Source organism: Streptomyces zingiberis, assembly GCF_012034935.1.
GTDB classification, from domain to species: Bacteria; Actinomycetota; Actinomycetes; order Streptomycetales; family Streptomycetaceae; genus Streptomyces; species Streptomyces zingiberis.
The window spans coordinates 458015-515685 of sequence record NZ_JAATEN010000001.1; the positions used below are offsets into that span (position 1 = coordinate 458015).

Sequence of the window (57671 nt, forward strand, 5' to 3'; positions counted from 1 at the left end):
CCTGGTCGTCAATGATCACTCCGGCGACGCTCACGGAGTGCGGGCGATCAGCAGTCACGTTCCTCGGCCCTTTCCGGCTGACTAGGCTCTCAACCGTAGCAACAGAACTCGGCCACTCGTCTAGATACCTAAAGGAGTACCTGTGAGTCCTCTTTCCACCGGCGTCCTCGGCGCCCTCGACCCGACCAGCGACCGCGCGGTCTTCCGCCAAATCGCTGATCAACTGCGTGAGGCCATCGACAAGGGGCGTTTCCGGGAGGGCGAGAAGCTGCCGTCGGAGGCCGAGTTGGTCGAGCACTACGGCGTCTCCCGTATGACCGTTCGCAACTCTTTCTCAATCCTCCAGGGTGAGGGCCTGGTCCACTCCGAGCACGGGCGGGGCGTCTTCGTCCGGCCGCGTCCGCCCGTCCGCCGCCTGGCCTCCGACCGGTTCGCCCGGCGTCATCGGGAGCAGGGGAAGTCCGCGTTCCTCGTGGAGGCGGACACCGTGGGCAGCCATCCGGAGGTGGACAGCCTCCAGGTCAAGGAGGAGCGGGCGACCCCGGACGTCTCCGCCCGGCTTGGCTCGGTGCGGCGGGTGCTCGTGCGGCGCCGCCGGTATCTGCTCGACGGCCGGCCGGTGGAGTTCGCCACCTCGTATCTGCCGCTCGACATCGCGCGGGACACCCCGATCGCCCAGCCCAACCCGGGTCCCGGTGGGATCTACCGGCGGCTTGAGGAGCTGGGGCACCGCCTCGACCACTTCGAGGAGGAGATCAAGGCCCGGATGCCCTCGCCCGACGAGGTGGCCACGCTGCGGCTGGCGGCCGGAGTGCCGGTGATCCACCTCATCCGCACCGCCTACGACACCGAGGGGCGCGCGGTGGAGGTCTGCGACACCGTCATGGCAGCGGACGCGTACGTCCTCTCCTACCGTCTTCCGGCCACCTGACGGACGGTGCGCGAGGCCAACTCCCCGGACTCGTACACCCGGTGACGATTACTCGTATAGACGAGTGGGCAAGTTCCATGCCAAGATGTTCCTGCCCCGGCTGGTCCGGGGTGAGTCACCGTGCATCTTGTCTAGACGAGTAGATAGGGGAAGTTCCGTGCGTACCATCCGAGTGGAGACCTCCGGCGCGACGATCCTGCTGACCGAGGCCCCGGAGACCAAGGTCCGGGACCGGAACACGGGCGAGGTCGCCAAGGACGCCAGGACCGGTGAGACGCTGATGACCGTCGGCGTCGTGCACATCGAGGACGGCGAATCCTCGCTGGTCAAGGTGACGGTTCCGGAGAGCGGCATCGCGGAGGGGCTGGTCCTCGGGGCGCCGGTCTCGCTGCCGGGGCTGGTGGGCCGTCCGTGGGACAACGTCTTCAACGGCCAGCAGCGGTTCGGGATCGCCTTCCGCGCCACGGCCGTCGTCCCGGGCACGCTCCCGGCGGCGGGGGAGTCGGCCTGATGGCGGACCTCTCGACGCTCCTGGAAGTGGGTGGCCCCCTCGCCGCACTCGGTGGCGGGGCCGCCTACGCCCGGGCCCGGCACCCGGCCGTGTACTGGTCGGCGGTCGGCCTGCCGGTGTCCACGGCGCGGCTGCTGACCTCCTACGCCTCGGTCATGGAGGCGTGCGGGCTGACGGTCCCGCCGTCCCGGCTCCGGGTCCTGGCGGTCCGGGCCACCACTCGCCGGGAGGTCAGGCCCGTCCCGCCCCGCCGGGGTCTGCTCCGGCCGACCTCGACCGGGCTGCGGCTCCGGCTGCGGCTCGCCCCGGGTCAGGAACCGGCGGACGTGGCGGCCTCGGCGGAACGGCTCCGCCACGCCTGGGGCGTGCACTCCGTGTACGTCACCACCGTCCGGCCCGGGGTGGTCGAACTGCGGCTCGTCGGCTTCGACGTGTTGCGGCAGGTCCGGATGCCCGGCCGGGCCGGGGGCCGTCTCCTGTCGGCGCCGGTCGCGCTGCGGGAGGACGCCACGGCCTTCGTCCGCGACTACCGCGCCGTGCCGCATGAACTCGTCCTCGGCGCCACCCTGTCGGGGAAGTCCATGTACCTGCGGCACTTGGTCACCGGGCTCGCCCGGCAACCGGTCGCGCTGGTGGGGATCGACTGCAAGCGGGGCGTGGAGCTGGCCCCCTTCGCGCCCCGGCTCTCGGCCCTGGCCACCGACCCCGGGCAGGCGGCCGAGCTGCTGCCCGCCCTCATACGGCTGATGGAGGAGCGATACGACCTGATCAAGAAGCGGCAGGGCCTCGCCCCGGACACCCCGGCGGAGGACATCACCTCGGACGTGTGGGGGCTGCCGGAGGACGAACGGCCGGTGCCGGTCGTGCTGTTCGTGGACGAGGTGGCCGAGCTGTTCCTCGTCGCCACGCGGAAGGACGAGGAGCGGCGGGACGAGATGGTCACGCAGTTGATCCGCCTCGCCCAGCTCGGCCGCGCCGCCGGGATCCACCTGGAGGTGTGCGGGCAGCGCTTCGGCGCCGAGCTGGGCAAGGGCGCGACCATGCTCCGCGCTCAGCTCTCCGGCCGCGTCTGCCACCGGGTGAACGACGAGGCGTCGGCCAAGATGGCGCTCGGGGACATCGCCCCGGAAGCGGTCTCGGCGGCCTGCGCCATCGCGCCGGAGCGGCCCGGGCTGGCCGTGGCCGGGGACACCTCCGGCGGCTGGTCCCGCATCCGCACCCCGTATCTCTCGCTCGGTGATGCCGCCCGGATCTGCCGGGAGTCGGCCGACCTGGCGCCCCACCTGCCCGGGCTCGAACGCTTCCGGCCCGCCGTCCCCGTCCCGTCGGCTCCCTGGGCGTCGGCCCCGGCCGTCAAGCCCCGGCCGGCGACCGGCTGACCGGCCCTTCCCCTCCTCGGTCGGCGCGACCGCCTCGCGCCAAGTCCCTACCCCTGCCATGCCGGAAACCGGATGAGAGGACGTGAACGCAGATGTCCGAACGACCCACCGCGCGGGAGATCGCCGCCTTCCTGACCGACCTGCGGGCCAGCCGCCGCACCGACAACACCGAGTCGGCCGAGCTGCTGGCCCGGAAGGCGGATCTCCTGGAGCGGATCGCAGCCAGCATGCCCGGCGACATCGAGGCGGCCGAGGTCGCCCGCATCGCCCGGGCCGCCGCCGACAAGGCCGCGGGGAGCTGACGTGATGCACCGCTCCCTCGCCCGTGTTGACGCCGTACTCGTCCAAGCCGTCATCGCCGCCGCGTTGTCCTTCGCGCACCTGCACGACCTCGCGGCGGCGGCCGGACAGGACGGGTGGAAGGCGTGGGCCTACCCGGTCTCCGTGGATCTGCTGCTCGTGGCCGCCTGGCGGCGGCTGCGGTCCGGGCGGGACCGGGCGGCCGGGTGGTGCTGGTTCGTCATCGCGCTCGCCGCCTCCCTCGGAGCGAACGTCGCCACGGCCGGGCTCCTCGACCTGGACGACGTCCCGGACTGGCTCCGCATCCTCGTCGCCGGATGGCCGGCCGTGGCCTTCCTCGGCGGAACGCTGCTGGCGCACTCGGGGCCTGCGGAGGAAGCGGCACCCGAACCGGCGGACGTGGTGGAGGCGGAGCGGGAGGACGTTGCCGAGCAGGTGACCGCCCCGCCGCCCCCGGCACCGGACGCGGCTCCGGCAGCCCCGCCCGAGCAGGAGCAGGAGCCCGACCCCGCGCCCGTGGCGGACCCCGTTCCGGAGCCGGAGCGCGCTCCGGACCCCGTACCGCCCGCCGTCCCCGTCCCCGCCGCCCTCGTCGAGCACGCCCGCAAGCTCGCCGCCGACCACCGCACCCGCACCGGAACCCCCATCGACGCCCCGACCCTCCGCGCCCGCCTCGGCGTCCCCGCGCCGATGGCCGAAGCCCTCACAGCCCGTCTCTGACCACCCACGAGAGGAGAACCACCATGCCCGCCAACCGCCGTTTCCGCTCCGTCACCCGCGTCGGCCCCGTCCAGGTCGGCACCGCCTACGACGGCCGGGGCCGCGAGAAGCACACCGCCGCGTGCACCGCGCCGCGCTGCGGCTTCTCCGCCGACTACGACAGCCGCGCCGCCGCAGAGCTGGCGGCCCGTACCCACCGCTGCCCCGTCCGCTGACCGCCGAAAGGGACCCGAACCCCCGTGACTGTCTCCCTGCCCCTCGTCCTGGTGCTCGGCCTCATCGCCTGGGGCGCGATCCGCTTCCTCGGCGTCCGGCTCTGGCTCGTCGTGTTGATCGCGCTGTTCGGCTTCTGGCTCTCGGACACCTTCCTGGCGCCCGCCATCGAGTCCGGCACGCGCTCCGGCGTGGACGTCATCAACGGCACACATGACTAGACGAGTAGATGTGAAAGGACTTCCGATGTTCCTGCCCCAGTACCCGGACAACCCCACTCCGCCGCCCGCCCACCGGCATGTACCGGCCGACCCGGCGCCCCTCGCGCGCCCGGCCGCCCCGGCGGTCTCCGTCACCACCGGCGCCGTCGTCGCGCTGATCACGGGCGGTGTGGTGCTGACGGCCCTGCTCGCCGCCGTCGCTGTCACGGCCGTGTCGGTGGCCGTCGCGGCCGTCGTCCTGCGCTCCCTGCTCCGCGACCACCACCGCCGCTGACGCGGCCGACTCCCGGGGCGGCCCTGATACCGCCAAGCATCCGCCGCCCCGGGAGCACTGCCCCTCCTGACCGACGCCAGAAGGAGAGACCCATCATCCCCCGCACCACCCCGCCGCCGCTGGCCGAACTCGGCACCCTGGCGGCATACGGCACGCTGCCCGGTCTGCTGCGGCAGCTCTCGGGCCTCGGCGGCTGCACCCGGCCCATACGCCTCGACGGCCACCGCACCGAACACGAACTCGACACCCGCACCGGCGAGATCGGCGCCGTCCTGCGCCGCCTGGACTCCGCCGACCTGCCCGCCGGCCAGCTCCTCGTCCGCTGCAACAACCGCCGCGTGACGCGCTGCCCGTCCTGCGCGGAGGTCTACCGGCGCGACACCTTCCAACTGATCACCTCCGGCCTGCGCGGCGGCAAGGGCGTACCCGAGCGCGTGGCCGCGCACCCGCGCGTCTTCGCCACCTTCACCGCGCCCGGCTTCGGCCCCGTCCACAACCGCCCCACCGGCCCGGCCGGTTCCGTCCGCCGCTGCCGCTGCGGCGCGCTCCACGGCCAGGACGACGCGGTACTCGGCACCCCGCTGGACCCGGCGGCCTACGACTACGAGGCGGCCGTGCTGTGGAACGCGCACGCCGGGGCGCTGTGGCGGCGCTTCTCCATCTACCTGCGCCGGGAGGTCGCCAAGCGCGCGGGCCTGACACAGCGCACGCTGAAGGATCACGCGCGGGTGTCCTTCGCCAAGGTGGCCGAGTACCAGAAGCGCGGCGCCGTCCACTTCCATGCCGTGATCCGCCTCGACGGCCCCGGCGGCGGTGACACCCCGCCCCCGTCCTGGGCCACGGCCGAGCTGCTGACCGACGCCATCCGGGCCGCCGCCACTGCCGTCCGCGTGGACGGCCCCACCCTCGACGGCCGCCCGCACGTCTTCACCTTCGGCCGCCAGCTCGACGTCCGCACGATCCGCGGCGCCGACTTCGACGGCGGCCGGGAGCTGACCGAACGCGCGGTCGCCGCGTACATCGCCAAGTACGCCACCAAGGGCGCCGAGACTGCGACCGGGGCTCTGGACCGGCCGTTGAAGTTCGTCGCCGAGCTGGCCGGCCTCGACATCGGCGACCACGCCCGCCGCCTGATCCGCACCGCCTGGCGCCTGGGCGCCCGCAGGAAACTCGCCCATCTGCGGCTCCAGGCATGGGCCCACATGCTCGGCTTCCGGGGCCACTTCTCCACCAAGTCCCGCGCCTACTCCACCACCCTCGGCGCCCTCCGTGACGCCCGTGCCGCCTGGCGCCGCGCCCAAGCCGCAGCAGCAGCGGCCGACATGGCAGCAGGCGCCGCCGGGGCCGAGATCGAGCCGGAGACGACGTACGTCCTCGCGCACTGGGTCTTCGCCGGAACCGGCCTCTCCCGCGCCGAGGAATGGCTCTCCGCCTCCCTCGCCCCCGCGCCCGCCCCCGGTTCGGAAGGAGCACCGACCCATGACTGACCGCCTGCTGTCCGTGGCCGAGGTTGCCGAGTGGCTGGGCACCACCGAGCGCTTCCCCCGCCGCCTGGTGGCCGAACGGCGCGTGACCTTCGTCAAGGTCGGCCGTCACGTCCGGATACCCGAGTCGGCGTTGGCCGACTTCATCGACGCCAACACGGTCCGGCCGATGCAGCGCCGCCGTCCTCGCTACGGGAGGGCTGCCTGATGGGCAACAGCAAGGGGAGCCGCCGCCGCTTCGGGTCCGTCCGCCAGTACCGTTCCGGCCGGTGGACCGCCGGTTACCGGGCCCTCGACGGCCAGGAGTTCCGCTCTCCCGAGACGTTCGCGACCAAGCGGGACGCCGAGATCTGGCTCTCGCAGATTGAGGCCGACCTGAGCCGCGGGGACTGGCAGGACCCGGACGCGGGCGCGGTGAACTTCAAGGAATACGCGCTGCAATGGGTCGTTGAGCGCGGGCTGTCGGCCACCACGGAGGAGCTGTACCGGCGGCTTCTCCGGCTCCACATCCTGCCGGCCTTCGAGGGCCGGGACCTGGACGAGATCACCCCGCCCCGGGTCCGGAGCTGGCGGACGGAACGGCTGGCCACGACCGGTGCCGCAACGACCGTGGCCAAGGCATACCGGCTGCTCAAGGCCATCATGGAAACAGCGGTTGACGACGAACTCATCCGCCGGAACCCGTGCCGTATCAAGGGCGCGGGCAAGGAGTCGGCGGCCGAGCGGCGGATCGCCACCGTCGGCCAGGTGGACGCGCTCGCCAACGCCGTCGGACCGCGCTGGCGGCTGATGGTCTACCTCGGCGCCTACGGCCCGATGCGCCCGGAGGAACAGGCCGAGCTGCGGCGGAAGGATGCCGACCTGGACGCCCTGACCGTGACCGTTCGCATGGCGGCGCCCGAGCTGACCACCGGACGGCGGGCGGTGGGCGACACCAAGTCGGCGGCGGGCAGGCGCATCGTCGTGCTCCCGGCCTTCCTCCGCACCGAGCTGCGGCGCCATCTGGACTGGTACGCGGAGAAGGGCCCGGACGGGCTGCTGTTCGTGGGAGAGAAGGGCAAGCCGTTCCGGCGCTCGACGTTCGGCCGGAAGTGGCGCCGGGCGCGGGCCGCTGTCGGGCTGCCGGAGGGCTTCCGCTTCTATGACCTCCGGCACACCGGGCACACCCTCGCCACCCGCTCGGGGGCGACGCTCAAGGACACGATGGTCCGGGCCGGCCAGTCCTCGGAGCGGGCCGCGCTGATCTACCAGCACTCGGACCTCGGGCGACAGCAGGAGGTCGCCACGGGGCTGGACGAGCTGGTGCGCACCGAGCGCCGGAAGTCCGCCGGGAAGGCCGACGCGGGGCCTTCTGGTGCGGATCTGGTGCAAGACGCCTGGCGTGGTCTGGACCACAGATAAGGCCCAGGTCGCTGACCTGGGCCTTTGTCGTGGAGCGGGTGACGAGAATCGAACTCGCGCTCTGAGCTTGGGAAGCTCATGTTCTACCATTAAACTACACCCGCGCGTGCGGCCCCCGGAGGGGCTTCCGCGCCGCTAACTCTACCCCATCGAGGCCCCAGGCGTGTTCGCCGTGGGGCCTTTCCCGTGGTGCGGGCGGGTGTGGTGGGTGGGCGCGGTGGCGGAGGGTGGTCGCCTGACGGAAAGGTGTTCGAGGCGCGCCGTGAAAGAACTGAGGCGTGCGGGAGTTGAGGCGTACGGTGGGGCGGTGCGGGCGTCGCGGGAGGGGCCTGCGGTGGCGTCGGAACCATCCCCTAATGTGGCGTATGTCCGCCCGCGTCTTCTGGGGATTGGGGAAAAGGACTCGATGGAGCACACCGTCGTCCGCTGTGCCGAAGGGCACGTGTTCAGCACTGCTTCGTTCCCGATGCAGAACCTCGTCAGCGGCCGTCTGGGCCCTGGCCGCCTGCTGCGATGCCCGCGTTGCGCGCGGCTGCGCCATGCCGTCCCGGTCGGTGGCGGCAGGCGCTGACCCTTCGGCCGGCTGCCGTTCGCGGCAGCCGGCCGTCGCGGGGAAAACCCCGCGAGGGAGGGCCGGCCGGCCCGGTTCGGCCCAGGCCTGACCCCCGCCGGGCCGCCGTCCGCCGTCCCGCGGCGCCGCTCGCGGCGTCCGTCGCCCCGCAGGGCGTGCGGGCCGGGCCGGGGCGGTGGCCGGCGGGGCGTGAGCGGTCGCGTAACCTTCGGTCCGTGCTGCTCTCCGACAAGGACATCCGGACGGAAATCGACGCGGGACGGGTGCGGATCGACCCCTACGACCCCGCCATGATCCAGCCGTCGAGCGTCGACGTACGGCTGGACCGCTATTTCCGGGTGTTCGAGAACCACCGCTACCCCCACATCGACCCGGCCGTCGAGCAGCCCGATCTGACGCGGCTCGTCGAGCCCGAGGGTGACGAGGCGTTCATCCTGCATCCCGGCGAGTTCGTGCTCGCCTCGACCTACGAGGTCATCACGCTCCCCGAGGACCTCGCCTCCCGGCTGGAGGGGAAGTCCAGCCTCGGCCGGCTGGGGCTGCTCACCCACTCGACCGCGGGCTTCATCGACCCGGGCTTCTCCGGCCACGTCACGCTGGAGCTGTCCAACATGGCCACGCTGCCGATCAAGCTCTGGCCGGGCATGAAGATCGGGCAGCTCTGCATGTTCCGGCTGGCCTCGCCCGCCGAGCACCCCTACGGCTCCGAACGCTACGGCTCCCGTTACCAGGGGCAGCGGGGACCGACGCCCTCCCGGTCGTTCCTCAACTTCCACCGCACGAGCGTCTGAGCGGGAGAACGGGCCGCCCCCGGTGCTCCCGGGCGCCCGGCCACCGGCACCCCGCGCTCCCGGACCTCCGCGCCTCCAGGGGACGTCGGCGCGTGACGTGTCACTCGGACGAGTGAAGCGAGGCGCGGGCGTCGAGGGGAGCCCCCGCCTACGGTGACGGAACCGCGCCGGGCCCGCGCCGTCCACGGCCGCCGGGCCCGGCGACGGTTGGAGTCCGCCGGACCCGGAGCGCGGCGAGACCCCGCGCTCAGGCCCGGCGGAGGCGCCCGCAGCGCCTCGGCTCCCTCAGAAGGTTCCCAGCTTCAGCAGCGCCAGCAGGGCCGCGAGCTGGATCGCCGAGGCGCCGAGCGCCTTCGGCCAGGGCAGATCGTGCGACTTGCTCACCATCGAGGCCAGCAGCGCGCCCGCCGCCAGCCAGGTCAGCCAGCCGACGACCTGCACCACGGTGTTGTCACCGCTCATGAACATGGCCAGGACCAGCCGCGGTGCGTCGGTGATGGCCGTGATCAGCATGGAGAGGCCGACGGTCGGCTGCCAGGAGCCGTTGCCGCCGAGCTGCCGCGCGAGGGTGTGGGTGACGGCACCGAGGATCAGCCCGCTGATCACTATCGCCAGCCCGCCGCTGATCACCCACGGAATGCTGTTGGAGAGCGTCGCGCTCAGCACTTCCTCGCGGGCTTCCGCGAAACCGAAGACGGCGAGCATCCCGTAGACGAAGGTGACGAGCAGCGCCGGGCCCCACACGGGGTAGTCCCGCATCTGCCAGAACGTGGCGTTGGGGCGGAGGACGATGCCGCTCAGCAGCTGCTTCCAGTGCAGCCGCGGCCCCGCCGGCGGCGCCGGGTGACCGCCGTACGGGTCATGGCCGCCGTCCTGGCCGTAGCCGCCCGGCAGGTCGCCGACGGTGAACGCCTGGGTGTGGCCCGGGTTGTTGGCGTAGGGGTCGTGGCCGTGCGGGCGCCCGGGGCCGCCCTGGCCCTGTCCCTGGTGCGGGGCGTGACCGCCGAAGTACTCGGGGCCCTCGTCCTGGCCACCGTGACCGCTGTGCTGCCACTGCTGGTGCTGCCCTGCGTACGGAGGCGCGGGCGGCGCGCCGTACGGCTGACCGTACGGCGACTGCCCGGGTCGGTGCTGCGGGGCCTGCTGCTGTCCGTCGCGGGAGTCACGGCCGCGTCCCATCCTGAATCCAGCCACGATTCGAACGTACCTGGTATCGGGGGGCCGGATGCGCGCCCGGGCCGTGCCGGACGCTCATTGCTGCCGACCTGTGACATCCCCTAAGGGCCCCGGTGGGGAGAACCCCAGGCCGTGGGCGTGGCGCCGATCCGGGAGCGGAAGGGGGAGCCGTCGGCGAGGGCGGGCCCGGGCGAACAACTGTGATCCGGTGAAGGGGAGTTGCGCATGTTGTCGTGTCAGGGTGCTTTCGGGGGCCCGGAACGCGGGCCGGCGCGGTGTACGGGAGCACGGGGACGCCGGCCCGGGCCGGGTCTCCCGGGCACAAACCCCGCGCACCGGCCCGGCCACGGCTCCGGCGCGCCGGAGGCGGGAGCCGCGGAGCCGGACGTCACGGCGACGGGACGGCCGCGAGGGGCCGCCGGGGGAGGACGGCGCCTCCGAGGTGGCTGAGGGCCGGGTGTCAGTGGCGGCGGGCAGAATGCTGCGCACCGGACGACGGGAAGGTGCTTCCACGGGGGGATGCACCTTCCCGTCCAGGTGGGCCGGTGGAGACGATCAAAGCCGGTGAGCCGGTGAAGACGAACAGGGCCGGTGGCGCGGCGGGGAGCCGTGGGGGCCCGGTGGCGGCGCCGGCCGCCCGGGGCGGAGTCCCCGGCCGGCCCTCGTGGGACGACGGGACGGCCGCCCGCCGGATCGTGGCCGGCGCGCCGCCGGTCCCGGCCGCCCTGCTCTACTCGTCGATCGCCGCCCCGTAGCGCGCCGCGGCCGCCGGTGCCGACACGGAGCCCGCGCCGAAGGTCCATGAACCGGTGGTGGTCACGCCGGTGCTGCCGCTGTTGGGGAGCACCCACACCACGCCGTCGTTGGCGTTCTCCCCCGGCGCCGCCGCCAGCAGCAGGTGCCGCCCGTCGCCGTCGGGGTCGGCGAGCCGTACCTGGCCGCCGAAGAGGTCGGACTTCTCGGCCACGCCGGGGACGCCGGCGGTGTCCTGGTTGACGTCGCGGATGCCCGTGGTGGTCAGCCCGCCCGCCGAGCCGCGGAAGACCCAGACGGCGCCCGCGTCCACGACGGTGCCGATGTCCTCGCCTGGGGCGCCCACGGCCAGGTCGGCGTAGCCGTCGCCGTTCGTGTCGGCGAGGGAGAGGTCGGCGCCCCAGCGGTCGTCACGCTCCGCCGCGCCCGGCACGCCCGGGGAGTCCTGGGTCCACCACTGCGGCGGGGTCTCCGGGTCGGCGGCGCCGCCGGTGCCGGCCGGGCCGGCCGGGCTGCCCAGGTAGACGCCGACGGTCCCGCCGGTGACCGTGGTGCCGGCGTCGTCGGGGCTCTGCGGTTCGCCGGTGACGAGGTCGTCCCGCCCGTCTCCGTTGATGTCCCCCGAGGCGACGACGGGTCCACCGCGCAGCTCACGCCGGTAGGAGAGCCCGTCCGACCCGCCCGCGAAGTACATCGACCAGCCGTGGCCCGGCTCGGCGCCCGTGGAGACGCCCCCGACGACCAGGTCGGCCCAGCCGTCCCCGTCGTAGTCCCCGGTGGTGAGGGCGCGGGGGCGGATGTTCTGGGTGGACGCCGCGGAGAAGCGCGCCGCGCCCGTACCCGTGTCCGAAGCGCCGGACAGGGCGGGCGCACCGGCGGAATCTCCACGCGCCGGCAGGCGGAGCGCGTCGCTCCGGGGGATCGGCTCCCGGGGCGCGGCATCCGCCCTGCCGTCCGTCCCCGGGCCGTCCGTCCCCCCGCCGTCCTCCCTCCGCAGGGAGAACTCGCGCGCCGCCTCGAAGCCGAACAGCTGCACGCCGTCCCGGTCGGCGACGGCCAGCAGGTCGCCCGCGCCCTGGCCGGTGAAGCGGGCGGCGGCCAGCCCCAGGCCGAAGGTCTGGCCGGCGGTGGGTGCCGTGGACTCCAGCCAGACGGAGCCGCTGCCGCTGAGCCCGGTGCGCGAGCCCCACAGCACCACGGCGCCGCCGGCGTTGGAGATCGTGCCGATGTCCTCCTGCGGGATGCCGACGATCGCGTCGTCGTAGCCGTCGCCGTCGAGGTCGCCGGTGGCCACGGCCTGCCCGAAGGCGTCGCCGGGTTCGGTGGCGCCAGGGACGCCGGGGGAGTCCTGGTGGAGCACGGCGGCGCCGGAGGTGGTGAGTCCGCTCGCGGTGCCGTACTGCACCGTCACGTATCCGGCGCCCTTGCTGCCGTTCACCGTGCCCCCGGGGGCGCCGATGAGGAGGTCGTCCCGGCCGTCTCCGTTGAAATCGCAGTTGCGGTCCGCCGCGCGGACGCTGTCGCGCACGCCCGCCTGCGCCGCGGGCGCCGTCGCGAGCCCCGCAGTGGTGAGCAGGAGGATCGATGCCACCGCGAAGGCGGCCGGACGGTGGTTCTTCTGCACTGAGCGGCTCCTCGGCTCCTGGGTCGGACGGGGCCGCCGGTGCGGAGGAAGCGGGGGAGGGCCCCTGGCTCCCCGGTGCCCGTATGACGGCAGCCGGGGCGCAAGGGTTGTACGGGGGCGGCAGGCGCCGGGGTGCGCGCCGCCCGTGCAACGGTGGCGCCCGGCACGGGAGTTGCACCCGCCCGGCGTGCTTCCCGCCGCACCACGACGGCCGGTACCGGCGGCGGAACGCCGCGGTACCGGCCGTCACAGGGAAGGGGCCAGGGCCGTGAGGCCGCCGGTTCAGTCGACCGGCGCGGGCTCCGGCGCGTCCGTCGTCTCCGCGGACTCCGCCGCCGTGGCCGGGGTCTTCACCGAGTCCAGGAGCAGCTGCGCCACGTCGACGACCTTCAGCTCCTCCTTCGCCTTCCCCTCGTTCTTCTTGCCGTTCACCGAGTCGGTGAGCATGACCAGGCAGAACGGGCAGGCGGTGGAGACGATGTCCGGGTTGAGGGAGAGCGCCTCGTCCACGCGCTCCTCGTTGACGCGCTTGCCGATCCGCTCCTCCATCCACATCCGGGCGCCGCCCGCGCCGCAGCAGAAGCCGCGCTCCTTGTGCCGGTGCATCTCCTCGTTCCGCAGCCCCGGCACCTTGGCGATGATCTCCCGCGGCGGGGTGTAGACCTTGTTGTGGCGGCCCAGATAGCAGGGGTCGTGGTAGGTGATCAGCCCCTCGACGGGGGTGACGGGCACCAGCCTGCCCTCGTCCACCAGGTGCTGAAGCAGCTGGGTGTGGTGGATGACCTCGTACTCGCCGCCGAGCTGCGGGTATTCGTTCGCGATCGTGTTGAAGCAGTGCGGGCAGGTCGCGACGATCTTCTTCTTGGACTTCTCGACCCGGGTCGCCGGATCCTCGTCGTCCTCGCCGAAGGCCATGTTCAGCGTCGCGACGTTCTCCTGGCCGAGCTGCTGGAACAGGAACTCGTTGCCGAGCCGGCGCGCCGAGTCACCGGTGCACTTCTCGTCGCCGCCCATGATCGCGAACTTGACGCCCGCGATGTGCAGCAGCTCCGCGAAGGCCTTGGTGGTCTTCTTGGCGCGGTCCTCCAGGGCGCCGGCGCAGCCGACCCAGTAGAGGTAGTCCACCTCGGTGAGGTCCTCGACGTCCTTGCCGACGACCGGGATCTCGAAGTCGACCTCCTTGGTCCAGGCCAGCCGCTGCTTCTTGGCCAGGCCCCAGGGGTTGCCCTTCTTCTCCAGGTTCTTCAGCATCGTCCCGGCCTCGCTGGGGAAGGACGACTCGATCATCACCTGGTAGCGGCGCATGTCGACGATGTGGTCGATGTGCTCGATGTCGACCGGGCACTGCTCGACACAGGCGCCGCAGGTGGTGCAGGACCACAGGACGTCGGGGTCGATGACGCCGTTCTCCTCGGCGGTGCCGATCAGCGGCCGCTCGGCCTCGGCGAGCGCGGCGGCCGGGACATCCCTCAGCTGCTCCGCGGTGGCCTTCTCGTTGCCCTCCTCGTCCTTGCCGCCGCCGGCGAGCAGGTACGGGGCCTTGGCGTGGGCGTGGTCGCGGAGCGACATGATCAGCAGCTTCGGGGAGAGCGGCTTGCCCGTGTTCCAGGCGGGGCACTGCGACTGGCAGCGGCCGCACTCCGTGCAGGTGGCGAAGTCGAGGATGCCCTTCCAGGAGAAGTGCTCGACCTGGGAGACGCCGAACTGGTCGTCCTCGCCCGGGTCCTCGAAGTCGATCGGCTTGCCGCCGGAGACCATCGGCGGCAGGGCGCCGAGGGCCACGTCACCGCTCGACTCCCGCTTGAACCAGATGTTCGGGAAGGCGAGGAAGCGGTGCCAGGCGACACCCATGTTGGTGTTCAGGGCGACCGTGATCATCCAGATCATCGAGACGCCGATCTTGATCATCGCGAAGAGGTACACCAGGGTCTGCAGCGTCCCGACGGAGAGCCCGTCGAACGCGAGGACCAGCGGGTACGAGGCGAAGTACGCCGCCTGGTAGCCGTCGGCGTGGTGCAGGGCGCCCTCCAGGCCGCGCAGCACCAGGATCGCGGCACCGATGGTGAGGATGACGTACTCGACGAAGTACGCCTGCCAGGCCTTCGAGCCGGCGAAGCGTGACTTCCGGCCGGCCCGGACGGGCAGGTTGAGCAGGCGGATCGCGATGAGCGTGACGATGCCGAGGACGGTCGCGAGCCCGATGAACTCGACGTACAGCTCGAACGGCAGCCAGCCGCCGAGCACGGGAAGTACCGAGTCCGCGACGAAGAGCTGGCCGTAGGCCTGCGCGAGGGTGGGCGGCAGCGTGAGGAAGCCGATGGCGACAAACCAGTGCGCGACGCCGACGATGCCCCACCGGTTCATCCGGGTGTGGCCGAGGAACTCCTTGACCAGGGTGAGGGTGCGCTGCTTCGGGTCGCCGGTGCGGGAGCCCGCGGGGACCTGCTGGCCGATCTTGACAAAGCGGTAGAGCTGCACGACGGCACGGGCGATGAGCGCAACGCCGACCGCCGTGAGGACCAGCGACACGATGATCGCGGCGAGTTGCATAGGGGCTCCTCGGACCGGGAGAGCGGTGTTCTGCTGAAGAGCTGGGATTCTACTAAGCAGTAACTTATGGGGTCTTCCTGAGGTTACCCATGTTCTCAGGTCCCATGAAGGCGCTCGGCCGGTGATCTGCGTCGCTCACCCGCCGGGGTAGGTGTGAAGGCGCCGCCGGCGAGGCAGGCGGGGCGGGTGGCGCGGGTGGGGTGAGCTGGGGGCGTGCGGGCCGTCCGCCGCCGGCGCCTCCACTCCGTCGCCACTTTCGCCGGCCCCGCCCGGCCCGGCCCTCGCGGTCGGGGCCGCCGCCCGGGCCGGGTCTCCCGGGATGCGCCGTCGGCGCGGAGCCTGCTCGTGGCGCCATTCCGCCAGGGTTGACCTGCGCATTTCACGCGGTTGCCGATGTGTGCCGCACAAGACTTGAGCCGGACCCGCTCAGCTCTTTGACACGCCTCGGGGGATCAGGCACTCTTGAGTCAGTTCCACTCAAGTCAGCTGGAGGATTCCACCATGGCACGTGCGGTCGGCATCGACCTGGGCACGACGAACTCCGTCGTCAGTGTTCTCGAAGGCGGTGAGCCCACCGTCATCACCAACGCCGAGGGCGCCAGGACCACGCCGTCCGTCGTGGCCTTCGCCAAGAACGGCGAGGTGCTGGTCGGCGAGGTCGCCAAGCGCCAGGCGGTCACCAACGTCGACAGGACGATCCGGTCGGTCAAGCGCCACATGGGCACCGACTGGAAGACCAACCTGGACGGCAAGGACTTCAACCCGCAGCAGATGAGCGCCTTCATCCTGCAGAAGCTGAAGCGGGACGCCGAGGCCTACCTGGGCGAGAAGGTCGCGGACGCCGTCATCACCGTCCCGGCGTACTTCAACGACTCCGAGCGCCAGGCCACCAAGGAGGCCGGTGAGATCGCGGGCCTCAACGTCCTGCGCATCGTCAACGAGCCGACGGCCGCCGCCCTCGCCTACGGGCTGGAGAAGGACGACCAGACGATCCTCGTCTTCGACCTCGGTGGCGGTACGTTCGACGTCTCGCTGCTGGAGATCGGCGACGGCGTGGTCGAGGTCAAGGCCACCAACGGTGACAACCACCTCGGTGGTGACGACTGGGACCAGCGCGTCGTCGAGTACCTGGTCAAGCAGTTCCAGAACGGCCACGGGGTCGACCTCTCCCGGGACAAGATGGCGCTCCAGCGCCTCCGGGAGGCCGCCGAGAAGGCGAAGATCGAACTCTCCTCGTCCACCGAGACGACGATCAACCTGCCCTACCTCACGGCGTCCGCCGAGGGCCCGCTGCACCTGGACGAGAAGCTCACCCGCGCCCAGTTCCAGCAGCTCACCGCGGATCTGCTGGAGCGCTGCAAGACCCCCTTCCACAACGTCATCAAGGACGCCGGTATCGCGCTGTCCGAGATCGACCACGTGGTCCTGGTCGGTGGCTCCACCCGGATGCCCGCCGTCGCCGAGCTCGTCAAGGAGCTGACCGGCGGCAAGGAGGCCAACAAGAGCGTCAACCCGGACGAGGTCGTCGCCATCGGCGCCTCCCTCCAGGCCGGTGTGCTCAAGGGCGAGGTCAAGGACGTCCTGCTGCTGGACGTCACCCCGCTGTCCCTCGGTATCGAGACCAAGGGCGGCATCATGACCAAGCTGATCGAGCGCAACACCACCATCCCGACCAAGCGCTCCGAGATCTTCAGCACGGCCGAGGACAACCAGCCGTCCGTGCAGATCCAGGTCTTCCAGGGCGAGCGTGAGATCGCCGCGTACAACAAGAAGCTCGGCATGTTCGAGCTGACCGGCCTGCCGCCGGCCCCGCGCGGTGTCCCGCAGATCGAGGTCACGTTCGACATCGACGCCAACGGCATCATGCACGTGTCCGCCAAGGACATGGGCACCGGCAAGGAGCAGCGGATGACCGTCACCGGCGGCTCCGCGCTGCCGAAGGACGACATCGACCGCATGATGCGGGAGGCCGAGCAGTACGCGGACGAGGACCACCGCCGCCGCGAGGCCGCCGAGACCCGTAACCAGGCCGAGCAGCTCTCCTACCAGACGGAGAAGTTCCTCAAGGAGAACGCCGACAAGGTCCCGGGTGATGTGAAGGGCGAGGTCGAGACGGCCCTCGCGGACCTCAAGGAGAAGCTGAAGGGCGAGGACACCGCCGCCATCCGCGAGGCCACCGAGAAGGTCGCCGTGGTCAGCCAGAAGCTGGGCCAGGCCATGTACGCCAACGCCCAGTCCGAGGGCGGCGAGGCCGGCGCGGCCGGTGCCGCCGGCGGTGCGGCCGGCGCCCAGGGCAAGGACGGCCGCGACGATGACGTCGTCGACGCCGAGATCGTGGACGACGAGAAGCGACAGGACGGTGCCGCGTGACGGAGGAGACCCCGGGCTTCGAGGAGAAGCCCGACGTCCCCGCCGACGCCGCACCGGCCTCTGAGGACGCGGCGCAGGCCGCCGCCTCCGCCGACCAGGCGGGGACGGCGGCCCGGGCCGGGGAGCACGAGAACGGCGCCGGCCGGCCCGACGCGGACGGCGCGGGTGCCGTGGATCAGTCAGGACATGTGGCGGCGCTGACGGCCCAGCTGGACCAGGTCCGCACCGCGCTCGGTGAGCGCACCCAGGATCTCCAGCGGGTGCAGGCCGAGTACCAGAACTACCGCCGCCGGGTGGACCGCGACCGGATCGCGGTGAAGGAGATCGCCACGGCGAACCTCCTCTCCGAGCTCCTCCCCGTGCTCGACGACATCGGGCGCGCCCGGGAGCACGGCGAACTCGTCGGTGGCTTCAAGGCCGTCGGGGAGTCGCTGGAGACGGTGGCGTCCAAGCTGGGACTGCAGCAGTTCGGCAAGGAGGGCGAGCCCTTCGACCCGGCGGTGCACGAGGCGCTGATGCACTCGTACGCACCGGACGTCACCGAGACCACATGCGTGTCGATCCTCCAGCCTGGGTATCGGGTCGGCGAGCGGACGATCCGCCCCGCGCGGGTCGCGGTCGCCGAACCCCAGCCGGGCGCGCAGTCCTCCCAGGCCCAGGGCGGGGACCAGGGCCAGGAGAAGGGTGACCAGGCTGACGAGGAGAGCGGTGGCCCGGACGAGGGCTGACGTGTGGAGCGACCGGAAGGAGGGACGCCGGGGATGAGCACCAAGGACTTCATCGAGAAGGACTACTACAAGGTCCTCGGCGTCCCGAAGGACGCGACCGAGGCGGAGATCAAGAAGGCGTACCGGAAGCTCGCCCGCGAGTACCACCCGGACGCCAACAAGGGCGACGCCAGGGCCGAGGAGCGCTTCAAGGAGGTCTCCGAGGCGAACGACGTCCTGGCCGACCCCAAGCGCCGCAAGGAGTACGACGAGGCGCGGGCGCTCTTCGGCAACGGGGGCTTCCGGTCCGGTGGCGGCCCCCGGGGTGGCCCCGGTGGCTTCAACTTCGACCTGGGCGACCTCTTCGGAGGCGCCCAGGGCGGGGGCGGGGCGGCCGGCGGTGGCTTCGGCGGCGGCCTCGGGGACGTCTTCGGCGGTCTGTTCAACCGTGGCGCCCCGGGCGGCGCCGGCCCGGGTACGCGCGCCCCGCGGCGCGGCCAGGACATCGAGTCCGAGGTGACGCTCAGCTTCACCGAGGCCGTCGACGGGGCCACCGTCCCGCTGCGGATGTCGAGTTCGGCCGCCTGCAAGGCCTGCTCCGGCACCGGTGACAAGAACGGCACTCCGCGGGTCTGCCCCACCTGCGTCGGGACCGGGCAGGTCTCGCGCGGTGGCGGTGGTGGCTTCTCGCTCACCGACCCCTGCACCGACTGCCGGGGGCGCGGCCTGATCGCCGAGGCCCCGTGCGACGTGTGCAAGGGCAGCGGCCGGGCGACGAGCTCCCGCACCATGCAGGTCCGGATCCCCGCGGGCGTCAGCGACGGCCAGCGGATCCGGTTGCGTGGCAAGGGCGCGCCGGGCGAGCGGGGCGGCCCGAACGGCGATCTGTATGTGGTGGTCAACGTCGACAAGCACCCGGTCTTCGGACGCAAGGGCGACAATCTCACCGTCACCGTGCCGGTCTCCTTCACGGAGGCCGCGCTCGGCGGCGAGATCAAGGTGCCCACGCTCGGCGGGCCCCCGGTCACGCTCAAGCTGCCCGCCGGCACTCCCAACGGCCGCACCATGCGCGCCCGGGGCAAGGGCGCGACCCGCAAGGACGGCACCCGTGGTGACCTCCTGGTCACCGTCGAGGTGACGGTTCCCCGTGATCTGAGCGACAAGGCGCGTGAGGCGCTGGAGTCGTACCGCGAGGCGACCGCGGGGCAGGACCCGCGGGCGGAGCTGTTCCAGGCCGCGAAGGGAGCATGAGATGGACATGCGTGGCGGGCGAGCCGGCGGTGCGGGCGGTGCCGCCGGCGGGGGCGGCGTCGGCCGCTCCCCGTACCAGCTGACCGACGAGTCGCCGGTCTACGTCATCTCGGTCGCCGCCCAGCTCTCCGGTCTGCACCCGCAGACCCTCCGCCAGTACGACCGGCTGGGTCTGGTGTCCCCGGACCGGACGCCCGGCCGCGGGCGGCGATACTCCGCCCGGGACATCGAACTGCTGCGCCAGGTACAGCAGTTGAGCCAGGACGAGGGCATCAACCTGGCGGGGATCAAGCGCATCATCGAACTGGAGAACCAGGTCACGGCGCTCCAGGCGCGCGTGGCCGAGCTCCAGCAGGCGGTGGAGGGCGCGGCGGTGGCGATGCAGCAGCGGGAGGCCGCGGTGCATGCTTCGTACCGGCGCGACCTGGTGCCCTACCGCGAGGTCCAGCAGACGAGCGCGCTGGTCGTCTGGCGCCCCAACAACCGGCGCGGCACCTGAGCGGGCCCGCGTGGGGGCCGGCTCATGGAGCCGGGGCTGCGCCTGTGACGACGGATCTGTGACGCACGGATGTGTGACGCCGGGCCTGTGACGCCGGGTACCTGGCTTCCGTCTCCGGCCCGCAGGCCGTTCCCACGGCCGAGCCGCCGCGGCTCCGTGCCCCCCGCCCGCTCCGTTCGTGGTGTGCCCGCCGGCCGGGGCCGCCGCCGGCCGGCCGCCGTCCCGCCCGTATCCGGTATCCGGCCCGGGGAGCGTCCCGCGCTTCCCGGGCCCGGGTGTGTCCAGGGGCGGTGAGGACCGCGGCGCGGGGCTGTCGCGGCGCTGCGTGCGGGCCGCCGGGCGCGGTGGCCCGCACACCTTCACACGGGGACGGGCCGCGAACCGGCCGGCTCCGGCGCCGGCGGGCGGCGGGTCGACGGGTGGTGGGGTGGCGGGGCGGGCCGGGGGTAAACGGTGCGCATCCGGTGGAGAGGGGCCGGCCGCCTGTCGCGGCGGGCGCCGTACCGGTGCGGCGGGGACGATACCGGTGGAGAGCCCGGCGGGCGCGCCCTGCCGGGCCCGGCCCGGGACGCCCGCAGCAGGGCACAAGCGGGGATGCACGCGGACGCACGGAGAGGCGGGGAGACGCGATGGACACCGAGACGATCGTGCTGATCACGCTGGCGGTGGTGGTCGTCGCCACCTTCGCGGCCGTGGTGGTGCTGGCCCTCAGACTGGTGCGCACCTACCGGACCCTGCGCTCCGAGGGAACGACCCGCCGCGAGAAGCTGCTGTTCTGGGGCGCGATCCTCTACACCGTCTCCCCCGTCGACCTGCTGCCCGACCCCATCTACGTGGACGACATCGGCCTGCTGATGGCGGCCCTGCACCAGCTCGGCAAGGCCGCCGGCAACCGCCGCGGCGCCCTTCCCGGCTCCGGGGCCGACCTCCCCGGCGTCGAGTCCCGGCCACCGCACGACACCGCCGCGCGCCGCTGAACGGCCGGGCCCGTCCCTCCCGGGGGCGGGCCCGTGCGGCGCCCATGGTGGTACCCGAGTGTCCGGGCGTGCTGACGTGGCCTTCCACCGGGACCGGTCATGGCGGCCCCTCTCCCGGTGTCATCGGCGGTTGAACAGCGATGCACCACACCCCGGCCCGGACTCATCGGTCCGGGCCGGGGTTTCGCCGGGCGTCAGTGCGCGCGGGTGTGCGCCGGTGCGCGTCAGTGCGCGATGCCGTCGATCAGTTCGCGGGCGCCCTGGCGGAGGAGGGCCACGGCGACGGCCGTGCCGAGGGTCGCCGGGTCCAGGCGGCCCGCCCATTCGTGGGCGTTGAGGATCGTCTTGCCGTCGGGGGTGAACACAGCCGCGCGGAGCGACAGTTCGCCGTTCCGCTCCGTCCGGGCGTAGCCGGCGACCGGGCTGTTGCAGTGCCCCTGGAGGACGTGGAGGAGCATCCGTTCGGCGGTGGCCTCCCGGTGGGTGGCCGGATGGCCGAGGCCGCTGACCGCGTCGATCAGCGCCGCGTCGCCCTCCCGGCACTGGAGGGCGAGGATCCCCGCGCCGATGGGCGGGATCATCACCTCCGGCGACAGCACCTCGCTGATGACGTCCTCCCGGCCGATGCGCTCCAGGCCGGAGACGGCCAGCAGCAGCGCGTCCGCCTCCCCCGCCGCCATCTTGGCCAGCCGCCGGTTGGCGTTCCCGCGGAACGGCACGCACTCCAGGTGCGGGTGCGCGGCGGCGAGCTGCGCCACGCGCCGCACGGACGAGGTGCCGATCCGGGTGCCGGCCGGCAGCTCGTCCAGGGTGAGGCCGCCGGGGTGGATCAGGGCGTCACGGATGTCGTCCCGCTTCAGGAACGCGGCGAAGACGGTGCCCGCCGGCAGGGGCCGGTCGGCCGGGATGTCCTTGACGCAGTGCACCGCGAGGTCCGCCTCCCCGGCGAGCAGCGCGGCGTCGACCTCCTTGGTGAACGCTCCCTTGCCGTCCACCAGGGACAGATCGCCCAGCCACTTGTCCCCCGTCGTCTTCACCGGCACCACCTCGGTACGGATACCGGGATGCAGCGCGGCCAGCTCGGCGCGTACCCGCTCCACCTGGGCCAGCGCCATGGGGGAGTCGCGGGAGACGATACGGATCAGCTCGGGTGCGGACATGACTTCACGATAGCCCGCCGGGCGGGGGGCCAGGTGAGCGATCCGGCGGGCCGGCTCCGGTGGGCGGGGCCGGGCGCGCCGGGGCACCCGGCGCCCGCGCCGGACCAGCGGGCCGCGCCGGACGGGCCACCGCGGAGCGCCGGCGGGAGACCCGCCGCGGCGCCGGTACGGAGAGCCGATACGGAGCGTGACGCCGGGCGCGTTCGCCGCCCTCCGGTCACCGTGCCTGGGGTGGGATCACTCGGATGGGTGGTCGATCGTCGATAACCGGATCTCCGTACCTCCGTTTACGTAGCGTGATGGCGTTGCTTGTGCCGTAAGGCCGCTCAGCCCACACTTGAGGAGGAGGCGCTGCGCCATGACCGCTCTGGTTGGTGAGAGGACCGAGGCTCCCATGATGTGTGACGCCGAAGTCGATCTCGACGAGGCTCTGTGGCAGGCGTGGAAGACCCTGGAACTCCCCGAGGGCTTTCATGCCGAGATCGTCGAGGGGTTCATCGAGGTGTCTCCCACTGGCCGCAGCCGTCATGGCATCGTTTTCAACCGGCTTCGCCGCCGTGTGGAGAAGTTCCTGGAGGGCAGCGAATGGCTTGCGTATCAGGACATGAATGTCCTCCACGACAAGAAGATCCTGATGCCGGACGTTTTCATCGGCCCGGATGATCTGGAAGCCGCGCTGGACGAGGACGGCATCGGCGTCTCCGCCGAGAGCGTCGTCCTCGTGGCCGAGGTCGTCCCGCCCGGGCGGGACGCGACGGAGCGGGGCCGGGTGCGGAAGCGGAGGGCGTACGCCCGGGCCGGCATCCCCGTCTACGTGCTGATCGACGACCACGACGGCCATGGCACGGTGACGGTGCTGACCTCCCCCTCCCGGAAGGAGGCCGTGTACGCCGCCGAGACGCGCGTGCCGTATGGCACGGCCGTGGAGATCCCGGAGGGGCCCGCCAAGGGGTTCGCGATCACCGAGGAGATCACGGGGGAGCCGTCGGCCTGAGCCTCGGGGGAGTCCGAGGAGGTCCGGCCCACCGTTCGGAGCGGTTTTCGGCTCCGCCGTCTCAGCAGCGGCCCAGGGCCCGCTCCACCGTGATCTCGATGGCCACCCGCTCCGGGTTGGGTCCCGGGACCCGCTCGTAACGCTCGGCGTAGCGGCGGACCGCGTCGGCCACCGCCTCCGGTTCCGTGACGACCACCGCGCGCCCCTCCAGCGTCGCCCACCGGGCGCGAGCGACCTGGCACACCGCCACCCGGGCGCCCTCCGGACCGCCCGCCAGGACGTTGCGGACCTTCTGGCTCCCCCGGCGGGTGATGATCCGGGCGACGCCCTGACCGGCGTCGAACGTCACGCCGACCGGTACGACGTGCGGGCCGCCGTCCGGCCGGAGGGTGGTCAGGGTGCAGAGGTGGCGCTCGCGCCAGAAGCCGAGGTACTCGGGGGTCAGCGCGTCCAGGTCGTGGGCCATGGGACCAGAGCGTATCCCGGTGCGTACCGGAGAGTGACCGCCCGCCCCCGGGCGGCTCGTGCCGGGCGGCCGGAACCCGCGGCTCAGTCCGCCCCGCCCTCCTCCGCATCCGTTCCTCGCGGCCCGTCCCGCAGCACGGAGGTAGGGAGGCGCCGTTCCAGCAGCAGGACGGCGCCCGCGGCGAGGCAGTTGACCGCCGCCAGCGCCACCCACGGCAGCGAGCGGTGGACCTCGAAGAGGACGGCGAAGAAGGCGGGCGCGGCGATCCCGGCGAGGGCCCAGGAGTACTGGAAGACGGCCAGATAGCGCCCCCGGGCGGCGAGCGGCGCGACGGCCGTGGCCAGCCCCATGGAGACGGGGGCGTGCAGCAGTTCGGCCAGGGTGAACAGCAGCGTCGCCCCGACCAGCAGCGGGAGCACCCACGACGGTCTGCCGGGGACGAGACCGGCGTAGGCGAGACACCAGGCGGACCAGAGCCCGGCAGCCACCACCAGCACCCGGGTGCGCCGGTAGGGGGCGAGCCGCCGGGCGACCACCGCCGCGAACAGCGCCACCAGCACCATGTTGCCGACGAGCACGGCCGAGGTGAGTTCTGCCGGGCCGCGCAGACCGTCCGCCACGAAGGTCGGCAGCGCCAGGCCGAGCATCATGGTGGTCATCGCGAAGACGGTGTTGACGGCCGTCAGCGCGAGGAAGGGACGGTCCCGCAGGAGTTCGCGGTAGCCGGCGGGCGCGGATCCGCCGACCCGCCGCGGCCGGGGGGCCCGGACGAAGACGGCGATGACGAGGGCGGCGGCGGTGAAACAGCCCGCCGCTCCGTACGCGACGGCCCGGTAGGCGCCCGTGGAACCGTTCGCGACGACCACTCCGGTGATGAGCCCGCCCACCCCGAGCCCGGCCGTCCGGGCCATGTTGGCCCAGCTGTACCAGGTCTCCTTGGTCAGCGCGGAGCGGCTGCTGTCGGCGTAGTCGGCGATCGCGGTGAAGATGGCCGACCAGAAGAACCGGACCCCGCTCGCGACCAGCGCCACCGCCACGAACACGGCCACCGGCCCGCCGGCCCGGCTGTAGCCCAGATAACCGACGGCGTGCAGCAGTTGCGACGCGACGACGACCGGCAGGGCGCCGAAACGGTCCGCCAGCAGCCCGGCCCAGACGGGTACCGGCAGGGTGACGACGGTGGCCGCGCTGATCAGGACCCCGAGCGGGCCGATCGCGAGGTCGGTGAGGCGCAGGAAGTACACGAGGGAGAGCGGCAGGAACAGCCCGTTGCCGACGGAGTCGACGACCAGCGCCGCGATGAGCACGGCCCCGCCCCGGCCCCGGCCCTCCCGGCCGGTCCGCTCGTCGGTGGAGGGGGAGAGACTGGTCATGCGGCACCGGTTCCGGTGGGGGCGGGGGCGGGCCGCCCGACCGTAGCGCCCGCCGGCGGGGCCGCGCACCACCATTTCCCGGCTGCCCCGGCTGCCCTGCACCCGCGCGTTCCCCGGGGGCGGTGGGCGGTGCTCCCGGCCGCCGTCCGGGTCACGGCCGGATGCCCGCTCACAGGTTGAGTGGAGTAGACTCAAGTTAGTTCAGTCCGGCGGCCCTGCCCGGCCGCCGGAATGGGAGTCGCAGCAGGAGTCCGCAGCGAGAGGAGCAGAGGTCACCGTGGATGCCGAGCTGACCAACAGGAGCCAGGAAGCGATCGGCGCGGCCGGCCGGCGCGCCGTCGCCGCCGGCCATCCCGACATCACGCCCGTCCATCTGCTGCTGGCCCTGCTCGAAGGGCAGGAGAACGAGAACCTTCAGGATCTGCTGGCCGCCGTCGAGGCCGACCAGGCGGCCCTGCGCTCCGGTGCCGAGCGGCTGCTCGGCGCGCTGCCCGCCGTACAGGGCTCCACCGTCGCCCCGCCCCAGCCCGACCGGGAGCTGCTCGCCGTCGCGTCCGAGGCGTCCCGGCGGGCCGAGGAGCTGGGCGACGCCTACATCTCCACCGAGCATCTGCTGATCGGCCTCGCCGCCAAGGGCGGCCGGACCGGTGAGCTCCTCGCCCAGCAGGGCGCGAGCGCGGAGAAGCTGCTCGACGCCTTCCAGAACAACCGCGGAGGACGACGCGTGACCACGCCCGACCCGGAGGGCACCTACAAGGCCCTGGAGAAGTTCGGCACGGACTTCACGGCCATCGCCCGCGAAGGCAAGCTCGACCCGGTGATCGGTCGTGACGCCGAGATCCGCCGCGTCGTCCAGGTGCTCTCCCGCCGTACGAAGAACAACCCGGTCCTCATCGGCGAGCCCGGCGTCGGCAAGACGGCCGTCGTGGAGGGGCTCGCACAGCGCATCGTCAAGGGGGACGTCCCGGAGTCGCTGAAGGACAAGCGGCTGGTGGCCCTCGACATCGGCGCGATGCTGGCGGGCGCGAAGTACCGCGGTGAGTTCGAGGAGCGGCTGAAGACCGTCCTCTCCGAGATCAAGGAGAGCGAGGGCCGGGTCATCACCTTCATCGACGAACTGCACACCGTCGTCGGAGCGGGCGCCGGCGGTGACTCGGCGATGGACGCGGGCAACATGCTCAAGCCGATGCTGGCCCGCGGTGAACTGCGGATGGTCGGCGCGACGACGCTCGACGAGTACCGCGAGCGCATCGAGAAGGACCCGGCCCTGGAGCGCCGCTTCCAGCAGGTGCTGGTGGCGGAGCCCACCGTGCAGGACACGGTCGCGATCCTCCGCGGCCTCAAGGGGCGCTACGAGGCGCACCACGGCGTGCAGATCGCGGACTCCGCGCTCGTCGCCGCCGCCACGCTCTCCGACCGCTACATCACCTCGCGTTTCCTGCCGGACAAGGCGATCGACCTGGTGGACGAGGCGGCCTCCCGGCTCCAGATGGAGATCGACTCCTCGCCCGTGGAGATCGACGAACTGCAGCGCGCCGTGGACCGGCAGACGATGGAGGAGGAGTCGCTGCTCGCCACCGAGGTGGGCGACGACCGGCGGAAGTTCCTCAAGAAGCAGGACCGCGAGAAGGACCTCTCCCCCGACGCCCGCGAGCGGCTGGAGACCCTCCGCAGGCAGCGGGCGGAGAAGGAGGAGAAGCTGCGCGCCCTGCGGGCCCGCTGGGACAGCGAGAAGGCCATCCACACCCGCGTCGGCGAGCTGAAGAAGCGGCTGGACGAGCTGGAGACCGAACTGGAACTGGCCGAGCGCAAGGCCCCCGAGACGGGTGACTGGGTCACCCCCGGGCGGCTCCGTTCCGAGGTCATCCCGCAGACCCGCAAGGAGCTGGAGGAGGCCGCGCGGGCGCAGAAGGAACTCGGTGACGGCAGCATGGTCGGCGAGGAGGTCGGCCCGGACGACATCGCCGGGGTCGTCGCCGCGTGGACGGGCATCCCCGCCGGACGGCTGCTGGAGGGCGAGACGGAGAAGCTGCTGCGGATGGAGGAGGAGCTGGGCCGGCGGCTGATCGGCCAGCGGGAGGCGGTCCGCGCCGTCTCCGACGCCGTGCGCCGCACCCGGGCCGGGATCTCCGACCCGGACCGGCCCACCGGCTCGTTCCTCTTCCTCGGCCCCACCGGCGTCGGCAAGACCGAACTGGCCAAGACGCTCGCCGACTTCCTGTTCGACGACGAACGCGCCATGGTCCGCATCGACATGAGCGAGTACTCGGAGAAGCACTCGGTGTCCCGGCTCGTCGGCGCGCCGCCCGGATACGTCGGCTACGAGGAGGGCGGGCAGCTCACCGAGGCGGTGCGGCGCCGTCCGTACAGCGTGGTGCTGCTGGACGAGGTGGAGAAGGCCCACCACGAGGTCTTCGACATCCTGCTCCAGGTGCTGGACGACGGCCGGCTCACCGACGGCCAGGGCCGGACGGTGGACTTCCGCAACACCATCCTCATCCTCACCTCCAACCTGGGTTCCCACTATCTGGTGGACCCGGCGATCGGCGAGGAGGAGAAGCGGCAGCGGGTGCTGGAGACCGTGCGCTCCTCCTTCCGCCCGGAGTTCCTCAACCGCCTGGACGACCTGGTCGTCTTCCACGCTCTCGGCACCGGCCAGCTCAAGCGGATCGCCCAGCTCCAGATCGACCACCTCCAGCAGCGGCTGGCGGGTCGCCGGCTCGTCCTGGACGTCAGCGACGCGGCGCTGGAGTGGCTCTCCCGGCTGGGGCACGAGCCGAAGACGGCGGCCGGCGCGGGGGCCGGCGAGACCGCGGGCGCGGAGGCCGGGCCCGACCTCAGTTACGGCGCCCGGCCGCTGCGCCGGCTGGTCCAGACGGCGATCGGCGACCAGCTCGCCCGGGAGATCCTCGCGGGCGGCGTCCGCGACGGTGACACCGTGCGGGTGGATCTCGCCGCCGACGGCCGCGGCCTCACGGTGGCGGCGGCCTGAGCGGGGCGGCCGCGCGGTACGGCCGGGCCGGGCGGCGGCACCGGAACCCCGTGACCGGCGCCTGACGGCGGGCCGCCCGGCCGCGTGCCCGGCCCGTCACGCGGGGGTGCTCCCCGGGCGCCCCCGCGTACCCGTGCGTCCCGCCCGGCCCCCGGCGGCCCCGTACCGGGCGCGCGGCCGGGGGTTCCCCGCCGGGCGGCGGGGTGCGCGGCCTCCGGGCAGTCCGGTGCGCGGCCTCCGCGCGGCCCGGTGCGCGGCCTCCGGGCGCCGGGGCTGACACGCCGGGCCCACCGTGGGCGACCGGGCTTGCCAGCCCCCGCCCGCCATGGGGGAGGATGGCCGGGTATCCACAGAAGGGAAGTCCACGGTGAGCATCGACCCGTCCTCGATTCCGAATTTCGGGGGCCAGCAGCCCGAACAGCAGCCGGCGGGGCCGCCGCCCGGTCCGGTGGTGCCCGATCAGGACCTGGTCAAGCAGCTCCTGGATCAGATGGAGCTGAAGTACGTCGTCGACGACGAGGGTGACCTCGCCGCCCCGTGGGAGCAGTTCCGGACGTACTTCATGTTCCGGGGCGAGGAGGAGCAGCAGGTCTTCTCCGTCCGCACCTTCTACGACCGGCCGCACCCGATCGAGTCCAAGCAGCAGCTGATGGAGGCGATCGACGACTGGAACCGCCGCACCCTGTGGCCGAAGGTCTACACCCACACCAACGACGACGGCACCGTCCGCCTCATCGGTGAGGCGCAGATGCTGATCGGCGTCGGTGTCGCCCTGGAGCACTTCGTGTCCTCCACGGTCAGCTGGGTCCGGGCCTCCATCGAGTTCGACAAGTGGCTCGTCGAGCAGCTCGGCCTGGAGGCCGAGGTGGAGTCCGCCGACCCGGAGAAGAAGGACGACGGCGAGAACTGAATCGGCCCGCCGGCCAGGGCAGTCAGGGCCGGCCAGGCAGCCGGGGCCGGCCGGGTCCGGCCGCGCCTCACCGCGCGGCCGGACCCCGCCGTCTCCCGGCCCTCCGGGCTCCGCCGTCTCCCGGCCGCCCGGGCTCCGGCCCGCGGCGCCGCCGGGACCGGACGGGCGGCAGGACCGCGCCCCCGGCCGGCCCGCTCAGTCCGCGTCGCCGCGCAGCCGGTCCACGGCCTCGCGCAGCACCTGCTCCTTCTTGCAGAAGGCGAAGCGCACCTGGGTCCGGCCGGCGTCGGGATCGTCGTAGAAGACGGCGTTGGGCACGGCGACCACACCGCGGCGTTCCGGCAGCGCGCGGCAGAACGCGAAGCCGTCCTTCTCGCCGAGCGGCGCCACATCGGTGGTGATGAAGTAGGTGCCCTGGGGGCGGTACACCGCGAAACCGGCGTCCCGGAGCCCCGCGGCCAGCAGGTCCCGCTTGGCCCGCAGGTCCTCGCGGAAGGCGGTGAAGTACGGGCCGGGCAGGCGGAGCGCCTCCGCGACGGCGTACTGGAAGGGGCCGGCGCTCACATAGGTCAGATACTGCTTCGCCGTGCGCACGGCCGTGACCAGCGGGGCGGACGCCGTCACCCAGCCGACCTTCCAGCCCGTGAACGAGAACGTCTTGCCGCTGGACGAGATCGACACCGTGCGTTCGCGCATCCCGGGCAGGGAGATCAGCGGCAGGTGCTCGCCCTCGAAGACGAGATGCTCGTAGACCTCGTCGGTGACCACCAGCAGATCGCGTTCCACGGCCAGTTCCGCGATGGCGGTCAGCTCCTCGCGGGTGAGCACCGTGCCCGTCGGGTTGTGCGGCGAGTTGAGGAGCAGCAGCCGGGTGCGGGGGGGTGACGGCGTCCCGCAGCGCGTCGAGGTCCGGGCGGAAGCCGGGGGCGCGGAGGGTGAGGGGGACGCGGACGGCGCCGGCCATGGCGATGCACGCGGCGTAGGAGTCGTAGAAGGGCTCGAACGCGATGACCTCGTCGCCCGGTTCCAGGAGGGCCAGCAGTGACGCGGCGATGGCCTCGGTGGCGCCCGCGGTGACGAGGACCTCCGTCTCCGGATCGAACTCCAGTCCGTAGAAGCGGCGTTGGTGGTCGGCGATCGCCGACCGCAGCTCGGGGACGCCGGGGCCGGGCGGGTACTGGTTGCCGCGCCCCTCGCGCAGCGCCCGGACCGCCGCTTCGCGGACCTCCTCGGGGCCGTCCGTGTCGGGGAAGCCCTGGCCCAGGTTGATCGCCCCGGTCCGCACCGCCAGCGCGGACATCTCCGCGAAGATCGTCGTGCCGTGCCCGTCCAGCCTGCGGTTCAGCAGCGGCCTGCCGCTCATGTCCCACCGTCCTCGCGTCGACGCCCGTGGATCTGCCGGTGGCCATCCTGACCGACGGCGGGGCGCGAGGTCACCCTGGGCGGGCGGCTTGCCGCGGTCGCGCTCCCCGCGGGGCGCCCGGGCGCCGGCTCCGCGCCGCGAGCGGGGCCGGCCGGGAGCGGGGACGGGACCGCCGCCCGGTCGCCGTTGACCGGGCGGCGGAGCTGGGGTGGAGGGAGCCGGACCCGGGCGGGAGCGGCCGGGCCGGGGCCGCCCGGGCCCGGCCGCTCCCGCCCGGGTTACCGCTCCACGTCGGCGGGGTGGGGCGGCGGAGTCCCCGCGCCGGCGGACGGGCCGCCGTTCCCGTGCGCCGCGGGCCGGCCGCCGCCGTTCCCGTGGACGGCCCGCTCGGCGGTGGCGTGTTCCGGCGCGTGGCCGGTGCCGTGGGCGGCGGAACGATCCGGCTCCGTGCCGGCGGGGCCCTCCGGGAGGTCGGGGCCGCCGTCCCCCGCCCCGGCGCGTCCGGTGGCGGTACCGCCCTCTCCGCCGTCAGGACCGTCAGGGCGATCCAGGTCCTCGGGGCCGCCAGGGCCGTCAGGGCCGTCGGGACCGCCCCGGCGGCCGGGAAGCCGCTTCTCCACGCCGAGCAGGGCGCGTTCCAGCAGGTCGGAGCGTGCGGCCACGATCGGCCCGAGCACCGCGAGCACCAGGACGTACCCGGCGATGAACGGCGAGAGCCGGGCGTCCAGGCCCGCGCCGGCCGCCATGGCCGCCAGGATCAGCGCGAACTCGCCGCGGGCCAGCAGGGTGGTGGCGATCCGGGAGGCGGGCGCGAGACCGTAGCGGTAGAGCCGGGCGACGAAGAGCCCGGCGGCGACGTTCATGGCGAGGGTGAGCACCGTGGCGACCGTGACCGGGACGGCGACGGACGCGATGTCCCCGGGGTCGATCGAGAGCCCGAAGGCGAAGAAGAAGATCGCCGCGAAGGCGTCGCGCAGCGGGTGCACGAGTTTGCGGATGCGCGGCCCGGTGGGTGTGCCGGCCAGGACCAGCCCGACCATGAACGCGCCGATGGCGTCGGCGACCCCGAGGACCTCGGAGACGCCGGCCACGAAGACGGCCGCCCCGAGGAAGCTGATCACCAGCAGTTCGTTGTCGCGTACGGCGATCAGACGGCCGATCAGCCGGGTGCCGTAGCGCGCCGTGGCGGCCAGCACCAGCAGGAAGCCGAACGCCTTGCCGCCCTGGAGGATGAATTCCGAGGCCTCCTGGGCACCGCTGATCACGGGCTGGAGGCCGGCGAGGTACAGCGCGAGGAAGATGTCCTCGACCACGATGACGCCCAGGATCAGCCGGGTCTCCGGATGCCCGATCCGGCCCAGGTCGATCAGGATCTTGGTGACGATCGCCGAGGACGAGATGCCCAGCACCCCGGCGAGGACCAGCGCCTCCCGCACGCCCCAGCCCAGGGCGAACCCGAAGGCGAGCCCCGCTCCGACGTTCAGCAGCAGGTAGATGCCGCCCGCGGTGGCCAGCCGTCGGCCGCCCTCGCGCAGATCGTCGAGGTGGAACTCCAGGCCCAGGTAGAACAGGAGCAGCACCAGACCGAGAGCGGAGAGCATCTCGAAGTCGTGGGGGTCCTCGACGAGCACCAGGCCGGGGGTGTGCGGCCCGAGCAGGATGCCGGCGAGCATGAAGAGGGGGATCGTCGGCAGCCCGATCCGGCCGCCGAGACGGGCGAGGAACGCCGCGGCCAGGAACGCGCCGCCCATGGCGAGCAGCGTGTCAGCGTGCCCCATGGGTCACCTCCGCCGGCACGGGACGCGGGCACGGCCGGGCGGCCGGCCGGGACGGGCGGGACGGCAGGGGCGACGGGGACGGGAGTCGGCGTTGTGGTGGCTGAGGCGGGCGGATGTGTCCTCCTTCGTTCGCGGGGCGCTCCGCCGTCGCGGAGCCTCGCCGGGACATGACCAGGGCGGGACCGGGGCAGCCCACGCCCTCGCCGGCCTGGGGACGGCCGGCGACAGCGGGGTCTGTCCGGTGGGCGGCGACGGTGCCGCGGGGCGCGGGGCCCCAGGGGCCGGCTCTCGCGGGGAGCCGGCCGGGCCGCCCGCACCGCGTCCGGCGGACGGCGCGGCGAGGGGCCGGTGGTGCTCGGCGCCGGTCCGGGGGCCGCCGGTGAGACGGTCCGGCGGCGCCCGGACCGACGGGCTGGCGCCGGCTCCGGCACGCCGCCGCCCCGGACCGCGAGCGCGGTGTGGTGCGCGTCGTCCGCCCCCCGAGCGGGCGGCCGGCGGCTCTCGCCGGGATCGCTGCGGCGGTCCTACGCCGGCGGGCGCCGTGTCCCGGGCCACGCCGGCACGGTGCCTGTTCCATGATCGCGCGGGGGCCCGGGGGCCGCCATCGGTGGTGACACCCATTTCGGCCGTCGGGCGACCCTCACGCGCCGCGCGAACGCCCCGGCGGACGGCCGCCGTTCCGCGCCCCCACTCGGGGCGGGTCTGCCGCGTGCCCCCGTCCGCCCCTCGCGTACGCCCTCCGGCGGACGGCCGCGTTACCGTGCGCCGAAGCCTGCCGCGGGGCTCGTGGACCACCTTCCGGGCGCCGGTCCGTGGGGCCGGTCCGCGCGGGCCAGGAGGCCTCCGGATCCGCCGGAACGGCGTGCGCCCGGAGAACCTCTGGACTTCCTCAACTCCGTTTTCGCCGCCGGACGGGACGGGCATCTCCCCCGCACAGCGGAGCGGGGGCTCGCTTCGGGGACGAGAGGGGGACGGAACCGATGGGGATCGTGGTGCTGGTGTTGATGCTCGCCTTGCTGGTGGCCGTGTTCGCGGGAGCACGGTCGGGCAAGGGGCGCACCAAGGAGAACACACGGGGGAAGCGGCGCGTCGGCCGGGGCGGTGACGGCGCCGACGGCGGCAGCGGCGACAGCAACAGCGATGCCGGCGGCAGCTGGTGGGCCGGCGGTGACAGTGGATCCGCCGGGGACGGCGGCGGTTCGTCCGGTGGCTCCTCCTGCGGAGGCGGCGGGGGGTGCGGAGGCGGCGGGGGCAACTGAGGCTCCGGCCGACGGCACGGGGGAGGCCTGGGGGCCGCCCGGATCCGCGTAACCGGGAGTACGGACCGAGGGGGGACGGGGGGAGTGGCGCCGACCGGCACGGGGCGGTCGGCGCCACTGTCGTGCCCGGCGTGCCCGGCGTGCCCGCCGTGCCCGTGCCTGCGGGACGGGTCACCGCCGTGCCGGGGGTGGGTGTCCTGCGGCGGCCCCATATGGACTCGTCCGGCGCCGGTACCACGGACAACATCTGTTTATCGCACGGTTTTTGAACACCTGAACCGTGCAACCCCCGGGGGCATGGAAATCAGCCGAAGATGGGTAAAAACGCAGTGAGCGGGGTGTGGTCCATGATTCCGTATGCATCGGAACACCCCATGTGGGCCCAGGCCGACGAGTGACTTTCCGTGTCCTCCTGTGCGGCGGGCCGGCCCACCACCTCTTGCGTGCTTGCGGAGCCGACCCATGCTCACCACTTTGGAAACCGCTTACTCCGATACTCGCGCGACCGACCTCGCCTGGTGTCTCGGCAAGGAGGCGCTGCCCGCGCTCGCCGTGCTCGACCTGCGCATGGGCGCGGCGGACGTGCAGTTGCGCCTGCTCGGAGCCTCGCATCAAGTGATCATCAAGGAGGGGGAGAGCCGCTGTTCGGAGACGGTGGCCTGCATACCCGGCAGCAGTACACCGCTCCCCCTCGGCGCCGCGGAGTCCATAGGCGGCTGGGAGTACGAGTTTGCGGCGCGCGTCGAGACGCTCTCCCGCGGCTCGTTCGCCGGGCGGGCGCAGGAACTGCTGGCCCTGGTGGCCGACCATCCGAACGGTCTGGCCGGCGTCTTCCCCGGGGATCCGCACGCCTTCACGGCGATGCTGGTCCAGAGATGCGAGGGGCGGGTGCGGTGGCGCACCTGGCACTCCTACCCCCAGGAGGGCGCGCTGGTCACCACCCGCACCCAGATAGGCGTCCGCACGATGGCGTCCCTCTGACGCGCCCCGGCGCCCCCCATGTCCCCGGTCCACCCTTGTGGGTGACAGAGTCGCACAGGCGACTCCCGTAGCGTTCCGTGCGTGATCGATTCTTCTGAGTCACGGCTGCTGACCCGCGTCGCCGCGCCGGGCGGACCCCGCGCCCCGGCCCCGGCCCATCTGCCCGTGCCGGCCGGACTGGGGCGGCTGCTGGTGCTCGCCGCGGTCTTCGTCTGCGCCGCCTGCGGGCTCGTCTACGAACTCGAACTGGTGGCCCTGGCCTCGTTCCTGTTCGGGGAGTCCGTCACCCAGGCGTCCGTGGTGCTCTCCGTGATGGTCTCCGCGATGGGAGCCGGATCGCTGCTGGCCAAGCGGTTGCGGCGGCGGGCCGCGATGGCCTTCGGACTGCTGGAGGCGGCGCTGGCGCTCGTGGGCGGCTGCTCGGCCGCCGCGCTCTACGCCTGCTTCGCCTGGCTGGGCGACTCCCGTGCGCCGCTCGTCGTCTTCGCCACGGTCATCGGCGTGCTCATCGGCGCCGAGGTGCCGCTGCTGATGACCCTCATCCAGCGGGTCAGGCGGCAGGACGCGGGCGGCGCGGTCGCCGACCTGTTCGCGGCGGACTACATCGGCGCGCTGGTCGGCGGACTCGCCTTCCCGTTCCTGCTGCTGCCGCTGCTCGGGCAGGTGAGCGGCGCGCTGCTGACCGGCGCGGTGAACGCCGCCGCGGGCGGGGCCCTGGTGCTCTGGCTCTTCGGCCGCGACCTGACCCGGCGCGCCCGGTGGGCGCTGGTCGCGGCGCACGGCGTGGCCCTCGGGGTGCTCGCCGCCGGAACGCTCTTCGTCCCGGCCTTCGAGGAGGCCGCGCGACGGGCCGTCTACGGGGAGGACGTACGGGTCGCGGTGGTGACGGACCACCAGGAGGTCGTCCTCACGGGCGGTACGGGCCGGCCCGGGGACGGCGGTCCGCCCGCCCTCTACGTCGACGGCCGGCTGAGATACGGCGGAGACGGCGCGTACCGCTACCACGCGGCCCTCGTCCACCCGGCGCCGTCCCGTACCCCGGCGCGCGTGCTGCTGCTCGGCGGGGGCGACGGGCTCGCCGCCCGCGAGGTGCTGCGCCATCCGGGGGTGCGGTCCGTGACCGTCCTCGCCGCCGAACCCGGACTGCTGCGGCTGGGCCGCGAGGACCCGGGCCTCACCCGGCTCAACGCGGGCGCGCTGAACGATCCGCGGGTGCGGGTCACCGGCGGCGACGCCTTCGCCCGGCTGCGGGAGGGCGCGAACCGGGGCGACCGCTACGACCTGATCGTCTCCGACCTCCCCGATCCCGGTCTCACCTCCAGCACCAAGCTGTACTCACAGGAGTTCTACGGCCTCGCGCGGCGCGTGCTGGCCCCGGGCGGGCGGCTGGCGGTGCACGCCGCCTCCCCGGGCACGGACCCGCGGAGTTACTGGACGGTGGAGGCGACCCTCCGCGCGGCCGGGTTCCGCACCGCGCCGTACGCGCTGGGCGGCGACCGGCCGGAGCCCGGCACCGGCGCCCGGGCGGGCGGTACGGACCGGCCGGGCGCCGGTGCCGGGCGGAACCACGGGTTCGTCCTCGCCGCCCGGGGGCCCGGGCCGCCCCGGCCCGCCGTGGGCGGCCCCGCGGGGGCCGGGCCGGCGGCGGCGGAACTGCGGTCCGGGGCGCGCGCCGCCGAGGCCACGCGGATCCGTGGGCTGCCGCCGTCGACGCTGGTCCACCCCCGGTATTGAGGCCCGCCGCGGGGTGCGCGCGCCGGAACGATTCACCCCTCCGGGTGCGGGTACGGGCGGACCGGGCCGCGCGGACGGGGTGGAGGCGGCCCCGCCGTGGGTAGGCTCGGCTTCCATGGAGCATGAGGTGTTCGTTCCGTTTCCGGCCGGGACCGTGCGACAGGCGCTGACGGACCCGGAGCGGGTCTCCCGCTGCGTGCCCGGCTTCCAGTGGCATGCCGGGGCGGAACCCAGTGTGCTGGCCGGCCGGATGCGGATCCGGGTCGGCTCCGCCACCATCACCTACCACGGCACCCTGCGGATCAAGGGGCGCCGGGGCGGTGAGCTGGAGGTGGAGGCCGACGGCGTCGAGGCGCGCGGGGACGGCACCGTCGAACTCGCGCTCGGCGTCCGGCTGAACGCCGCCGACGGCGGCACCTCGCTGGTCTGCGAGTCCACGGTGAAGAGCCGGGGACGGCTGGCCGAGGCGGACCCCACGGCGGCCGAGGCGGCCGGACGGCGGCTGCTCGACCGGTTCGCCGCGGCCCTCTCCGCCGACCTGGAGGAGACCCCGGTCCGCCCGGCGCCCCCGTCGGCGCCGGCGTCCTCCGGAGAGAACGGGGTGGCCGGGGCGGGGAACAGCGGGGTGGCCGGGGCGGGGAACAATCGGGTGGCCGGGGCGGGGAACAGTGGCGTGGCCGGGGCGGGGGACAGCAGGGCGGCCGGGGCGGGGCGCAACGGAGCGAGCGGGGCGGGGGACAGCAAAGCGAGCGGGGATGACGGAGCCGCCGGGGCGCGGGCCGCGGAACGGCGCGGCGGGAGGGGCGCCCGTGGCCCGCAGGGCACCGGGCCGTCCGCCGGGGGCCGGGACGACGGCGGGACCGGCCCGGTGGCCGGCCGCGAGGGCGCCGGCTTCGGCCGGGACGACGACAACGAGCCGGTCATCCCGGGCATCCCGGCGCCCGAGCCGGGCCGGGACACGGACGCCGGCCCGCCCGGAGAGGAGCCGGACGGCACCCGGGCCCGCGGCGGCCGCGGCGAGGAGCCGCGACCGGGGGGCACCGGCGCCGCGGATGCCGCCGGCGCGGCAGACGGTGGTGCCGGGCCCGGCGGCGGAACGTCCGGTCCGCCGGTGGCGGGACCCGGCTCCGGTGAGGGCGGCGAGCCCGTGGAACCGGTGGGGAGCGGGGTGCCCGGCGCGGACGTACCGCCCCCGGGCCCGGTCGACCCGCTCGCCGAGGAACTCGCCCGGCGGCAGGCCGAACCGCCCGCCGAGGCGGCGCACGCCCGGCGCACGATGATCGGACGGAGCGCGGAGGAGGTCGACCACGCGCCGCCCCGCGGCCGTTACGCGCCCGTCCCGGCGCCCCAGCCGGCCTCGGCCGGGGACACGCTGCGGTGGGCGGCTCCGGTGGCGGCGGCCCTCGTGGCCTCGGCCGTCATCATCAAGCAGGTGCTGCGCCGCCGCCGGTGACCCGGCGGGCCGGGCATCCGGCACGTTGCCGCGCAGGCCCCCGGCCTTCCCGGGCCGACGGCTGGTGGCGGGCCGTGTCCACAGAGCGGCGCCATTGGCGGGGTGTCACCGTTTGCCCGGCAGCGGGCCGGGCCGGGAGGGTGCCGGTGATGCGGGTGCCCGGCCGTGCCGGCCGTGGGCGCCGTCGGTCCCGCGCGTCGTCATCGAGCAGGTGCCGCGCCGCCACGGTGACCCGGACGTTTCGACCCGGGCGTTCCGCCTCCGAGGACACAACCTTCCGCGGGGCGTGACCCGGGCGCCCCGGCCTGGGCTTTCCGACCCCGGCGTTCCGACGGGTGCTCCGACCCGGGCGCCCGGCGAGACCGGGCCGGGGTGGCGGCAGACGGAGACCGGCGGTGGCAGCCGGAGGCCGGGGCCCGGAAGCGTCACCGGCGACCTGACCCCCCGGGCCCGGGCCTGCGATGCGCGCGTTCCGGCTCCGACGTGGAGGTGGGGAACCGCCTCCTCCCCGCTCATCAGCAGGAACGAGGCGCCGACCGCGCCCAGCGTGCGGACCGCCCCGTCCGTGCCCGTCACCGCGATGGGGCGGCGGAGACCTTTCGCAGCAGCTCCGTCTCACTCCGTGTTCCGGTACCGCCCCCCGGGCCCGGCGGTAGGGGCGACGGAGCGGACGGGGCGCGGGCGGCGGGGCCGCGCGTGGGGCCCCGGCTCGCATAGGGTTCGGGCGTGAGCACTCACGAGACAACCGAAGAGGCCGCGTCGGCCGCCGGGACCGGTGTCCGGCTGACGGCCGGCGGCGCCGAGCTGACCGTCCGGCCCGAACTGGGCTGCCGCATCAGCTCGCTGCGCGTGGACGGCACCGAACTGCTGCGGCAGGGCGACCGGTACGGCTCCTTCCCCATGGTGCCCTGGTGCGGCCGCACGGCGGACGGCGTCTTCCGCGACGGCGACGCCCTGCGCCGGCTGCCGCTCAACTCCCCGCCGCACGCGATCCACGGCACGGGGCGTGACCAGCGCTGGCGCACCGTCCGCGCGGACGAGACGGCCGCCGTCTTCACCTACGACCTCGGCGATCCCTGGCCGTACACCGGCCGGGTCACCCAGCTCGTGGAGCTCGCCGAGGACGGGCTGACGCTGAAGATGGGCGTCGAGACCTACGGCAACTCCTTTCCCGCGCAGGCCGGCTGGCACCCGTGGTTCCTGCGCCGTCCGCAGGGCCGCCCGGCCGGAGGGGCCGGGGCGGCGGACGGCGAGGGTGGGGACGGTGACGGGGTGCGGATCTCCTTCGACCCCGCCTGGCAGGAGGAGCGCGGTGCGGACCACCTCCCCACCGGCCGCCGGATCGACCCGCTGCCCGGCCCGTGGGACGACTGCTTCGGGATGCCGGACGGCGTCGACGTGCGGCTGACCTGGCCCGGATGGCTGGAGCTGCGGGTCACCAGTCGCGCCGAGTGGGTCGTGGTCTACGACGAGCAGGACGAGGCGGTCTGTGTGGAGCCGCAGTCGGGCCCGCCCAACGGGCTCAACTCGGCCCCGCGGCTGGTGACTCCGATCGACCCGCTGGAGGTCGCCACCACCTGGCGCTGGCGACGGCTCTGAGGACCGCGGGGACGCGCGCCGGGGGCGCCCCCGCGCCCGGGTCTTCCGGCGGCCGGGCGGCTCCGCCGGGGCGGCGTGCGGTGCGTGTCCGGTGTGTGCCCGGTCGGTGTGCCGGTGCTGGTCCCGGCCCGGGTCTCCGCCGGGGCACCGGGGCGCGGCCCCCGGATAGGCTCGGCGCCATGAGCGACGTGCGTGAAGCCCTGCTGCGGCAGATCAAGGACAAGGCCGTGGTGCACGGCAAGGTGACCCTCTCCTCGGGCCTGGAGGCCGACTCCTACGTCGACCTCCGCCGGATCACCCTCGACGGCGCGGCCGCCCCGCTCGCCGGGCAGGTCATGCTCGACCTCACCGCCGGGCTGGAGTACGACGCGGTCGGCGGGCTGACCCTGGGCGCGGACCCGGTGGCCACCGCGATGCTGCACGCGGCCGCCGCGCGCGGGCGCAGGCTCGACGCCTTCGTCGTACGGAAGGCGCAGAAGGCGCACGGGTTGCAGCGGCGGGTCGAGGGGCCGGACATCTCCGGCCGGCGGGTGCTGATCGTCGAGGACACCTCCACCACCGGCGGCTCCCCGCTCACCGCGGTGGAGGCGGCGCGGGAGGCGGGGGCCGAGGTGGTGGCCGTGGCCGTGATCGTGGAGCGGGGCGCCGCGCCGGCGATCGAGGCGGCCGGTCTGCCGTATCTCCATGTGTACGAGCTGGCGGAACTCGGGATCTGAGGGAAGCCGCGCGGGCGGGCCGCGGGTGGGGTTCCGGCGGCCCGGGGTGTTCCGTCCGGTCCGTGGCCTGCTTTCCGTCATCGCCGGGCCGTGTCCCGTGTCCGTGCCGTTCCGCCGTCGCCGGGCCGCGTCCCGCGTCCGGCGCCGGGGCGCGCGTCCGCCCGGGGTACGCGGAACACTGCTCCGTCCCGGTGGGATTTTCGCCCGCCTCGCCCTGGTTCATCCACCTCCACCGAAGGCCGGTGGCGGCAGGAAAATCCGTTCGCCGGGCGGGAGTTCACCGGATGGGCGGGGTTTCACGTGAAACCGTCCGCTTCGCCATCCGCCTCGCCGGATTCGTCCTCCTGGGTGGTGTGGAGGGGATCGCCGGATCTGGGAGGATGGCCCGGACGACGACGTCCCCCTAGGTCAGGGCCTAATCGAATCACCGGCACATTCACGAGGAGCCGACAGATGCCGATCGCAACCCCCGAGGTCTACCAGGAGATGCTCGACCGGGCGAAGGCAGGCAAGTTCGCCTACCCGGCCATCAACGTGACCTCGTCCCAGACCCTCCACGCGGCGCTCCGCGGGTTCGCCGAGGCGGAGAGCGACGGCATCGTCCAGATCTCCACCGGCGGCGCCGAGTTCCTGGGTGGCCAGTACAGCAAGGACATGGTGACCGGCGCCGTGGCGCTGGCCGAGTTCGCGCACATCGTCGCCGAGAAGTACCCGGTGAACATCGCCCTCCACACCGACCACTGCCCCAAGGACAAGCTCGACGGCTATGTCCGGCCGCTGCTGGCGCTCTCGCAGGAGCGGGTCGCCGCCGGTCGTGACCCGCTGTTCCAGTCGCACATGTGGGACGGTTCGGCGGAGATCCTCGACGACAACCTCACCATCGCGCGCGAGCTGCTCGCCGAGGCGGTCAAGGCCAAGATCGTCCTTGAGGTGGAGATCACCCCCACCGGCGGTGAGGAGGACGGCGTCTCCCACGAGATCAACGACGACCTCTACACCACCGTCTCGGACGCCGAGCGCACCGCGGACGCCCTCGGCCTCGGGGAGAACGGCCGGTACCTGCTGGCCGCCTCCTTCGGCAACGTCCACGGCGTCTACAAGCCGGGCAACGTCCGTCTCCGCCCCGAGCTGCTGCGCGACCTGCAGGACGGCGTGGGCGCCAAGGCCGGCAAGACGGACCCCTTCTACTTCGTCTTCCACGGTGGCTCCGGCTCCACCGAGGAGGAGATCCTGACCGCCCTGGAGAACGGCGTGGTCAAGATGAACCTCGACACCGACACCCAGTACGCCTTCACGCGCCCGGTGGCGGACCACATGTTCCGCAACTACGACGGGGTGCTGAAGGTCGACGGCGAGGTCGGCGACAAGAAGACCTACGACCCGCGGAGCTGGGGCAAGAAGGCCGAGCAGGGCATGGCCGAGCGCATCACCTCGGCCTGCGCCCACCTGCGGTCCACCGGGACCCGGCTGAAGTGAGGCCGGTGCGGTAGGGCCCGGGACCCGGGCCGCCGGCCGTCCCGTAGCGCCCGCCGGCGGGCCGCCGTCGGCGGCCGTCCGCAGTCCGCCGGAAGCCCGGGGTTCCGACCGTGCGAGGTCGGGGCCCCGGGCTTCCGGCTGTCCGCCGTGCTCCGGCCCCGGCGTGTTCCGGACCTCCGTGCGCCGGTGGGCCGCGTGCCCGTCCCGTCCCCGCCGGGTGGCGGAGTGCCGGGGGCCTCACCGGCCGCTCCCCGCCTCCTCCCGCCGGGGATCCCGGTCTTCGGCGCCTCCTGGGTCCCGCACCACGGGGCGTGCGCCCCCGCGCCCGCCCCTTCCGCGCCCCGGCCAGGCAGACTGGAGCCCATGTCCACATACGAGAACCTGCTCGGGGGGCCGCCCCCGACCCGACTGCCCGACGACCCCGAGCCCCGGGAGCGGCTCGCGTCCGGAGCCGCGCCGTCCGAGGTCGCGGCGGAGTACCCCGCCTCCTCCCTGGCCTGGGCGCAACTCGCCGACGCGGCGTTCGAGAACGGCGATGTCGTCGCCTCCTACGCCTATGCCCGCACCGGTTACCACCGCGGACTGGACGCCCTGCGCCGCAGCGGCTGGAAGGGGCACGGCCCGGTGCCGTTCGAGCACGAGCCGAACCGCGGCTTCCTGCGGTCCCTCCACGCCCTGGCGCGGGCCGCGCAGGCCATCGGTGAGCAGGAGGAGTACGAGCGGTGCGCCGCCTTCCTGCGGGAGTCCTCGCCGACCGCCGCGGACATCCTGGGCTGACGGCGCCTCCGGCGGGCTGCCGGCCGGTCACGCCCCGCCGGCCGGTGGCGGACGCCCCGGCCGGTATCCGTACCCGTCCGCCGGTGAGCGGCCCGGAGCCGGAGCCCGGAGCGTGACCCGGGCCGTGCGCCGGGGCGCGACCCGTACCCGTATCCACCGTTCCGCGAGGGCCGGCCGTGCTCACACGGCCGGCCCTTGCCGTTCCGGCCCGCGGCGACGGATGATGCGCCTGGGCCCGGCCACGCCGACCGCGTGGGCAGGCCCGGAGGGGACCGGGGCTCCGACGCCGAGAGGGAGGAAGGGGCGGACCGCTACCCGGGAGCACGCACCGAGGAGACAGCGATGTCCACGGCACCGAAACCGGCCATGCCATCCGTACCGCCCCTGCCGGCCACACCGGCCGAACCGGCCACCGACCCCGCGGCGTCCGCCGGGCGGGAGCTGCCCGAGGACGGTTCGGAGACCCCGAACCTGGACTTCCAGGGCACCACCCCCTACGAGGACTACGTCAAGGCCGATGTCCTCACCCACCTCCAGCACCTGCTCTCCGACGACCCGGGTGAGATGGTGTTCCTGGTCACCACGCAGGTGATGGAGTTGTGGTTCACCGTGATCGTCCACGAGTGGGAGACCGCCGCCGGCGCGCTCCGCCGGGACGACATCCCCACCGCCCTCGCGGCGCTGCGGCGTTCCGAGTACGAGCTGCGCGCGCTCAACGCCTCCTGGGAGCCGCTGGCGCATCTCACACCCGCCCAGTTCAACGCCTACCGCGGCGCGCTCGGCGAGGGCTCGGGTTTCCAGTCCGCGATGTACCGGCGGCTGGAGTTCCTGCTCGGCGAGAAGTCCGCGTCGATGCTCGTACCGCACCGCGGCGCGCCCCGCGTCCACGACGAGCTGGCGAAGGCGCTGGCCGAGCCCAGCCTCTACGACGAGGTGCTGCGGCTGCTCGGCCGGCGCGGGCACGCCGTGCCCGCCGAGGTGCTGGAGCGCGATCTCACCCTGCGGTACGAGGCGCACCCGGGCGTGGAGGAGGTCTGGGCGCGGGTCTACACCGGCCCCCAGGAGGACGAGCTGGTGCGGCTCGGCGAGGGGCTGACGGAGGTGGCCGAGCTGGTCTGGCGCTGGAGGAACGACCACCTCGTGGCCACCCGGCGGGCGATGGGCGCCAAGACCGGAACGGGTGGCTCCGCGGGCGTCTCCTGGCTGGAGAAACGGGCCCGCCGGAATGTCTTCCCCGAGTTGTGGACAGCCCGTAGTCATGTCTGAGCACGCGGCGCGCGAGGCGCGCACTTCCCCGAACCCGCCCGGAGCCGTACCGGCTGGGCCGCCCGTACCGGCCGGGTCACCGGCCGCTCCCGTGCCGTCTCCGGCCGGGGAGCACCCGGGCCCGTCCCTCGCGGAGCGGGCCGCGCGGCTGGACGCGGCGGACCCGCTCGCCGGTCACCGCGCGCGCTTCCGCCTGGATCCGCCCTCCGCGACGGACGCCGCCGTCTACCTGGACGGCAACTCCCTCGGGGCGCTCCCCACCGGCGTACCGGCCCGGCTCGCCGAGGTGGTCGAGCACGAGTGGGGGCGGCTGCGGATCCGCTCCTGGACGGAGGCCGGCTGGTGGGAGGCGCCGCAGCGGATCGGCGACCGGATCGCCCCGCTCGTCGGCGCGGCACCCGGCCAGATCGTGGTCTCCGACTCCACCAGCGTCAATCTCTTCAAGGCACTGGTGGCGGCGGTGCGCATCGCGCGGCAGGGCGACCCCGGTGTGCTCGGCGGCCCGGGCACGGGCCCCGGCGCCCCGGCCGTGCCTCCGCGCGAGCCCGCCGCCGACGGGCCGCTGGCCCGTTCCGGTGCCCTCGCCGACCCGGCGCACCCGGCGCACGCGGCGCACGCGGCGGTTCCGGGGGACCCGGCGGGACCGGCGGGTCCGGCTGCCGAAGCCCCGGCCGGCGGAGGAACGGCGGACGGGGGAACGGCCGGCGCGGACACGGCTCCGCCGGTCCGGGACGAGGTGCTGGTCGACGCGGAGACCTTCCCCACCGACGGCTACATCGCCGAGTCCGCCGCGCGGCTGACGGGGTGCCGTATCCGGGCCGTACCGGCCGCCGAGATCGGCGCGGCCTGCGGCCCGCGCACGGCGGTGGCGCTCGTCAACCACGTCGACTACCGCACCGGGCGGCTGCACGACCTGCCCGGCACCACGGCCGCCGCCCACGCGGCGGGGGCCCTGGTGGTGTGGGACCTCTGCCACAGCGCGGGCGCCCTGCCCGTCGGGCTCGACGAGCACGGGGTGGACCTGGCGGTCGGCTGCACCTACAAGTACCTCAACGGCGGGCCCGGTTCCCCGGCCTTCCTCTATGTGCGCCGGGAGCACCAGCCGCGGTTCGACTCACCGCTGCCCGGCTGGAACTCGCACGCCGACCCGTTCGGCATGACCCCCTCCTACGCCCCGTCCGACGGGGCCGTCCGCGGCCGGGTCGGCACGCCCGACATCCTGTCGATGCTGGCGCTGGAGGCGGCGCTGGAGGTGTGGGACGGCGTCCCGGTGACGGAGGTCCGGGCCAAGAGCCTGGCGCTCACGGACTTCTTCCTGGAGTGCGTGGCCGCCTATGTGCCCGAGGGGCGCGTGGAGAGCGTGACGCCCACCGCGCACGCGGAGCGCGGCAGCCAGGTCGCGCTGCGCTGCGAGGACGCGGACGAGGTGATGCGGGAGCTGATCGCCCGCGGGGTCGTCGGTGACTTCCGCCGCCCCGATGTGCTGCGCTTCGGCTTCACGCCCCTCTACGTGGGCTTCGCGGACGCCGAGCGGGCGGCGCGGGTCCTGGCGGAGGTCCTGGCCGCGGGACCGGGCGGTACCGCGCCGGGGTCACCGGCGGGTTCTTCGCCGGGCTCCTCCGAGGGGCCGGGGAGCGCGGTGTGACCACGGCCGACGGCCCCGGCGGGCACCCGGCGCCCGCCGGGGCCGTCCCGGCCGGTGGCGGGAACGGCGCCCCGGTCGATCCACGTGCCTCATCTGGTCCCCCCGGCCCGGCCACCCCACCTGCCCCACCTGCCCCACCCGGCCCGGCCGCCCGGCTCCGGACCGGTCGTGCGGAAGGTGACGGCGCGTCCGGGCCGCCGGAAGACGCGCGGCCCGCCGCCGCCGAGGCGGAGGAGGCCGCGCTGCTGGCGCTCGCGCCGTGCCCGGCGCGGCGCACCGTCCGCTACGGCCCGCATCCCGCGCAGGTGATCGACTACCACCTGCCGGAGGGCGCCCCCGAGGTGCGGGTGACCGTCCTGCACGGCGGTTTCTGGCGCGAGGCGTACGACCGGACGCATCTGTCGCCGTTCGCCGCCGCGCTGGCCCGGCACGGCGCGGCCGTGGCACTGGCCGAGTACCGGCGGGTCGGCGGGGGTGGCGGCTGGCCCGCCACCTTCGCGGACGCGGCCCGGGTGGCCGCCGTGGCCTGGGACGACGAGGGCGCCGGGACCACGGGCGGCGAGCACGTGCTGCTCGGGCACTCCGCGGGCGGGCACCTGGCGCTGTGGGCCGTGGCGGGCCGGGCGCCCGACGCGGACCAGGCGTCCCCACCGGACCGGCCGCCGGTTCCGGGCCCGGCGTCCGGTCCGGCCGGGCGGCCCGGCCCGGACCGGGTGGTGGCCGTCGCGCCCGTGGCCGACCTCGGGCGCGCCGCCGAACTGGGGCTCAGCGGGGGCGCCGTGACGGAGCTGCTGGGCGGACCCGGTGCCCCGGAGGGCCGGGTGCGCGAACTGCTGCCGCTCGCCGACCCGTCCTCGCTGCCGCCCCCGGCCGTGCCGGTGAGCGTGCTCCACGGCGCGGCCGATCCCGATGTGCCCGTCGGGCTGTCGCGGCGCTACACGGCGGCGATGCGGCGGGCCGGGGCGCGGGTGGAGCTGCGGGAGCGGCCCGGCGGCGGGCACTACGCGGCGCTCACGCCGGGGACCGCCGCCTTCCGCGAGCTGCTGGACGTGGTGTTCGGCGGGCCGCCCGGAGCGTCTGCCGGGCGGCCCGGCGGCGTACGCGGCTGAGCGCGCGGGCGGCGGGCGCGTGCGGACGCGGCGCGCACCGCCCGCCGCTCCCGGGCGCGTGAGGATGCGGCGCCCGCCGCCCGCCACCCCCGGGCGCGTGAGGATGCGGCGCCCGCCGCCCGCCGTCCCGTGCGCGGCCCCTCCGCGCCCGGCGGCCCACCGCCCCACCGCCCCCGCGCCCGCCGTCCCGCCCCCGTCGCGCCGCCGTCCCGGCGGGCCCCGTGGACCGCCCGCGTCAGCCTCAAGTCGTAGTGCGGAAAGTCCTCATGGACGGTGACGACGTCCAGGCGCCGGATGCGTAGCGTGCTCCGGGTGAACGATTCGACGCGGCCGGTCCAGACGCCGGCGCCCTCCGCCTGGCCCGAATCCCGTTTCTTCCAGGAGCTCTGGCACTCCTACAAGGAGGGCCTGCTCACCGACGTGTGGGCGTATCGTCCCCTGCCGCCCGGGGGCACGTCCCGGCGGCGCGGGTGGCTGGGGACGGCATGGCGCGGCGCACGATGGCTGCCGCACGCGACCGTGTCCGTGTACGCCTTCTTCCTGCTGGTGGCGGACTCCTCGGCGTCCTACCTGTCGGGTTTTCCGCTGCTGGTGGCCGCGGTCCAGGTGGCGCCGCTGCTCCTCGCGCTGTCCCGGCCGCTGGGCGCCTGGTGGGTGTCGCTGGGGGTGACCTGCTTCCTGTTCATGGCCCGGGACTGGATCGGGCCGGGCTTCCTGGCGCTTCCCGTGGTCATGATCCTCGTGGCGCTGCGTTCCCGGCCCCGGGTGGCCGTCGAGATGTGGGTGACGGCGATGGCGGCGCTGACGCTGATCACCCTGCTGGGTCTGGGGCGGGACGGCTACGTCGTCCTGCCGTTCGCGTTCTTCACCGCCTGTGCGCTGGGCACGGTGATGGCGCTGCGCGGCTGGTCGCTGGCGCGCGGCCGGGTCGAGGAGCAGGAGACACTGGTCGCCGACGTCCGCGGCCGCCACACCGTGCTGGAGGAGCGCGCCCGGATCGCCCGCGAGTTGCACGACGTGGTGGCGCACCACATGTCGGTGATCGCCATTCAGGCGGAGGCGGCGCCGTACCGGGTGGCGAATCCCCCGGAGGAACTGACCCGCAGCTTCGGCACCATCCGGCAGAGCGCGGTGGAGGCGCTCTCCGAACTGCGCCGGGTGCTGGGCGTCCTGCGGTACGAGGGCGCGGACTCCCTCGGCGTACCGGACGCGCCGCAGCCGGACCTCTCCCGGCTGGACGAACTCATCCAGGGCGTGCGGGAGGTGGGCCTGGAGGTGGAGATCCTGCGGATGGGCTCGCAGCGGCCCCTGCCGCAGGGGGTCGAGCTGTCCGCGTACCGCATCGTGCAGGAGGCGCTGAGCAACGCGCTGCGCCACGCGCCGGGGTCCCGGGTGCGGGTGGAACTGGCGTACGTCCTCACCGGGCTGGGCCTGCGCGTCGTCAACACCGAGCCGGGGTCGCCCGCGCCGCCCTCGCCCGGGGTGGGCCACGGGGTGACGGGGATGCGGGAGCGCGCCGTGATGCTCGGCGGAGAGCTGACCGCCGGGCCGACCGAGGACGGCGGGTACGAGGTGACGGCGTTCCTGCCCGCGGCCCCGGTCACCGAGGAGGAAGCGGAGGCCGAGGCGGGAGCGGCGCCGGGCGGGGAACGGTACGAGGCGCCCACCCGCGGCGGGCGGCGCGCGGAACCGGCCGACGCGCCGCCTCGCGGGGCGGGGTGGCGGAGCGCGACGACCGGGGCATCCGTGGACGGTGGGGGGAGCGCCCGGCGGGCCGGGGTGCCCGAGTCGCCGGTGGGCTCGTCACCGGGGGCGCCGGTCGATCTGGCGAAAGACGGTGGGCACGCCGGCCCCGGCCGTCCCTCCCCCGGCCCGCCCCGGACGGGCGGGTCGGCCACGGCGGAGGTGACGGACGTGACGGACGCGGCGGGTGCGGCGGACTCGGTAAGGGCGAGGGAGGTGACGGAGGCGGTGGACGCCAGGAGCAGGGCGGAGAAGGCGGAGAAGGCGGAGAAGCCAGGCGCGGCCGACCCGGGGAACGCGGCGGACGCGACGGGGGCGAGGGACGCGGCTCCCCCAACGGACGCGGCCCGCGCGGCGGATGCGGCCCCCGCGACGGACGCCGCCCGCGCGGCGGATGCGGCCCCCGCGACGGACGCGAACCCCCGGGCGGCCGGTCCGTCCCGCCCGGCGGGGGACCGCCCGTGAGCGCCCCGGGCCCCACCCCGGCCCCCATCCCCGCTCCCGCCCCCGGCGCTCCGGAGGAACCGGACGGCCCCATCCGGGTCCTGATCGCCGACGACCAGGCGATGGTCCGCGAGGGCTTCTCCGTCCTCCTCGGGGCCCAGCCCGGCATCGAGGTCGTCGGCGAGGCGCTGGACGGCGCGCAGGCCGCGGCGCGCGCGGCCGAACTCCGCCCCGACGTCGTCCTGATGGACATCCGGATGCCCGGCACCAACGGGCTGGAGGCCACCCGCCGGATCACCGCCGCGCGGGAGGAGGGCGGCCGTCCTCGGGTGCTGATCCTCACCACCTTCGACCTCGACGAGTATGTCTACGAGGCGCTCCGCGCCGGGGCCAGCGGCTTTCTGCTCAAGGACGCCTCGGCGCGCCAACTGGCGGACGCGGTGCGGGTCGTGGCCGCGGGTGAGGCGCTGCTCGCGCCGACGGTCACCCGGCGGCTGCTCGCGGAGTTCACCCGGCTCGGCGCCCCCCGCGCCCCGCGCATGGACCGCATCCGGGATCTCACCGAGCGCGAGACGGAGGTCCTGGCCCTGATCGCCCAGGGACTCTCCAACGGTGAGATCGCGGCGGGGCTGACGGTGTCGGAGGCGACGGTGAAGACCCACGTCAGCCGGATCCTGGTGAAGCTGGGGCTGCGCGACCGCACCCAGGCGGCCGTGTTCGCCTACGAGATCGGGCTGATCACCCCGGGCGGCCGCGGCTGACCCGGGCCGGTGACCGGGCGGCCCGGCCCGGAATGTCCACAGGCTGTGGACGGCGAACGGCGAACGGCGGCCGGCGCGACGGCGGCCGGGCGACGAGGCGCCCGACGCGCCGGCCGGCCGGCCGCCCCCGCTCATCCCGTCACGAGGTCTCCAGGTCCCGCCGGCGGAATCCGGCCAGCCCGAACCACACCAGACCCGCCGCCAGCGCCGTCAGGACGAGCAGCGGGGTCCACTCCAGTTCGGCCGCCGGCAGCCGGGGCACGTGCCCGAACGGGGAGAGGTTGTTCAGCCAGTGCGGGAACCGCAGCAGCTGGCCGAGGTAACCGACGGCGAAGGAGTACACGGGCACCAGCCACACCAGCCCGGTCTGCCGTGGCAGCCGGCCGAACAGGGCCACCGCGCAGCCGAGGGTGAACCACAGCGCCGGCGCGTAGGCGAGCGCGGCCCCGGCCAGTTTCCACACCAGCGAGCCGTCCCCGGTCGCCACGGCCCCCGCGGCGCCGAACCCGAGTCCGGCCACGAGCAGCAGCAGCGTCCCACCGGCCGCGCCGACGGTCACATGAGCGAGTACCCAGCGGTCCCGGGAGAGCCCGGTGGCGAGCAGCGCTTCGGCGCGCCCGGCGCTCTCCTCGGCGCGGGGCCGCAGGGCGGCCATCGCCACCTGGACCGCGGCCACGATCGCGAGCACCAGCATCACCATCGAGGCGAAGGCCTCGGTGACGGTGGTCCCGCCCAGCGCCTCCAGGGTGCGCCGGTACTCCTCCAGACTCCCCAGCAGGTCCTCGACGTCGCCGAGGAGCGACCCGTACATCACGCCCAGCACGAGGAGCCCGGCGCCGAACCCCAGCAGCATGCCCCGGTGCAGCCGGAGGGCGAAGCCGGCGGGGCGGGTGAGCGCCCACGAGGCCGACCGGCGCCCCTGGCGGGCCGGGCGCAGCCCCGCTCCGACATCCCGCCGGGTACTCAGCGGGAAGGCCACCGCCGAGACGGCCGCGGCGAAGGCGAGCGACAGCAGGATCGGCCACCACCGGTTGTCGACGAAGGCGTAGGTCCGCTGGGCCCAGCCGATCGGGGAGAGCCAGGAGAGCGTCCCGTCGCCGACGTCGCCGGTGGCGCGCAGGGCGTACGCGAGTCCGATCACGGCCAGGGCCATGCCGGAGGCGCCCCGGGCGTGCGCGGTGGTCTGGACGGTGACGGCCGCGACGGCGGCGAAGGCGATGCCCACCCCGGCGTGCGCGAAGCCGTAGACGAGAGCGCCGGCGAGGCCGGCGGAGCCGGCGCCCTGGGCGGCCAGCGAGCCGGCGATCAGCAGCGCCAGCCCCACGTTGGCGGCGGCGGCCACCGCCAGCGCGGCGGCGAGCTGCGCGTGGCGGCCGACGACGGCGGAGCGGAGCAGCTCGGCGCGGCCGGTCTCCTCCTCGGCGCGGGTGTGCCGGGTGACGATCAGCACGCTCATCAGGCCGACCAGGAGGGCCGTGAAGCCGAGCATCTGGTGGCTCAGCATCGAGCCGACGGTGTAGTCGGACAGGTAGTGGCGCGGCCCGGAGGTGGCGATGGCGGCGGGGCTGCCCGCGGTCCGGGCGGCGGACGCGCGCCCCTCGGCGGTGTCGTAGAGATCGGCGAGCGACCGGAGGGTCAGGGCGGACGCCAGCGTCAGCGAGATCAGCCACACCGGGAGGCGGATCCGGTCGCGGCGCAGGCCGAAACGGATCAGGACGCCCGCCCCGGCGAGGGCGGACACGCGGGTGGCGGGCCGCCGTGGCGCCGGCGGCGCGGCGGGCGCGGGGACGGTGGTGGAGCTCATCGGGTGGCTCCGCCCGTGGGACCCTGCGCGGCTCCGCCCGCGGTGGCTTCCCGGGGCGCACCACCGGGCTCGCCGGCGGGCGCACCACCGGGCTCGCCGTCCGGCCCACCGTCCGGTCCACCGCCCGCCCCGCCGGTGGGACCGTCGCCCATGTCGTCGTCCGCCGCCGCGTGGTGCCCGTGCGCGGCGAGCTCGTCGCCGTAATGACGGAGCATCAGCTCCTCCAGGGTCGGCGGATGGCTGGTCAGGGCGCGGATGCCGAACGCGCCCAGGGCGCGGAGGGCGCCGTCCAGATGCGTCCCGTCGACGGTGAAGTGCACCCGGTCGCCGTCCACGCGAGGCCCGTGCACCCCGGGCAACCCGTCGAGCCCGGTGACGGGGCGTGCGGTCCGGGCCTCCACGGTGGTGCGGGTGAGGTGGCGCATCCCGGCGAGCGTCCCGGACTGCACGGTCCGGCCCTGCCGGATGATGCTCACGCGGTCGCACAACTTCTCGACCTGGGCGAGGATGTGACTGGAGAGCAGCACCGTGCGGCCCGCCTCCTTGGCCTGGGTGACGACGTCCTGGAAGACCACCTCCATGAGGGGGTCGAGGCCGGCCGTCGGCTCGTCCAGCAGCAGGAGTTCCGCGTCCGAGGCGAGGGCGGCCACGATGGCGACCTTCTGCCGGTTGCCCTTGGAGTAGGCCCGGCCCTTCTTGGTCGGGTCGAGGTCGAAGCGTTCGACGAGTTCGTCCCGGCGCCGGCGGTCCAGGCCGCCGCGCAACCGCGCGAGCAGGTCGATGGCCTCGCCCCCGGTGAGGTTCGGCCACAGCTCCACGTCCCCCGGGACGTAGGCGAGGCGGCGGTGCAGTGCGACGGCGTCCTTCCAGGGGTCACCGCCCAGCATCCGGGCGCTGCCGCCGTCCGCGCGCACCAGGCCCAGCAGCACCCGGATCGTGGTGGACTTCCCGGCGCCGTTCGGCCCGAGGAAACCGTGCACCTCCCCCGTCCCGACGGTGAGGTCGAGGCCGTCGAGCGCGCGGGTCCGGCCGAACGACTTGCGGAGGCCGGTGACATCGATTGCCGTGGTCATGTTCTCAACGTACGTATACTTCAGAAATTTGTGAAGTTAAGGAACCGTATAGGCTCGGCCGCGATTCCACGATCAAGGCCTGGCCCCACGCGCGAGGCACCATCCGATGATCAAGGGGAGTGGCAGGGGACGTGACGGACGAGCCGACCGGCGGGCCGCGGCCGAGCGCGCCGCCCGAAGCCGTCTCCCGCTTCGTCGAGCGCTTCGCCGCGGAGCTGACCGACGCGGGCCTGCCCCGGATGCCGGCCCGGATCTTCGCGGCCGTGATGGCCTCCGAGGAGGGCGTGCTCACCTCGGCCGAACTGGTGGAGACCTTGCGGGTGAGCCCCGCCGCGGTCTCCGGGGCGATCCGCTATCTCACCCAGGTCAACCTGGTCAGCCGGGAGCGCGAGCCCGGCTCCCGCCGCGAGCGCTACCGGTTCAACGACGACCAGTGGTACATCTCTTTCACCCGGCGCAACGAGATACTGCTGCGCTGGGAGTCCACCCTGCGCACGGGCGTCGAGGCGGTCGGCCCCGGCACCCCCGCGGCGCGGCGGCTGGACGAGACCCTGGTCTTCCTGGAGTTCCTCCGGAAGGAGATCTCCCAGATCATGGAGCGCTGGCACGCCCGCAACGCGGAGCGCCCGGCGGGGCCCGCCATGGGCGCCCCGGCCCCCGGGGAGCCCGCGGGAGCCGCGGCCGGGACGGCACCGGCACCGACGCCGCGGGCGGACGCGGGCACCGGCCCGGCGGCCCGGCCCCGTACGGCTCCGGAGGCTGGCGCGGCCCCGGACACGAGTACGGGCCCCCGCACGGGCGGGGCCCCGGACGGGGTCACCCGAGGCCGCCGGGAGGGTCCGGCCGAGGGCTGACCGGGCTCCCGCGGGGAGATCCGGTCCGCCCGCTCAGCCGCGTGCCCCCGGCGGCGTGCCGGGCAGCGTCAGCCGCAGGGCGCCGGGGCGCACCGTCCAGGTGCGGGTGCGGACGGGGCCGCCCATCACCGCGTCGGCCCGGTAGTGGAAGTCCGGGCCGGAGACGGTGATCGCCCGGGCGTGCGCGGTGACCGGTGCCGCGTTCCACCCGCCGCCGACGGGCCGCACGACGACCCGGGCGAGCCCGTCCGTGGGGCAGGTGGCGCCGCCGTCCGGTCCGTCGCCGTACCGGCCGGCGGACCCGTCCATGGCCTCCTCCGCCCGACCCGGGGCGCGCCCGGCGGCCCCGGGTCGGGCGGGTCCCGCTCCGCGCCCCTCGGCCGTCCGCGCGCCGCTGATGCCCCGGCCGTTCCCGGGGCCGGGGGAGGGGCCGTCCGCCGGGGAGCGACCGGGCCGGGGGCCGCGGCCGTAACCGTCCGTGCCACGGCCCCGGGCCCGCGCGCCGGGCCCGTCCCCGTCCCCGGCCTCGGCCTCGTCGACGCGGTGGCCCCCGGAACCGCGGCCGCCCGCCCCCTGGTCCCGGGGCCCGTGGCGGCGCCCGCCGGGTGCTCCGGGCCCGAAATCCTCCGGCCGGGAGCCGTCCGCGCCCGCCGCCGCTCCTCCGGCGCCCCCGGCTCCTCTGCTGCCCGGAACCGTCACCGAGACGGAGACATCCCGCACCGGCCGGTCCAGGTCGACCAGGACCTCGCCGTCCACCTCGACGCGCAGCCGGTGCTGGTGCGCCCCGCCCCCGGCGCCGTCCCGCCCGGCGGCGGAGCGGTCCGCCCGCCGCTGCCCCCGCGCCAGCTCCCGCCAGGTCCGCAGCACCGGCTGCCACCAGGGCCGGTGGGGCCCGGGGCCGGGGTCCGTGCCGGGGATGGACAGTCCCCCGATCACCACCCCGTCGCTGTCGTCCACCAGCAGGTCGAGCCGGCGCTCACGGCCGTCCAGCACCACCCGCGCCGCGGACACCGGGCGTGTGGGCAGACCCAGCTCCCGCGCGAGCAGCGTCGAGCGGGCCGAGGTGCCGACCGGTACGAAGCCGAGCGCCGCGTCCGCCAGCTCCCGCTCCCGGTGCAGCAGCGCCACGATCCGCCGCAGCGCGAGATCGTCCCCGACCACCACCGGATGGCGCCGCCCCCGGTGCGCGAGGTGCCGGGCGACGTCCTCCGGGCCGTCCGGCAGGCAGATCTTGGCGGAGGCCCCCGCGCAGAGCACGTCCCGCACGATGCGCACGGACTCGGCGTCCTGGCGGCGGGCGAGGGGGTCGATGACGACGAGCAGGGGTCGCTTGCCGGGTGCTGGAGCCGACACCTCGGTCCTTCCTCAGGTAATCTCTCGGTGCAAGAGCCCCTGTCGCTGTTGCGCCAGGGGCTTCGTCTATCCGGGGCACCGGTTCGACGGCTCTGCGGACGGCGCGCGCCGAGAACGCCGCGCGGTCGCCGCCGTGCACGTTGGACATGCCCCGCCCGGAAGGGGTGTACGCCTGTGCCCGCACTTGTGCTGCTCGGTGCTCAGTGGGGTGACGAGGGCAAGGGAAAGGCCACCGACCTGCTCGGTGGCTCGGTGGATTACGTGGTGCGCTACCAGGGCGGCAACAACGCCGGCCACACCGTCGTCGTCGGTGACCAGAAGTACGCGCTCCACCTCCTCCCCTCCGGGATCCTCTCGCCGGGGTGCACCCCGGTCATCGGCAACGGCGTCGTCGTGGACCCGGCGGTCCTGCTCTCCGAGCTGAGCGGGCTGCAGGAGCGCGGCGTCGACACGTCCAAGCTGCTGATCAGCGGTAACGCCCACCTGATCACGTCGTATCACACGACCGTCGACAAGGTGACAGAACGTTTCCTCGGGAAGCGGAAGATCGGCACGACGGGCCGGGGCATCGGGCCGGCCTACGCCGACAAGATCAACCGCGTCGGCATCCGGGTGCAGGACCTCTTCGACGAGTCCATCCTCCGGCAGAAGGTCGAGGCGGCGCTCGACGTCAAGAACCAGCTCCTGGTCAAGCTCTACAACCGCCGCGCCATCGCCACCGACGAGGTGCTGGAGGAACTGCTCGGCTACGCGGACCAGCTCCGCGGTTTCGTCGCGGACACCACGCTGGTGCTCAACGACGCCATCGACGAGGGCAAGGTCGTCCTCTTCGAGGGCGGCCAGGGCACCCTGCTCGACGTGGACCACGGCACGTACCCGTTCGTCACCTCCTCCAACCCGACCGCCGGCGGCGCGTGCACCGGCGCCGGTGTCGGCCCGACGAAGATCAGCCGGGTCATCGGCATCCTCAAGGCGTACACGACCCGCGTGGGCGCCGGCCCGTTCCCGACCGAGCTGTTCGACGGGGACGGCGAGAAGCTGCGCGTCATCGGCGGCGAGCGGGGTGTCACCACCGGCCGCGACCGCCGCTGCGGCTGGTTCGACGCGGTCATCGCCCGCTACGCCACCCGCGTCAACGGACTCACCGACTTCTTCCTCACCAAGCTGGACGTCCTCACCGGCTGGGAGCGGATCCCGGTCTGCGTCGCGTACGAGATCGACGGCCGCCGCGTCGAGGAACTGCCGTACAACCAGACGGACTTCCACCACGCCAAGCCCGTCTACGAGGAGCTGCCGGGCTGGTCGGAGGACATCAGCAAGGCCAAGACCTTCGAGGAGCTGCCGAAGAACGCGCAGCGTTACGTGAAGGCGCTGGAGGAGATGTCCGGCGCCCCGATCTCGGCCATCGGCGTGGGCCCGGGCCGCACGGAGACGATCGAGATCAACTCCTTCCTCTGACCGGGCGGGGTGGCCGGGCCCGGTCTGGCCCGGACCGGCCTGGACTGGACCGGCCCGGTCTGGCCCGGACCGGCCCGGTCTGGCCCGGACCGGCCCGGTCTGGCCCGGCCCGGCCCGGCCCGGCCTGGACCGGCCCGGCCCTGCCTGGACCGCGCCCCGCTCCCACGACACCGCGACCGTGACCGGTGGGCACACCGCCCGCCGGCCACGGCCGGTTCAGGAGCCGCACCCCACCGGCGGGCCCCGGTGACGGAAAGTGACCGCCTCGGAGCGCCGCACGCCGGAAGCTGCTGGAAACGGACCGGAGGCGGCGCCGAGGCGGCAATCCGCATCATCGGCGAGCGGAGTCAGCCATGTGGTGTGTCCGGAACGCCGTGCTCGCCGGTGTCGTGGCTGTCCTCGTGGCCGATGCGTCCGTTCCGTGCGACCTGCCCTGCTGCCCGCGGTGTGGCCGGCATCGGTACCGGTACCGGTTCGAGGGTCAGGCGCAGGTCTGGGCCACGCCCGCGGCCGCGGCGGCCTGTGCCAGGGGGCCGGCCGCGGCCGAGAGCAGGGCCGCCGCGACGGCCAGCACGCACGCGTCGTCGCTCTGCAACGGGGCCTCCCGGATCGCCGCGGTGTCCAGTTCCGTCAGGTGGGGGACGCGCCCCACCCGGTCCTCGAAGACGGCCATCAGCGAGCCCTCCTCGTGCATCAGCGTCCGCAGGCGGGCGATGCCGTCCTGGTCGACGCGCATCGGCGGGTCGAAGACGGCCGCGGTCAGCCCCTCCTCGCCGAGCTGGCGCAGGATCCGGAGCATGAACTCCTCCTCCCGCGCCACCTGGCCACACGCCGTCCTCAGCTCCCGGCTGAGTGCCTCGACCTCGTCGGCGTAGGACGGGCCCTGCTGCGCCAGCTCGGTCTTGAGATCCCACAGGACCAGACAGCGGTGGGCGTCGGTGCAGAGCTTCGCCGCCCGCATTCTGTCCTGGGCGGTCAGTGGCGCGGTCGTCGTCATGGCTGCCCCAAGGGTCGAATCGGCTCGGATCCCCTGAAATCGATTAAGAGGCAGGGTGAGGCGACCCGCAACATGGGGCTCTCCCGCGCTGCCGGGGCACCGTCGTAGGCGTCCGCGCGCGCCGGCCGCCCGGGATGCGGCGGCCGGCGTGAGCCGCCATGAGCGCCGTGGCTCCACGGCCCCGGAATCAGCGGGTGAGGGACGGCGGGGCCAGGGGGGCGATCTCCCGGTCGAAGAAGCGGCCGAACTCCTCGCCCCGCTCGTACAGTTCGTCGAAACCCGCCGAGGTCTCCGCGATCAGGGCCGGGTCGGTGAAACGACGGGCGCCGTCGGCGTTTCCGTCCTCGTCGTAGACGACCTCGTACAGCACCACGTCGCCGAGGATCACCACCTCGGGGACCGGCCGCCGCCGCTCGGCATCGGCGATTCCTCGGGCGTCCATCACCCTGATGTTGTCACCGAGTTCGACCCGCAGCCGCAGGGCGAAGAATTCCCATTGCACATAGGGGGTGATCGGGAACTCCACCACGCGCAGGCGGCGTCCCTCGATGCCCAGCCGTTCGGCCTTCCGGAACTGCCGGGAGTAGATCTCGCGCTTCTCCTCGACGAGGTCGACAGCCCGTTCCCAGTCGCCGTCCGCGAAGGCTTCCCAGCTGGCGAATCCGCGTTCCTTGAAATTCTGCCCGCGTTCGAGTTTCCGTAGAGAGTCGATGCCGCTCTCATAATGGCGCCGGAAATCCTCATGGTAGGCCGGCCGTGCCAGCCGCTCCGGATGATCACCGGGGAAATGTTCAAACACGGGGAATGTCCGGGCGCGCCGCGATCATCATGGACCGGGGAATGACGACCAGCCGCTCGTCCTCGCCCACCGAGACCCCCGGGGGCAGGCGCCGCCCCAGGGTCGCGGTGAGATCACGGCCGATGACGGCGACATCCCCGTTGTCCAGCTCCCAGATGTCCGGGCAGTCGGGGTTGTCGGTGGTGTGCCCCAGTTCCTGCGGGGACTTTCCCAGCCGCCTCTTGAATCCCGTTTCTGTGTCCGCTTCCCATGGCCTGGCCATACCGGCCCTCCATTCACCGTTCGGGTGTGTTCGAATCTGTCATCGGTTGAGAGCTGTCGAATTCATTTCAAGTCCGCTCCCAGGGTAGGTGGAACGCGCGCATGTCAGGGATGTTTTCCTGAGTTCGCATCGTTCCCTGGCGCCTCGTCGTCACTCCGCCGCAGTATTTTTTGAGCATTCTCGCGGTATTCGGATCAGGTGCAGCAGTTCCTGGCGCGCACCGAGTACGCGCTCGGCCGTGAGGGGGCCGGCCTCCCCTCACCGGCGGTCGACGCGGGTGTAGGTGAGGGGCTTCTCGTCGCTGTCGGCGAAGACGCGGCGCAGGCGGCCGTCGGGGCCGAGCTCCAGGGTGGTGACGGGGCCCGGGAG

The 57671-nt window shown here is 74.2% G+C and carries 51 protein-coding genes, 1 tRNA gene and 1 pseudogene (2 of these 53 running past the window's edge); 36 read left to right on the forward strand and 17 right to left on the reverse strand.

Translation table 11 applies throughout. The annotated features are described in order from the left end of the window. Window positions 1-34, reverse strand: the start of a protein-coding gene (locus HCK00_RS27190) for an NUDIX hydrolase (RefSeq protein WP_168100025.1). The gene continues 374 nt to the left of window position 1, outside the view; only the first 34 of its 408 coding nucleotides appear in the window; its start codon is at window positions 32-34; its stop codon lies off the left edge, out of view. Between the two features lie 108 nt (window positions 35-142). On the opposite strand from HCK00_RS27190, the gene HCK00_RS02020 reads away from it, so the two are divergent. From HCK00_RS02020 to HCK00_RS02070, 11 genes are all read left to right on the forward strand, one after another. Beyond that, on the forward strand, window positions 143-931 hold the full coding sequence (locus tag HCK00_RS02020) for a GntR family transcriptional regulator (RefSeq protein ID WP_168099943.1): 789 nt from the start codon (window positions 143-145) through the stop codon (window positions 929-931). Window positions 932-1088: 157 nt separating this feature from the next. Beyond that, on the forward strand, window positions 1089-1442 hold the full coding sequence (locus HCK00_RS02025) for an SCO3933 family regulatory protein (protein WP_168099944.1): 354 nt from the start codon (window positions 1089-1091) through the stop codon (window positions 1440-1442). Then, entirely contained in the window at window positions 1442-2821 is a 1380-nt protein-coding gene (locus HCK00_RS02030) for an FtsK/SpoIIIE domain-containing protein (protein ID WP_168099945.1), read from the forward strand. Before HCK00_RS02025 ends, HCK00_RS02030 begins: the two co-directional genes overlap by 1 nt. 92 nt (window positions 2822-2913) lie before the next feature. Then, window positions 2914-3123: a hypothetical protein gene (locus tag HCK00_RS02035; RefSeq protein ID WP_168099946.1), complete on the forward strand. Its 210-nt coding sequence runs from the start codon at window positions 2914-2916 to the stop codon at window positions 3121-3123. Window positions 3124-3127: 4 nt separating this feature from the next. Next, entirely contained in the window at window positions 3128-3841 is a 714-nt protein-coding gene (locus HCK00_RS02040; protein ID WP_168100026.1) for a DUF2637 domain-containing protein, read from the forward strand. A 23-nt stretch (window positions 3842-3864) separates the two neighbouring features. Further along, window positions 3865-4056 (forward strand): mobile element transfer protein, encoded by a 192-nt coding sequence (locus HCK00_RS02045; protein WP_168099947.1) that lies wholly within the window; start codon window positions 3865-3867, stop codon window positions 4054-4056. Window positions 4057-4080: 24 nt separating this feature from the next. Then, on the forward strand, window positions 4081-4275 hold the full coding sequence (locus HCK00_RS02050) for a hypothetical protein (protein ID WP_168099948.1): 195 nt from the start codon (window positions 4081-4083) through the stop codon (window positions 4273-4275). Window positions 4276-4300: 25 nt separating this feature from the next. Continuing rightward, on the forward strand, window positions 4301-4549 hold the full coding sequence (locus tag HCK00_RS02055) for a SpdD protein (protein WP_168099949.1): 249 nt from the start codon (window positions 4301-4303) through the stop codon (window positions 4547-4549). A gap of 155 nt (window positions 4550-4704) precedes the next feature. Next, complete coding sequence (locus HCK00_RS02060) at window positions 4705-6036, forward strand: replication initiator (RefSeq protein WP_168100027.1); 1332 nt, start codon at window positions 4705-4707, stop codon at window positions 6034-6036. Continuing rightward, entirely contained in the window at window positions 6029-6241 is a 213-nt protein-coding gene (locus tag HCK00_RS02065; RefSeq protein ID WP_168099950.1) for an excisionase family DNA-binding protein, read from the forward strand. The genes HCK00_RS02060 and HCK00_RS02065 overlap by 8 nt, the downstream gene beginning before the upstream one ends. Beyond that, window positions 6241-7434, forward strand: coding sequence for a tyrosine-type recombinase/integrase (locus tag HCK00_RS02070; RefSeq protein ID WP_168099951.1), 1194 nt, complete (start codon window positions 6241-6243; stop codon window positions 7432-7434). The genes HCK00_RS02065 and HCK00_RS02070 overlap by 1 nt, the downstream gene beginning before the upstream one ends. Window positions 7435-7464: 30 nt before the next feature. Here the strand turns inward: HCK00_RS02070 and HCK00_RS02075 are convergent. Continuing rightward, window positions 7465-7538: transfer RNA gene (locus tag HCK00_RS02075), tRNA-Gly, on the reverse strand. Between the two features lie 682 nt (window positions 7539-8220). Between HCK00_RS02075 and dcd the strand changes: the two genes are divergently transcribed. Next, entirely contained in the window at window positions 8221-8796 is a 576-nt protein-coding gene (dcd, locus tag HCK00_RS02080) for a dCTP deaminase (protein ID WP_168099952.1), read from the forward strand. A gap of 285 nt (window positions 8797-9081) precedes the next feature. Here the strand turns inward: dcd and HCK00_RS02085 are convergent, their stop codons facing one another. Next, the gene (locus tag HCK00_RS02085) at window positions 9082-9990 is read right to left on the reverse strand and encodes a Yip1 family protein (protein WP_168099953.1); all 909 of its coding nucleotides are present in this window, start codon (window positions 9988-9990) and stop codon (window positions 9082-9084) included. Between the two features lie 527 nt (window positions 9991-10517). Here HCK00_RS02085 and HCK00_RS02090 point away from each other — a divergent pair. Beyond that, window positions 10518-10727 carry a hypothetical protein gene (locus HCK00_RS02090; RefSeq protein WP_168099954.1) on the forward strand — a complete coding sequence of 70 codons (210 nt, stop codon included), beginning with the start codon at window positions 10518-10520 and terminating at the stop codon, window positions 10725-10727. Here the strand turns inward: HCK00_RS02090 and HCK00_RS02095 are convergent. Further along, entirely contained in the window at window positions 10703-12349 is a 1647-nt protein-coding gene (locus HCK00_RS02095; protein WP_168099955.1) for an FG-GAP-like repeat-containing protein, read from the reverse strand. The two genes, HCK00_RS02090 and HCK00_RS02095, sit on opposite strands and share 25 nt — an antisense overlap. A gap of 282 nt (window positions 12350-12631) precedes the next feature. Beyond that, window positions 12632-14899, reverse strand: a complete 2268-nt coding sequence (locus HCK00_RS02100) for a (Fe-S)-binding protein (protein WP_168099956.1) — start codon at window positions 14897-14899, stop codon at window positions 12632-12634. A 501-nt stretch (window positions 14900-15400) separates the two neighbouring features. Here HCK00_RS02100 and dnaK point away from each other — a divergent pair. The 5 genes from dnaK to HCK00_RS02125 all read left to right on the forward strand — a co-directional run bounded on the left by dnaK (window position 15401) and on the right by HCK00_RS02125 (window position 20703). Beyond that, window positions 15401-17269 (forward strand): molecular chaperone DnaK, encoded by a 1869-nt coding sequence (gene dnaK, locus HCK00_RS02105; protein ID WP_168099957.1) that lies wholly within the window; start codon window positions 15401-15403, stop codon window positions 17267-17269. Further along, entirely contained in the window at window positions 17266-17997 is a 732-nt protein-coding gene (grpE, locus tag HCK00_RS02110) for a nucleotide exchange factor GrpE (protein ID WP_168099958.1), read from the forward strand. The genes dnaK and grpE overlap by 4 nt, the downstream gene beginning before the upstream one ends. Window positions 17998-18030: 33 nt before the next feature. Continuing rightward, on the forward strand, window positions 18031-19227 hold the full coding sequence (dnaJ, locus tag HCK00_RS02115) for a molecular chaperone DnaJ (protein WP_168099959.1): 1197 nt from the start codon (window positions 18031-18033) through the stop codon (window positions 19225-19227). A gap of 1 nt (window position 19228) precedes the next feature. Beyond that, window positions 19229-19726: a heat shock protein transcriptional repressor HspR gene (locus HCK00_RS02120; protein ID WP_375781896.1), complete on the forward strand. Its 498-nt coding sequence runs from the start codon at window positions 19229-19231 to the stop codon at window positions 19724-19726. Between the two features lie 629 nt (window positions 19727-20355). Next, window positions 20356-20703, forward strand: a complete 348-nt coding sequence (locus HCK00_RS02125; protein WP_168099960.1) for a YkvA family protein — start codon at window positions 20356-20358, stop codon at window positions 20701-20703. Between the two features lie 224 nt (window positions 20704-20927). Here the strand turns inward: HCK00_RS02125 and hemC are convergent, their stop codons facing one another. After that, window positions 20928-21863 carry a hydroxymethylbilane synthase gene (gene hemC / locus HCK00_RS02130; RefSeq protein WP_168099961.1) on the reverse strand — a complete coding sequence of 312 codons (936 nt, stop codon included), beginning with the start codon at window positions 21861-21863 and terminating at the stop codon, window positions 20928-20930. Window positions 21864-22221: 358 nt separating this feature from the next. On the opposite strand from hemC, the gene HCK00_RS02135 reads away from it, so the two are divergent. Then, window positions 22222-22857, forward strand: a complete 636-nt coding sequence (locus HCK00_RS02135; RefSeq protein WP_168099962.1) for a Uma2 family endonuclease — start codon at window positions 22222-22224, stop codon at window positions 22855-22857. Between the two features lie 61 nt (window positions 22858-22918). On the opposite strand, the gene HCK00_RS02140 is transcribed toward HCK00_RS02135, so the two are convergent. Together HCK00_RS02140 and HCK00_RS02145 are read right to left on the reverse strand one after the other, a co-directional pair. Beyond that, the gene (locus HCK00_RS02140; RefSeq protein ID WP_168099963.1) at window positions 22919-23323 is read right to left on the reverse strand and encodes a pyridoxamine 5'-phosphate oxidase family protein; all 405 of its coding nucleotides are present in this window, start codon (window positions 23321-23323) and stop codon (window positions 22919-22921) included. Window positions 23324-23406: 83 nt separating this feature from the next. Continuing rightward, entirely contained in the window at window positions 23407-24696 is a 1290-nt protein-coding gene (locus HCK00_RS02145) for an MFS transporter (RefSeq protein ID WP_206319759.1), read from the reverse strand. Between the two features lie 277 nt (window positions 24697-24973). Here HCK00_RS02145 and HCK00_RS02150 point away from each other — a divergent pair, with 277 nt between their 5' ends. Together HCK00_RS02150 and HCK00_RS02155 are read left to right on the forward strand one after the other, a co-directional pair. Then, on the forward strand, window positions 24974-27688 hold the full coding sequence (locus HCK00_RS02150; protein WP_168099964.1) for an ATP-dependent Clp protease ATP-binding subunit: 2715 nt from the start codon (window positions 24974-24976) through the stop codon (window positions 27686-27688). Between the two features lie 367 nt (window positions 27689-28055). Continuing rightward, window positions 28056-28598, forward strand: coding sequence for a type III secretion system chaperone family protein (locus HCK00_RS02155; RefSeq protein WP_168099965.1), 543 nt, complete (start codon window positions 28056-28058; stop codon window positions 28596-28598). Window positions 28599-28793: 195 nt separating this feature from the next. Here the strand turns inward: HCK00_RS02155 and HCK00_RS02160 are convergent. Further along, window positions 28794-29961, reverse strand: a pseudogene (locus tag HCK00_RS02160) (pyridoxal phosphate-dependent aminotransferase). Window positions 29962-30239: 278 nt separating this feature from the next. Continuing rightward, the gene (locus HCK00_RS02165; protein WP_240965151.1) at window positions 30240-31739 is read right to left on the reverse strand and encodes a cation:proton antiporter; all 1500 of its coding nucleotides are present in this window, start codon (window positions 31737-31739) and stop codon (window positions 30240-30242) included. Window positions 31740-32719: 980 nt separating this feature from the next. Here HCK00_RS02165 and HCK00_RS02170 point away from each other — a divergent pair. The 13 genes from HCK00_RS02170 to HCK00_RS02245 all read left to right on the forward strand — a co-directional run bounded on the left by HCK00_RS02170 (window position 32720) and on the right by HCK00_RS02245 (window position 48702). Continuing rightward, window positions 32720-32998, forward strand: coding sequence for a hypothetical protein (locus HCK00_RS02170; RefSeq protein ID WP_168099966.1), 279 nt, complete (start codon window positions 32720-32722; stop codon window positions 32996-32998). 462 nt (window positions 32999-33460) lie between these two features. Next, window positions 33461-33979: a DUF2617 family protein gene (locus HCK00_RS02175; RefSeq protein WP_168099967.1), complete on the forward strand. Its 519-nt coding sequence runs from the start codon at window positions 33461-33463 to the stop codon at window positions 33977-33979. 108 nt (window positions 33980-34087) lie between these two features. Beyond that, complete coding sequence (locus tag HCK00_RS02180) at window positions 34088-35713, forward strand: polyamine aminopropyltransferase (RefSeq protein WP_168100030.1); 1626 nt, start codon at window positions 34088-34090, stop codon at window positions 35711-35713. Between the two features lie 127 nt (window positions 35714-35840). Next, on the forward strand, window positions 35841-37166 hold the full coding sequence (locus HCK00_RS28100; protein WP_311765098.1) for an SRPBCC domain-containing protein: 1326 nt from the start codon (window positions 35841-35843) through the stop codon (window positions 37164-37166). A gap of 726 nt (window positions 37167-37892) precedes the next feature. Next, window positions 37893-38765, forward strand: a complete 873-nt coding sequence (locus HCK00_RS02200) for an aldose epimerase family protein (RefSeq protein ID WP_168099968.1) — start codon at window positions 37893-37895, stop codon at window positions 38763-38765. 179 nt (window positions 38766-38944) lie between these two features. Continuing rightward, entirely contained in the window at window positions 38945-39481 is a 537-nt protein-coding gene (locus HCK00_RS02205) for a phosphoribosyltransferase family protein (RefSeq protein ID WP_168099969.1), read from the forward strand. 453 nt (window positions 39482-39934) lie between these two features. After that, a complete protein-coding gene (gene fbaA, locus HCK00_RS02210) occupies window positions 39935-40957 on the forward strand; it encodes a class II fructose-bisphosphate aldolase (protein WP_168099970.1) in 1023 nt (340 codons plus the stop codon). Between the two features lie 363 nt (window positions 40958-41320). Next, complete coding sequence (locus HCK00_RS02215; protein ID WP_168099971.1) at window positions 41321-41734, forward strand: DUF3151 domain-containing protein; 414 nt, start codon at window positions 41321-41323, stop codon at window positions 41732-41734. 342 nt (window positions 41735-42076) lie between these two features. Then, window positions 42077-43000 (forward strand): tryptophan 2,3-dioxygenase family protein, encoded by a 924-nt coding sequence (locus HCK00_RS02220; RefSeq protein WP_206319761.1) that lies wholly within the window; start codon window positions 42077-42079, stop codon window positions 42998-43000. Window positions 43001-43193: 193 nt separating this feature from the next. Continuing rightward, window positions 43194-44645, forward strand: coding sequence for a kynureninase (locus HCK00_RS27200; protein WP_375781902.1), 1452 nt, complete (start codon window positions 43194-43196; stop codon window positions 44643-44645). Then, complete coding sequence (locus HCK00_RS02235) at window positions 44642-45754, forward strand: alpha/beta hydrolase family protein (RefSeq protein ID WP_311765100.1); 1113 nt, start codon at window positions 44642-44644, stop codon at window positions 45752-45754. Before HCK00_RS27200 ends, HCK00_RS02235 begins: the two co-directional genes overlap by 4 nt. Window positions 45755-46066: 312 nt before the next feature. Beyond that, complete coding sequence (locus HCK00_RS28105) at window positions 46067-47962, forward strand: histidine kinase (protein WP_311765101.1); 1896 nt, start codon at window positions 46067-46069, stop codon at window positions 47960-47962. 71 nt (window positions 47963-48033) lie between these two features. Continuing rightward, the gene (locus tag HCK00_RS02245) at window positions 48034-48702 is read left to right on the forward strand and encodes a response regulator (protein ID WP_311765107.1); all 669 of its coding nucleotides are present in this window, start codon (window positions 48034-48036) and stop codon (window positions 48700-48702) included. 139 nt (window positions 48703-48841) lie between these two features. Here HCK00_RS02245 and HCK00_RS02250 read toward each other — a convergent pair whose 3' ends face one another. Next, window positions 48842-50506 carry an ABC transporter permease gene (locus tag HCK00_RS02250; protein WP_206319762.1) on the reverse strand — a complete coding sequence of 555 codons (1665 nt, stop codon included), beginning with the start codon at window positions 50504-50506 and terminating at the stop codon, window positions 48842-48844. Beyond that, a complete protein-coding gene (locus HCK00_RS02255) occupies window positions 50503-51579 on the reverse strand; it encodes an ABC transporter ATP-binding protein (protein ID WP_168099973.1) in 1077 nt (358 codons plus the stop codon). Before HCK00_RS02255 ends, HCK00_RS02250 begins: the two co-directional genes overlap by 4 nt. A gap of 131 nt (window positions 51580-51710) precedes the next feature. Between HCK00_RS02255 and HCK00_RS26750 the strand changes: the two genes are divergently transcribed. Continuing rightward, window positions 51711-52433, forward strand: a complete 723-nt coding sequence (locus tag HCK00_RS26750; RefSeq protein WP_375781898.1) for a GbsR/MarR family transcriptional regulator — start codon at window positions 51711-51713, stop codon at window positions 52431-52433. Between the two features lie 33 nt (window positions 52434-52466). On the opposite strand, the gene HCK00_RS28615 is transcribed toward HCK00_RS26750, so the two are convergent. Further along, window positions 52467-53786, reverse strand: a complete 1320-nt coding sequence (locus HCK00_RS28615; RefSeq protein ID WP_375781899.1) for a diacylglycerol kinase — start codon at window positions 53784-53786, stop codon at window positions 52467-52469. 174 nt (window positions 53787-53960) lie between these two features. Between HCK00_RS28615 and HCK00_RS02270 the strand changes: the two genes are divergently transcribed. Further along, a complete protein-coding gene (locus tag HCK00_RS02270; RefSeq protein WP_168099974.1) occupies window positions 53961-55244 on the forward strand; it encodes an adenylosuccinate synthase in 1284 nt (427 codons plus the stop codon). A 481-nt stretch (window positions 55245-55725) separates the two neighbouring features. Here HCK00_RS02270 and HCK00_RS02275 read toward each other — a convergent pair whose 3' ends face one another. From HCK00_RS02275 to HCK00_RS02290, 4 genes are all read right to left on the reverse strand, one after another. Next, a complete protein-coding gene (locus tag HCK00_RS02275) occupies window positions 55726-56241 on the reverse strand; it encodes a hypothetical protein (RefSeq protein ID WP_168099975.1) in 516 nt (171 codons plus the stop codon). A 187-nt stretch (window positions 56242-56428) separates the two neighbouring features. Next, entirely contained in the window at window positions 56429-57040 is a 612-nt protein-coding gene (locus HCK00_RS02280; protein ID WP_168099976.1) for a DUF6879 family protein, read from the reverse strand. Beyond that, window positions 57033-57302, reverse strand: coding sequence for a hypothetical protein (locus HCK00_RS02285; protein WP_168099977.1), 270 nt, complete (start codon window positions 57300-57302; stop codon window positions 57033-57035). Before HCK00_RS02285 ends, HCK00_RS02280 begins: the two co-directional genes overlap by 8 nt. Window positions 57303-57560: 258 nt before the next feature. Next, window positions 57561-57671, reverse strand: partial view of a hypothetical protein gene (locus HCK00_RS02290; protein ID WP_168099978.1) — the final stretch only. The gene runs 447 nt beyond the window's last position; only the last 111 of its 558 coding nucleotides appear in the window; its start codon lies beyond the right edge, outside the window; its stop codon occupies window positions 57561-57563.

Excerpts from the sequence above, each read along its gene's own strand:
- HCK00_RS02120 (WP_375781896.1), top strand. The coding sequence starts at position 19,229 with ATGGACATGCGTGGCGGGCGAGCCGGCGGTGCGGGCGGTGCCGCCGGC.
- HCK00_RS02205 (WP_168099969.1), top strand. The coding sequence starts at position 38,945 with ATGAGCGACGTGCGTGAAGCCCTGCTGCGGCAGATCAAGGACAAGGCC.
- HCK00_RS02070 (WP_168099951.1), top strand. The coding sequence starts at position 6,241 with ATGGGCAACAGCAAGGGGAGCCGCCGCCGCTTCGGGTCCGTCCGCCAG.
- HCK00_RS02220 (WP_206319761.1), top strand. The coding sequence starts at position 42,077 with ATGTCCACGGCACCGAAACCGGCCATGCCATCCGTACCGCCCCTGCCG.
- HCK00_RS02125 (WP_168099960.1), top strand. The coding sequence starts at position 20,356 with ATGGACACCGAGACGATCGTGCTGATCACGCTGGCGGTGGTGGTCGTC.
- HCK00_RS02255 (WP_168099973.1), bottom strand. The coding sequence starts at position 51,579 with ATGACCACGGCAATCGATGTCACCGGCCTCCGCAAGTCGTTCGGCCGG.
- HCK00_RS02035 (WP_168099946.1), top strand. The coding sequence starts at position 2,914 with ATGTCCGAACGACCCACCGCGCGGGAGATCGCCGCCTTCCTGACCGAC.
- HCK00_RS02055 (WP_168099949.1), top strand. The coding sequence starts at position 4,301 with ATGTTCCTGCCCCAGTACCCGGACAACCCCACTCCGCCGCCCGCCCAC.
- HCK00_RS02285 (WP_168099977.1), bottom strand. The coding sequence starts at position 57,302 with ATGGCCAGGCCATGGGAAGCGGACACAGAAACGGGATTCAAGAGGCGG.
- dnaK (WP_168099957.1), top strand. The coding sequence starts at position 15,401 with ATGGCACGTGCGGTCGGCATCGACCTGGGCACGACGAACTCCGTCGTC.
- HCK00_RS02175 (WP_168099967.1), top strand. The coding sequence starts at position 33,461 with ATGCTCACCACTTTGGAAACCGCTTACTCCGATACTCGCGCGACCGAC.
- HCK00_RS02250 (WP_206319762.1), bottom strand. The coding sequence starts at position 50,506 with ATGAGCTCCACCACCGTCCCCGCGCCCGCCGCGCCGCCGGCGCCACGG.
- fbaA (WP_168099970.1), top strand. The coding sequence starts at position 39,935 with ATGCCGATCGCAACCCCCGAGGTCTACCAGGAGATGCTCGACCGGGCG.
- HCK00_RS02065 (WP_168099950.1), top strand. The coding sequence starts at position 6,029 with ATGACTGACCGCCTGCTGTCCGTGGCCGAGGTTGCCGAGTGGCTGGGC.
- HCK00_RS02275 (WP_168099975.1), bottom strand. The coding sequence starts at position 56,241 with ATGACGACGACCGCGCCACTGACCGCCCAGGACAGAATGCGGGCGGCG.
- HCK00_RS02040 (WP_168100026.1), top strand. The coding sequence starts at position 3,128 with ATGCACCGCTCCCTCGCCCGTGTTGACGCCGTACTCGTCCAAGCCGTC.
- HCK00_RS02135 (WP_168099962.1), top strand. The coding sequence starts at position 22,222 with ATGACCGCTCTGGTTGGTGAGAGGACCGAGGCTCCCATGATGTGTGAC.
- HCK00_RS02145 (WP_206319759.1), bottom strand. The coding sequence starts at position 24,696 with ATGACCAGTCTCTCCCCCTCCACCGACGAGCGGACCGGCCGGGAGGGC.
- HCK00_RS02100 (WP_168099956.1), bottom strand. The coding sequence starts at position 14,899 with ATGCAACTCGCCGCGATCATCGTGTCGCTGGTCCTCACGGCGGTCGGC.
- HCK00_RS02030 (WP_168099945.1), top strand. The coding sequence starts at position 1,442 with ATGGCGGACCTCTCGACGCTCCTGGAAGTGGGTGGCCCCCTCGCCGCA.
- HCK00_RS02215 (WP_168099971.1), top strand. The coding sequence starts at position 41,321 with ATGTCCACATACGAGAACCTGCTCGGGGGGCCGCCCCCGACCCGACTG.
- HCK00_RS02045 (WP_168099947.1), top strand. The coding sequence starts at position 3,865 with ATGCCCGCCAACCGCCGTTTCCGCTCCGTCACCCGCGTCGGCCCCGTC.
- HCK00_RS02140 (WP_168099963.1), bottom strand. The coding sequence starts at position 23,323 with ATGGCCCACGACCTGGACGCGCTGACCCCCGAGTACCTCGGCTTCTGG.
- dnaJ (WP_168099959.1), top strand. The coding sequence starts at position 18,031 with ATGAGCACCAAGGACTTCATCGAGAAGGACTACTACAAGGTCCTCGGC.
- hemC (WP_168099961.1), bottom strand. The coding sequence starts at position 21,863 with ATGTCCGCACCCGAGCTGATCCGTATCGTCTCCCGCGACTCCCCCATG.
- HCK00_RS02170 (WP_168099966.1), top strand. The coding sequence starts at position 32,720 with ATGGGGATCGTGGTGCTGGTGTTGATGCTCGCCTTGCTGGTGGCCGTG.
- HCK00_RS02165 (WP_240965151.1), bottom strand. The coding sequence starts at position 31,739 with ATGGGGCACGCTGACACGCTGCTCGCCATGGGCGGCGCGTTCCTGGCC.